42 protein-coding genes and 1 tRNA gene (2 of these 43 only partly in view) are annotated in these 57671 nt (G+C 46.7%); 12 read left to right on the top strand and 31 right to left on the bottom strand.

Features of this window, described 5'->3' with window-relative positions:
• The 6 genes from ASG89_RS16275 to ASG89_RS16250 all read right to left on the bottom strand — a co-directional run.
• Window positions 1–3740 carry the 5' portion of an S-layer homology domain-containing protein gene (locus ASG89_RS16275; protein ID WP_157276680.1) on the bottom strand. Its footprint begins 1408 nt before the window's first position, so the window shows 3740 of its 5148 coding nt (coding positions 1–3740); its start codon is at window positions 3738–3740; its stop codon lies beyond the left edge, outside the window.
• 160 nt (window positions 3741–3900) lie between these two features.
• Window positions 3901–5412, bottom strand: a complete 1512-nt coding sequence (locus ASG89_RS16270; RefSeq protein WP_057311748.1) for a glycoside hydrolase family 28 protein — start codon at window positions 5410–5412, stop codon at window positions 3901–3903.
• 30 nt (window positions 5413–5442) lie between these two features.
• Complete coding sequence (locus ASG89_RS16265) at window positions 5443–6615, bottom strand: hypothetical protein (RefSeq protein WP_235549791.1); 1173 nt, start codon at window positions 6613–6615, stop codon at window positions 5443–5445.
• Between the two features lie 16 nt (window positions 6616–6631).
• A complete protein-coding gene (locus ASG89_RS16260; RefSeq protein WP_057311747.1) occupies window positions 6632–7507 on the bottom strand; it encodes a carbohydrate ABC transporter permease in 876 nt (291 codons plus the stop codon).
• Window positions 7508–7544: 37 nt separating this feature from the next.
• On the bottom strand, window positions 7545–8495 hold the full coding sequence (locus tag ASG89_RS16255; protein ID WP_057311746.1) for an ABC transporter permease: 951 nt from the start codon (window positions 8493–8495) through the stop codon (window positions 7545–7547).
• A gap of 86 nt (window positions 8496–8581) precedes the next feature.
• Window positions 8582–10117 (bottom strand): extracellular solute-binding protein, encoded by a 1536-nt coding sequence (locus ASG89_RS16250; protein WP_057311745.1) that lies wholly within the window; start codon window positions 10115–10117, stop codon window positions 8582–8584.
• Between the two features lie 293 nt (window positions 10118–10410).
• Here ASG89_RS16250 and ASG89_RS36440 point away from each other — a divergent pair, with 293 nt between their 5' ends.
• Window positions 10411–10566: a putative holin-like toxin gene (locus ASG89_RS36440; protein WP_157276679.1), complete on the top strand. Its 156-nt coding sequence runs from the start codon at window positions 10411–10413 to the stop codon at window positions 10564–10566.
• 75 nt (window positions 10567–10641) lie between these two features.
• On the opposite strand, the gene ASG89_RS16245 is transcribed toward ASG89_RS36440, so the two are convergent.
• On the bottom strand, window positions 10642–12168 hold the full coding sequence (locus ASG89_RS16245; protein ID WP_057311744.1) for an extracellular solute-binding protein: 1527 nt from the start codon (window positions 12166–12168) through the stop codon (window positions 10642–10644).
• 155 nt (window positions 12169–12323) lie between these two features.
• Here ASG89_RS16245 and ASG89_RS16240 point away from each other — a divergent pair, with 155 nt between their 5' ends.
• The gene (locus tag ASG89_RS16240; RefSeq protein WP_057311743.1) at window positions 12324–14648 is read left to right on the top strand and encodes a response regulator transcription factor; all 2325 of its coding nucleotides are present in this window, start codon (window positions 12324–12326) and stop codon (window positions 14646–14648) included.
• A 133-nt stretch (window positions 14649–14781) separates the two neighbouring features.
• Here the strand turns inward: ASG89_RS16240 and ASG89_RS16235 are convergent, their stop codons facing one another.
• The 3 genes from ASG89_RS16235 to ASG89_RS16225 all read right to left on the bottom strand — a co-directional run bounded on the left by ASG89_RS16235 (window position 14782) and on the right by ASG89_RS16225 (window position 17576).
• Complete coding sequence (locus ASG89_RS16235) at window positions 14782–15078, bottom strand: hypothetical protein (RefSeq protein WP_057311742.1); 297 nt, start codon at window positions 15076–15078, stop codon at window positions 14782–14784.
• A 520-nt stretch (window positions 15079–15598) separates the two neighbouring features.
• Window positions 15599–16435, bottom strand: coding sequence for a sugar phosphate isomerase/epimerase family protein (locus ASG89_RS16230; protein WP_057311741.1), 837 nt, complete (start codon window positions 16433–16435; stop codon window positions 15599–15601).
• 67 nt (window positions 16436–16502) lie between these two features.
• Window positions 16503–17576 carry a Gfo/Idh/MocA family protein gene (locus ASG89_RS16225; protein ID WP_057311740.1) on the bottom strand — a complete coding sequence of 358 codons (1074 nt, stop codon included), beginning with the start codon at window positions 17574–17576 and terminating at the stop codon, window positions 16503–16505.
• Between the two features lie 122 nt (window positions 17577–17698).
• On the opposite strand from ASG89_RS16225, the gene ASG89_RS16220 reads away from it, so the two are divergent.
• On the top strand, window positions 17699–18589 hold the full coding sequence (locus ASG89_RS16220; protein WP_057311739.1) for an AraC family transcriptional regulator: 891 nt from the start codon (window positions 17699–17701) through the stop codon (window positions 18587–18589).
• Between the two features lie 59 nt (window positions 18590–18648).
• On the opposite strand, the gene ybaK is transcribed toward ASG89_RS16220, so the two are convergent.
• From ybaK to ASG89_RS16175, 9 genes are all read right to left on the bottom strand, one after another.
• The gene (gene ybaK, locus ASG89_RS16215) at window positions 18649–19122 is read right to left on the bottom strand and encodes a Cys-tRNA(Pro) deacylase (protein WP_057311738.1); all 474 of its coding nucleotides are present in this window, start codon (window positions 19120–19122) and stop codon (window positions 18649–18651) included.
• A gap of 225 nt (window positions 19123–19347) precedes the next feature.
• Window positions 19348–20331 carry an aldo/keto reductase gene (locus tag ASG89_RS16210; protein WP_057311737.1) on the bottom strand — a complete coding sequence of 328 codons (984 nt, stop codon included), beginning with the start codon at window positions 20329–20331 and terminating at the stop codon, window positions 19348–19350.
• 207 nt (window positions 20332–20538) lie between these two features.
• A complete protein-coding gene (locus tag ASG89_RS16205; protein WP_057311736.1) occupies window positions 20539–21867 on the bottom strand; it encodes an ABC transporter substrate-binding protein in 1329 nt (442 codons plus the stop codon).
• Between the two features lie 172 nt (window positions 21868–22039).
• Window positions 22040–23647, bottom strand: coding sequence for a response regulator transcription factor (locus ASG89_RS16200; protein WP_057311735.1), 1608 nt, complete (start codon window positions 23645–23647; stop codon window positions 22040–22042).
• The gene (locus ASG89_RS16195) at window positions 23625–25394 is read right to left on the bottom strand and encodes a sensor histidine kinase (protein WP_057311734.1); all 1770 of its coding nucleotides are present in this window, start codon (window positions 25392–25394) and stop codon (window positions 23625–23627) included. Before ASG89_RS16195 ends, ASG89_RS16200 begins: the two co-directional genes overlap by 23 nt.
• Window positions 25395–25475: 81 nt before the next feature.
• Window positions 25476–26321, bottom strand: coding sequence for a carbohydrate ABC transporter permease (locus ASG89_RS16190; RefSeq protein WP_057311733.1), 846 nt, complete (start codon window positions 26319–26321; stop codon window positions 25476–25478).
• On the bottom strand, window positions 26318–27277 hold the full coding sequence (locus tag ASG89_RS16185) for a carbohydrate ABC transporter permease (RefSeq protein WP_057311732.1): 960 nt from the start codon (window positions 27275–27277) through the stop codon (window positions 26318–26320). Before ASG89_RS16185 ends, ASG89_RS16190 begins: the two co-directional genes overlap by 4 nt.
• Window positions 27278–27464: 187 nt before the next feature.
• Window positions 27465–28184 carry a stalk domain-containing protein gene (locus tag ASG89_RS16180; protein WP_057311731.1) on the bottom strand — a complete coding sequence of 240 codons (720 nt, stop codon included), beginning with the start codon at window positions 28182–28184 and terminating at the stop codon, window positions 27465–27467.
• Between the two features lie 22 nt (window positions 28185–28206).
• Window positions 28207–31824 carry a glycoside hydrolase family 44 protein gene (locus ASG89_RS16175; RefSeq protein WP_057311730.1) on the bottom strand — a complete coding sequence of 1206 codons (3618 nt, stop codon included), beginning with the start codon at window positions 31822–31824 and terminating at the stop codon, window positions 28207–28209.
• Between the two features lie 370 nt (window positions 31825–32194).
• Between ASG89_RS16175 and ASG89_RS16170 the strand changes: the two genes are divergently transcribed.
• The 4 genes from ASG89_RS16170 to ASG89_RS16155 all read left to right on the top strand — a co-directional run bounded on the left by ASG89_RS16170 (window position 32195) and on the right by ASG89_RS16155 (window position 35373).
• Window positions 32195–32938, top strand: a complete 744-nt coding sequence (locus ASG89_RS16170; protein ID WP_057311729.1) for a spermidine synthase — start codon at window positions 32195–32197, stop codon at window positions 32936–32938.
• Window positions 32939–33080: 142 nt separating this feature from the next.
• Entirely contained in the window at window positions 33081–34637 is a 1557-nt protein-coding gene (locus tag ASG89_RS16165; RefSeq protein WP_057311728.1) for an ABC-F family ATP-binding cassette domain-containing protein, read from the top strand.
• A 145-nt stretch (window positions 34638–34782) separates the two neighbouring features.
• Window positions 34783–34854 (top strand) — tRNA-Lys (locus tag ASG89_RS16160).
• Window positions 34855–35055: 201 nt separating this feature from the next.
• On the top strand, window positions 35056–35373 hold the full coding sequence (locus tag ASG89_RS16155) for a DUF5658 family protein (protein WP_063867944.1): 318 nt from the start codon (window positions 35056–35058) through the stop codon (window positions 35371–35373).
• A 159-nt stretch (window positions 35374–35532) separates the two neighbouring features.
• Here ASG89_RS16155 and ASG89_RS16150 read toward each other — a convergent pair whose 3' ends face one another.
• Window positions 35533–38832, bottom strand: a complete 3300-nt coding sequence (locus tag ASG89_RS16150; protein ID WP_057311726.1) for a response regulator — start codon at window positions 38830–38832, stop codon at window positions 35533–35535.
• Window positions 38833–38864: 32 nt separating this feature from the next.
• Complete coding sequence (locus tag ASG89_RS16145; RefSeq protein WP_162259706.1) at window positions 38865–40103, bottom strand: EAL domain-containing protein; 1239 nt, start codon at window positions 40101–40103, stop codon at window positions 38865–38867.
• Window positions 40104–40403: 300 nt separating this feature from the next.
• Here ASG89_RS16145 and ASG89_RS16140 point away from each other — a divergent pair, with 300 nt between their 5' ends.
• From ASG89_RS16140 to ASG89_RS16125, 4 genes are all read left to right on the top strand, one after another.
• Window positions 40404–41117 (top strand): response regulator transcription factor, encoded by a 714-nt coding sequence (locus ASG89_RS16140; RefSeq protein ID WP_057311724.1) that lies wholly within the window; start codon window positions 40404–40406, stop codon window positions 41115–41117.
• A gap of 331 nt (window positions 41118–41448) precedes the next feature.
• Window positions 41449–42012 carry a hypothetical protein gene (locus tag ASG89_RS16135; protein ID WP_057311723.1) on the top strand — a complete coding sequence of 188 codons (564 nt, stop codon included), beginning with the start codon at window positions 41449–41451 and terminating at the stop codon, window positions 42010–42012.
• A gap of 113 nt (window positions 42013–42125) precedes the next feature.
• Window positions 42126–42569 (top strand): MarR family winged helix-turn-helix transcriptional regulator, encoded by a 444-nt coding sequence (locus tag ASG89_RS16130; protein ID WP_057311722.1) that lies wholly within the window; start codon window positions 42126–42128, stop codon window positions 42567–42569.
• Window positions 42570–42760: 191 nt separating this feature from the next.
• Window positions 42761–43453, top strand: a complete 693-nt coding sequence (locus ASG89_RS16125; protein ID WP_057311721.1) for an MBL fold metallo-hydrolase — start codon at window positions 42761–42763, stop codon at window positions 43451–43453.
• A gap of 496 nt (window positions 43454–43949) precedes the next feature.
• On the opposite strand, the gene ASG89_RS16120 is transcribed toward ASG89_RS16125, so the two are convergent.
• The 3 genes from ASG89_RS16120 to ASG89_RS16110 form a co-directional block, all read right to left on the bottom strand.
• Window positions 43950–45197 (bottom strand): voltage-gated chloride channel family protein, encoded by a 1248-nt coding sequence (locus ASG89_RS16120; RefSeq protein ID WP_057311775.1) that lies wholly within the window; start codon window positions 45195–45197, stop codon window positions 43950–43952.
• 87 nt (window positions 45198–45284) lie between these two features.
• The gene (locus ASG89_RS16115) at window positions 45285–46727 is read right to left on the bottom strand and encodes a SulP family inorganic anion transporter (protein ID WP_414813272.1); all 1443 of its coding nucleotides are present in this window, start codon (window positions 46725–46727) and stop codon (window positions 45285–45287) included.
• A 178-nt stretch (window positions 46728–46905) separates the two neighbouring features.
• Window positions 46906–48399, bottom strand: coding sequence for a DHA2 family efflux MFS transporter permease subunit (locus ASG89_RS16110; protein ID WP_057311720.1), 1494 nt, complete (start codon window positions 48397–48399; stop codon window positions 46906–46908).
• 227 nt (window positions 48400–48626) lie between these two features.
• Here ASG89_RS16110 and ASG89_RS16105 point away from each other — a divergent pair, with 227 nt between their 5' ends.
• A complete protein-coding gene (locus tag ASG89_RS16105) occupies window positions 48627–49199 on the top strand; it encodes a TetR/AcrR family transcriptional regulator (RefSeq protein ID WP_057311719.1) in 573 nt (190 codons plus the stop codon).
• An 83-nt stretch (window positions 49200–49282) separates the two neighbouring features.
• Here the strand turns inward: ASG89_RS16105 and ASG89_RS16100 are convergent, their stop codons facing one another.
• From ASG89_RS16100 to ASG89_RS16070, 7 genes are all read right to left on the bottom strand, one after another.
• Window positions 49283–50932, bottom strand: a complete 1650-nt coding sequence (locus ASG89_RS16100) for an extracellular solute-binding protein (protein WP_057311718.1) — start codon at window positions 50930–50932, stop codon at window positions 49283–49285.
• 179 nt (window positions 50933–51111) lie between these two features.
• Entirely contained in the window at window positions 51112–52032 is a 921-nt protein-coding gene (locus ASG89_RS16095) for a carbohydrate ABC transporter permease (RefSeq protein WP_057311717.1), read from the bottom strand.
• A gap of 27 nt (window positions 52033–52059) precedes the next feature.
• The gene (locus ASG89_RS16090; RefSeq protein WP_063867930.1) at window positions 52060–53019 is read right to left on the bottom strand and encodes an ABC transporter permease; all 960 of its coding nucleotides are present in this window, start codon (window positions 53017–53019) and stop codon (window positions 52060–52062) included.
• A 202-nt stretch (window positions 53020–53221) separates the two neighbouring features.
• Entirely contained in the window at window positions 53222–54622 is a 1401-nt protein-coding gene (locus ASG89_RS16085) for a Sapep family Mn(2+)-dependent dipeptidase (RefSeq protein WP_057311716.1), read from the bottom strand.
• A gap of 36 nt (window positions 54623–54658) precedes the next feature.
• On the bottom strand, window positions 54659–55732 hold the full coding sequence (locus tag ASG89_RS16080) for a glycoside hydrolase family 105 protein (RefSeq protein WP_235549788.1): 1074 nt from the start codon (window positions 55730–55732) through the stop codon (window positions 54659–54661).
• 93 nt (window positions 55733–55825) lie between these two features.
• On the bottom strand, window positions 55826–57460 hold the full coding sequence (locus ASG89_RS16075; RefSeq protein WP_057311715.1) for a response regulator transcription factor: 1635 nt from the start codon (window positions 57458–57460) through the stop codon (window positions 55826–55828).
• Window positions 57457–57671: the final stretch of a sensor histidine kinase gene (locus ASG89_RS16070; protein ID WP_057311714.1), read on the bottom strand. The gene runs 1576 nt beyond the window's last position; 215 of the gene's 1791 nt are visible here — the last part of the coding sequence; its start codon lies beyond the right edge, outside the window; its stop codon occupies window positions 57457–57459. Before ASG89_RS16070 ends, ASG89_RS16075 begins: the two co-directional genes overlap by 4 nt.

The raw sequence follows: 57671 nt of genomic DNA, 5'->3' as shown, positions 1-57671 counted from the left end.
GATTGATTAACCGATTTCGTACCATTCCACATATAATTCGTCGCTGAGTTTAATGCTGCAGGATAATTGTCCTTTGCTGTGTTACTCGTGTGATACGAAGTAAAACCATCAATTCTAAAATCCAACGCAATCCCCGTATACGAGGTAAAATTCAGGTTCCCTTTCGCATTGTTAAACGCAATATTCGTACTCTCTGCTCTTACGCCTGGATTACTATTGCTTGCGAATCCATATGCACCATTCCCAAAAGCGATGCTGTTACGGATGATGTGAGGAACGTGAATGCCTTCGCCACCAAGCTTAAAGCCGTTTTTATCTCCAGCACCCACACTTCCGTTGGTCAATGTGCCATTGTTATAGGCGATACTATCCTCAATAATTACGGGACCAATTGCACCTGTACCAGCCTTCGTATACAGATCCCATCCATCGTCGATATTATTATGCGAAATATCTCCACGGAAGATATTCCCTGTGCCCGAGGTCAGCTTAGCTGCAAAGCCATCCGCATTATTGTTGGATGGATCAGCATTATCGAAGGATTCACAATTGAGAATGCGATTGTTGGAAGGCCATTTTTCTTTGTCCACCGATTCATCTGTCCGGCTAATTTGCAGCCCCGTATCTCCATTGGCATAGAAACGACTGCCCTCCACAATATTGTTGCTTCCGCCGACCGTGAAGCCCTTCGTGTTATTAGCTGTACGAGTGAAATCAATGCCTTTCACATGCCAGTAGCTGCCGCTTAACACAACGCCTTCCGACTTTTTGTTAAAATCAATAATCGGTTTCGCGTCAGGGGCTGCAACCAAACTCTTCATCGCACTGGCAGTGCCGTCATGTCCTTTAGGAATGTCGATTTTGGCATCGCGTACATAAGTGCCATCCAATAGAATAACCTTTTGGCCTGGTCTAACATACGCAATTGCTGTATCCAGATCCAGCGGCTGGTCTTGCGAACCAACACCACCATCATTTCTCTGAGCTGTTGGCGATACATAGATGTCCTCGCCACCCCTGTATGTTTTCATATCAACTGTGAAATTTTTGACGATTTTATCATAAGAAGTGAGGTACTGGGTATCATCTGGTACAAAAGCTGCGCTAAAATTCGTATACGTGTTTGCCGTTACCGTTGTGTCTCGAATGATCGGCACACCTTTCGTTACGCTAACATTCTGCAAAAGAACGCGATCCCCTTGCTTAATAGTTACCATACCGTTCACATTGGATTTCAGCCCTAATGAGAAATTCGTATCTGAAGTCTTAGTCAACCCCGTTAAACTCACATCTGGAATTACAGGCAGTGGAGCAGGTTCTACCATTGGTTTATCCGTTGCCGCAGCACTTACCTTCAAGTCGATATTACTGACATCGATTGTCGCTAAACGAGCAACATAGAAGCCCACATACATGGTATCTTGGTCTTGAGCCTTCATAATGTCCGGCACGAAGAAACTCTCCTTCGTCCCCGTATTTAATATACCTGAGAAGCCGCTATTCGTTTTGATCAGCGTAAGTTTATAGTTCGATGCTGTTGTGGTTGATGTCGGTTTCACAGGTTCCAGCATCTTGCTTTGAACCCCAAGGCTGCCAGCGCCATCTGGTGAAGCAACCCCTGTTCTCACGAACAACTGTGTGCCGTTCTGCTTCGTTGTCGCACCACTGTAGCCGCCGATCGCTGCAATATTGGAAGCAAATACGGTCGAATCACCAGCCGTACCAATCGCATCTCTAGCCATAATGCCGAAAGATTCCTGACCATCGTGAGGATCCTTCGCATAGGCGGAGACTTTGATATCAGCCGATAATTCGAAATTATCCTTCGTCGGATCTAATTCCACATAATAGAAGCTGATCCCATCATGATCGCCTGTCACTTTACCGCCGCCTTCTAGCGCAATTAACTGAGCGACACTGCCTGGCGTAGTGACATTCACTTTATTATTGGCAGTCGATGTGGACTGGCCGAATCGGATCGACTTCCATTCAAAGGTTCTAGGCTCTGTTACCGTTATGGGTAGAACAGTCGAAAAAGCAGTATCTTTCAAACTAATCTGGAGGTTGTAAACGCCAGCTGTTGTCTTATCATACTCGCTGTACACGACATCATATTGATCTGCGTTCAGCTTTTCTTTGTTTCCACTATCATAAACCCAGGATACGCCTAAACCTGTTAAATCCAGATCTTGACCTTTCTCATACGTTGTCCTTGGATAGTCCGACACCTCGATGCCGACGACAGACTGCTGCTTCACGATAACAGGAAACGTTTTCGTTGCTGCGCTTTTGTATGAGGAGATGGTTATGGTTTTCGTACCCGCCATGCTCATGTCAGGCGATGTCAGCGTAAATTCATTCCTTAGAAGCTTCTCTTCCGAATTATCGCTATACTTCGCATACACTGCTAGCCCAGCTTGTTCGAAGGGTTGACCAATAAAATACGTCGTCTTATGCGGTAATTGGTGTATGACTAAATCTGTCATTTGTGCAGCTTTTACAGTCACATTAAAGTTTGTAAATGTTGTAGGAGTCTCTGTTGATCTGACTGTAACTGTTTGTGTTCCAGGCGTATCAAATAAATACGTGGAACCAGTCACCGTCGCTCCCGAGATTGAAATGCCGTATTTACTTATATCTTCACCAACTAGATCTTTAACCGTTCCTGAATTATAGGCTGCTGTAACCACCAAACCTTCAGGATCAAAAAGATCTCCTATGTAATATTCAGTTTTTGCAGGGACATATTTTATTCCCAGTGAGGTAGCTGTTAAAGGAACAATATTAATGTCGTTAATACGATGAGTTACTCCATTAAAGCTTATAGTAATAGGGATTGTCCCTAAGTTTCCACTGTCAAATCCAGTAATAATATAATCGTTTGCCGAAAGAACTTCCTCGGTATTATCTGCGTATATCGCTCTTACTTTTAAACCAGTTGTATCTAAACTTGAATCTTTTAAATACACTTTTTTCATTGTAGTTGCGTCTACTACTAAACTATTTGGCATTCTTTGGTCCACTTTAACACCAAAATTACTAAACGTAATTTCTGCGTCTCTGGTTACATATAAGCCCGCATAGATTTTATTCCCAAATAAATGATTGAGCAGCAATTTCTCCGTTTTCCCATTAACGGTTAACTCGAAAGCATCTCCTGATTTCTTGATTTTCATATCATACACTTCATTGGCTGAAGGTACATTCACATTACTGAATGGAGGTAACGCTATATATTTATTATTCGTATCGAAAGTGGTTCCAGTAATACCAGTTTTGTAAAAAGCTTGCATACCGTAAGCACCAGTAGTTGGCGGCCCAAAACCTCCCACGGCAACATAATTGGATGACTGTTTGGTATTATTCACCAAAAAGTCAGAACGAAGCATTAGTCCGAATGATTTTTGGTTTGGAGAAGAAGTGGAAGAAGTACTATTAAAGCTCTTGACCTTTGCAATTGCATTAATTTCAAAATTGGCGTCGGCTGGTAGATTTAACTGTTTATAATAAAAAGAAATTCCCTCTTCATTGGAAGCAAGTTTTCCATTTTTGGCCACTATCGTAACGGAACCATCTGCATTTTCAGTAGGAGCACTATTATTCGCTTCACTTGTACTTGATCCGAAAGCACTAAATGCCCAATCCCCAACAGCCGCAGCAGCCGTTCCGCCGAAAGGAATCATCGAAAATAATATGACACACGACAACAGCATTGCCATCATCCGTTTTTGATGTTTCAAGTAACATTCCTCCATATACATTGTTATTGTAATTAATGGATTACAGTTCATTGAATGCGCTTACTTTATTAGTCAAAAAATATAACAGACTCAGTACTTCCTACTGCAATAACGCGGGTAGAAGGACGCCGTCAGGCACCCTTCATCTCTACCGCCACGCTCACGAGCGAACCGTCTCTTTCATTTCTTCTACATAGTCCGGCTCCGACGAATGCCTTCCCGAGAAGAACACATCTTCCGAACGAGCAACACGTACAACTGGCGTTGCAATGTGTTTCCCCTTCATCGTAAGTGAATGAACATCGACGCCACGCGCATCTTCCAATCTAAGAGCAGGCCCCTGACGCGTTTCGATACGCACATGATGAAGCTCCAAATCCGCTACATGCTTGCATAACATACCGTCGCCAGCCATGATGATTTGCTCCCTGACCATGTCAGGTTCATCTCCCGTCTCAGACGGATCTGTCGTCATCTCGATGTGCACATGTGACAGCTGTACGTCACGAATCGGCATTTCCGGCAATCCGTAGAGGAAGCCAGCGGCTGCACGAGTCCGCTTTGCGGTTACTTGATGGATCCGAATGTGTTCGATCACAGGTGTGCATTCCGTGACTGGAACGGCATCTGGACTGCTGATCAACGGGTCGCTTTCGTCAACCCCGTGCCGATAAAACGAATTAATCGTTAACGGACAGAATACATCTTCCATATAAATATTGCTGACCAAAACATTCTTAATATACCCACCGCGAGCGCGGTTTGTTTTCATCCGTATGCCGCGATCGGTGCCTGTGAAAATACAATTGGAAATAACCACATTCCGAATACCGCCAGCCATCTCACTGCCGAGCACGACACCGCCATGTCCTCTCAACATCGTACAGTTGGTGATCACGATATTCTCGGAAGGCTTGCCCACCCGTCGGCCATCTTCATCGATGCCAGATTTAATGCATAAGCAATCGTCGCCAACATCGAAGAAGCAATCGGAAATACGGACATTTTGACAAGAGTCGATATCCAGTCCATCGCCATTAGGCGTATCATTCGGGTTCTTAATCGAAACCCCGTGAAGCTGAACATCCGTGCAATAGACCAAATGTGTATTCCAAAAAGGGGAGTTCTGCAAGGTTACGCCTTCAAGTCTAACCCCTTCACAATCAATCAATTGCAGCAGCGGCGGCCTTAGAAATTGGGAGGACCACTCCACGATATTGCTCTTCACGGTTTCCAGCAAAGCCTGATTCTTCACCTTAAGCTCATGTGTTTGCGCGGTGGCCACCGTGCCGCCTTTGCGAATTTCACGATACGCTTGCCACCAAGCACTGCCTTGACCATCGATGATGCCATCACCTTTGATAGACACCTTCTGCAAGCCTCTCCCATAAATGAGCGGGGAGTACCCGTAGCATTCATAGCCTGACCAGCGTGTCTCTACTAGCGGATACTTGTCGAACTCGCTGCTAAACATCAGCTTTGAGCCCGTTTCAAGCTCCAACGTCATGTAACTGCGCAGCTCAATCCTACCCGTGAGATACGTCCCAGCTGGGATGTATACCGTTCCGCCGCCTTGTAGGGAGCAAGCCTCGATCGCTGCCGCGATTGCCTGCGTGTTATCCGTTACGCCGTCTCCGACAGCGCCGAATGTTGTTATGTTAATAATCGCCATAGGTCGCTCCAAATAATAAATTTAATCGCTTCAATTTCTTTTCATTCCGATGAACATTGGACCATTGGTCAAGGGTGGTGCCTTCTGGCCAGCTAGCTGATAGCAGACCGAACGAATTAACAGAGCCTGAGTGCCCGCGTTCATATCGCCTTCCACTTCGCCTCCCCCAATATGGACAGCCTTCGGCATGCCAGGGTAATATTCACCTTCCTTCACCTGCGCCACGTTAGGCGCTGATGGCGAGTGGGCCAACTCGCGAGAGAAGCCCCCATCTGCACGAAGCAGACGCTTCATATTCGCCAATGTAATCGCAATGATTTCTCGCAAATCTTCTGGCGAAATGGATAGCTTCATATACGACAATAGGTGAATCGGATTACGAATATAGCACATATCAACTGCTTCCTCATGCCTTAGGGCATAGAGGATACTTTGGTAAATCCGTTCCTCTCTCGGCAGCGTCATGCCAAAATGGTCATAGAAAATGTGCAGCTTGAACGTGCCCGAGATCCGCACATAATAGGACCCTTCTCCCCATAAACCGGTCAAAGGATCCTGATTATTGGCGAAGAAATCGAATGCCGTTTGGGCAAACTCAGCTCTGCGACTCGCCGTCTCTACTTGCTTCACATACACGCTTGAGGTGGAAAGACGATCACAGCCTCGCCAGCTGTTCGTTAGCTCAACCGACTTCAGCCATGTGAGATAGTCCTCCGGTGAAGACATATACGATGGCGCTTGCTGGGCCTCGTAAGGCAGTGCATGAAGCGGCTGCCCGCCAAGCTTACGCAACGCATTCAAGCTATAGGAGATGGCGCGGGCAACCATCACTTCATCTTCACGCATCAGCGGATTCTCGTCATAGAAGTAGCCTGACGATGCTTCCTGCCTGCTTTGGAAGAAACGGATGCATCCGTCTTTCATTTCGGCAGACACTTCTGCCAACCAACCGCAGCGTTCCAAAATGTTCAATGCTTGCGCCGTGGATTCAATGTCTGGTGCGCCGCCTAGCATCCGCCTGGAGCTTGCGGCGTAATAGAACCCGCCGCTTTCCGCATCCTTTTGCCCACCAAGCCACGCCCCAAAATCATCAAACAATTGATCCATTTCAGCTAACAGTTTGCGAATCTCTACACTTTGATCTTGTATCTGATATTCCTCATTATCTGTCATGCGCATTTCCCCGCTAATATGTTGTGGCATCCTGTCCAATCACAGATTACCCCTTAATAGAACCAATCATCGCACCCTTAGCAAAATGCTTCTGCAAGAACGGATACACCAACAGAATCGGAAGGGTCGCTACGACGATAACAGCCATTTTGATCGACTGCGCCGGTGGTGGTGCTACGCTGTCCAAGTCTGAACTTACGTCCATACCGCTGGCCAGGACGACAATTTGGCGAAGCAAAACCTGAATCGGCCATTTGGCACTTTCATTAATATAGAGAATCGCGCTCATATACGTGTTCCAATAAGTTACCGCGTAGAACAACGAGATCGTTGCAATTGCAGGCATCGACAATGGCAGTACGATACGGAACAAGATACCGAAGTCGCTGCAGCCATCAATTTTCGCCGACTCCTCCAGTCCTTCAGGAATGTTCTGGAAGAAGTTTTTCAGAATAATTAAGTTAAATGCACTGATCGCTGTAGGTAGAATCAACGCCGCGTAGGTGTCGATCATACCAAGCTCCTTCACGACGAGGAACGTTGGAATTAACCCGCCGTGGAACAACATGGTGAACACAACGAGGAACATAATCACTTTGCGCCCATCCACATCTTTGCGGGCCAACCCGTATGCCATCAACGCTGTAATGAACATACTGATCACCGTGCCGATAAATGTCGTCCCGATCGAGACGGCCATAGCTTTAAATATCGTATTCGTCGAAAATATAAAACGGTATGCCTCGATACTCCAATCCGTCGGAATGAGGACGAATTTCTTCGCCGCCATTTCCGCACTCGTCGTGAAGGAACCTGCCACCACGTGCACGAATGGAATAATCGTAATTAATCCGATAATGGTTAATAACAAATAGTTGATGATACCGAACATCCTGCCGGCTAATGTTTTATCTTCTACCACGACTTCAACCTCCTAGCTGCTTAACGCTCACCCTAGCTTAGTAAACGCCTTCTTCGCCCATTTTCTTCGCAATCCGGTTCACAATCATGACCAGAACAAGTCCAATAAATGATTTGAACAAACCGATCGCTGCGCTGTAGCTGAATTGCCCTTGTTTCAAGCCTGCTGTATATACATAAGTATCAATGATCTCAGCAACTTCTCGGTTCATGGAATTTAGAAGCAAGTACACATGTTCGAAACCGAGCTCGAGAACCGCACCAATTTTCAAAATTAATAAAACAATGATGACACTTCGGATCGCGGGCAACGTAATGTGCCACACTTGTCTAAGGCGTCCTGCACCATCCATACGCGCAGCTTCATACAATCCAGGATCAATGGATGCAATCGCCGCCAAATAAATGATCGTTCCCCAACCTGCTTCACGCCAAATGACTTGCAGAATATAAATCGGTCTGAACCATTCCGGAGCCAGTAAGAAATTCACCTTTTCCAAGCCGAAATACGAAATCAACTCATTAATAACTCCGCCGTCCATGGTCAACATAACAAAGGAAATAGAGACGATAATAACCCAAGACATAAAGTGGGGCAAGTAAACAATGGTTTGAAACACTTTTTTAAATAAATCTCCTCGGACCTCATTCAGCATAAGCGCCAAAATAATCGGAATCGGGAAATAAAACAAGAGATTCATAACAAACAAGATTAACGTATTACTCAGAATATTTAAAAAGTCCGGCTCTGTAAACAAGCGCTGAAAATGCTCGAAACCAACCCATTCACTCCCGCTAATCCCTTTGAAGGGCTTGTAGTTCTGAAAGGAAATAATGAGTCCATACATCGGGATGTATTTGAACACGATAAAGTACAAAATCCCCGGCAGCAACATGACATATATCCATTTATTTTTCCAAAGACGTCTGCTTAGTTCACTGCTCGACTTCCTAGCGATAACCTGTTGCGAAACATTCACTTCTTGCATAGGACTTCTTCCTTTCCTTAAAAGGAGAAGACTGCCGCGGTGCAAGCAGCCCTCTCGCCTTGACTAGTCATACCCTTGGTACTGGATTACTTTTTAGCTGCGTTGAATTCTTCGATGATTTTGCTGCCGCCACGACTTTTCCAATCTTCAATCGCTTTATCAAAGCCAGCTTTATCAAGCGTTCCGTAAATGTATTTGTTCGTTGCATCTACGATAACCGCTTGCAGTTGGACACCTTTTTCAAGGTTTGTTTTGGAATCTAGCGCAGCTACTGGATCTTGAACAGCGAACTTCAGGTTCGCAATTTTCAATTCATCTGCTTTACCTTGTGCTGGGATCGTTGGAATACCCAAGAATCTGCCAGACGTATCTTCATCACCAATCGCTGCGTCTGTGAATGGTTTCACTTCACGTGTCCATTTTTCTTCATCCAACTTCTTCGCTTTGTTATCCGTCACGCTGTAGTTCACATCTTTAATGCCCCAGTTCGCCATGTTAGCTACCTCTGGTGTCATCATTTTGTCAAAGTAAGCCAGCACTTTACGAAGATCAGCTTCCGTTTTGTTCGCGGATTTCGGGAATAGAACAACGTTGGCATAACCAGGTAGTGCCCATGCTGCGAATTTGCCGTCAGGTCCAGCTACCATACTGTGCACATCAACTGCGGCTGTCGGTACATTCTTAACCAAGTCTTTGTTCAACGTGGAAACGTCCGTCATCGCTCCGATGTACATACCTGCTGTTCCGCTTGTGAACAGTTTTTGTTGATCTGTTTTACTTGTCGCTGCGAAATCTTTGTTAATGTAGCCGCCATCACGCATTTTTTTGAAATAATCCATCGTCGCTACATATTGTGGGAACATGAATTCCGGAGCTAGCTTACCGTCCTTCGTGCCCCAGTTATTCGGTGTCCCCTGCCAAGCTGCTACTGTTTTAAATGCGCCATAGATCAGATCGTTACGATCTGTAAGACCGATGGTGTCTTTCTTGCCATTTCCGTCAGGGTCGTTCTCCGTAAATGCTTTCGCCATTGCGAACAATTCGTCTAAATTAGCAGGGGGTTTCAGACCCAACTTGTCTGCCCAGTCTTTACGGTAGATGAGACCTTGACGAGCAATGTCTACGCCGCGGTACAAGGAGTACAACTTGCCATCCACCTTCGTATTGTCATTCGTTGTGGATTTCAATTTGCTAAGGTTCGGGAAGTCTTTCAATAAAGGGCCGATCTCCCAGAACTGACCATCACGGATTGCAGATTTCATTTGAATGAATGTTGCTTGATTTTTCAAATACGTTGCTTGTGGAAGGGCACCCGTTGCGAACGTCGTATTCAACTTCTCTTCATACGTGTCTGCCGGGAAGAATTGATAGGTCAGCTTCGTGTTCGTTAGCTTTTCAAGTTCTTTAATAATGGTATCTGGTGGTGTTTGTGCCGTATTGAGTGGTGCCATGATTGTAATCGCTGTCGGTGTATTGTCTGTCGGTTTCGGTGTCGCTGCTGTAGATGCTGTTGTCGTTGCTGCTGTTGTTGATGCAGGCGTTTCTTTATCTCCGCATGCTGCCAAAGCAAAGCTGGAAACGAGTAGTACGCTTAGTGGAATCGTAACTAAATTTCTCTTCATATCGGTTTGACCTCCGTGAAAATGTTGTGTGCTACAACTCACACATTACACGGTTCGCGGTGGGTACCGAAACAATCATTTACTCATATAACCCCCGTCTGGCGCGGGATGTGAGATGATGATTATCGGGCTGGGAGATGATTATCGAGGAGGCCCTGTAAGGCCGCGGGGTTGAGTCTTTAGACCCAATAGAACAAAAGAAAAAGCCTACCTGTCGGTAGACTTCGTATGATATATTTAATTGGTACAATCTCAACTTGTGTGCGGCTACCTCCGGAAAGGAGGTTGATGCCATGGAAACTTTCCAGACGATAATCGTTATGCTCGCGTTCGGTACGTTTATACTGGCGCTTCTGACTTATATCGAAAAACGAAAGAACCCACTCAGGTTGAAGGCCTATTCAGTGGGTTACACCTTGCAACTACCTTGGAGGTTGCCCGCCAAATGATTGTGCAGGAGACGTGTTAGCCGCACGTCTCTTTTCTTATTTATAATCTTATCACGCCTGTTTTATACGTGCAACTTACTTCTTCCCATATGCCTCATTATACTCCGTTATCATCTGATTCCCGCCGCCGCGCTTCCAACGCTCGATTTCTTGCTGAAAAGCCGCTTTGTCCAGCTTGCCCAGGATATAATTGTACGTCGCATCGGAGATGATTTTGTACAGCTCGACGCCACGCTCGTCGTAGGTTTTCGACTCAATACCTAATGTCGGATCCTTGACGACATATTTCTCATTATCCAAGCTAAGCGTATCGGCCAGTTGGGACAAAGATTCACTTTCCACAACAGGAATAACATTCGGGTTGTTCAGATCTGCGATCATCAGCGCATACAACGCGTTGACTTCATTGACACGAATCTTCGATGTCTCTTCGGAGAGCTGGATTTGCCCATTTTTGACTGTATAATGCCGTCCCTCTAGACCGTACTTCATGAGATTGGCGACATCCTTATCCATCGTCCGATCAAAAAACTGCAGCATCATCTTCAATTCCGCCTCGGTCCGTATCGCCTTTTTCGAGAAGAGATATAACGCACTATAGTTAGGAATGGACCAAATATGAAACCCTTGCGGCCCTTCAATATGATTCACCAACGTCAGTCTTGCCTCTGGATTCACTAACTGCGCCTCATCCGACAACCGCTGCACATCCTGCATACTGCCAATGTACACGCCAGCCGTGCCGCGAATCAGCTTATCCCGCTGTACTTCCTTGCTCGTTACGGCAAAATCCGAGTTAATCAGCTTCTCATCATAGAGCTTCTTCATGAAATTCATAGCTTCGATATAGGGCTGCGTTTCAAACTCTGGTATAAGCTTACCACCCGAAACACCCCAATTATTCGGTGTCCCGAAATAAGAGGAGATCGTCTTAAAAGAACCGAACACCAAATCATTGCGGTCTGTTAATCCAATGGTATCGTCCTTCCCATCACGATCAGGATCGCCAAAAGTGAACGCTTTGAGTACTTCATATAGTTCATCTAGATTGGTTGGCTTTTTCAACTTGAGGTTATTCAGCCAATCCTCACGAATAATAATGCCTTGCCGAGAAGACGGGCGCTCAGTGTATAAGCCATAAATTTTGCCATCGACTGCTGCCTGCCCCAAAATCTCTTTATTCAACTTTTTCAAATTCGGATACGCAGCCAAATACGGTCCAATATCCCAGAATGCGCCGGAACGGATCGAATTTTTCATCAGCATGTAGTCCGTATATTTTACGTAGGTCGCCTTTTTCAACGAGTTCGTGGTAAGGGCTGTATTCATTTTATCCGTGTAAATGCCGTCAGGAACCCAATTCAATTCCAGTTTCGTTTGCGTCCGATCCTCTATCGCTTGGACAAGCTCAGGTATCGGCGGATGCGGAAAATGAAGAGGTGCCATAATAGAAATAACAGGCCTTGCGCCTTTATCCTCTCCTACCTTTGGATTATTGTCGTTCTGACAAGCACTGATTAACATCATAACAATTATAACAATTAGAGCTATACCCATTCGTCCTGTCCACTTGAACAGATGGCCCAACAAACTACTTCTCATGCTAGCTCCTCCTTGCAACAGCTGTGTTTTGGGCAGTAAATATGAGATAATGATTATCCCATTTGCAGATGATTATTGATCTGAACCGCACTCTTGACTACAATACATAGATAGTCTGACGAATGATTCTTTGAACAGATAAGGTGTTGGATGCGATGCGCTCTTTAAGTTTTCTTAGCAAAATGACGATATTCGGCTTCCTGCTTAGTACGCTGCCTGTGATCTTTATCGGCGCTTTCGCTTTCGTGACGTCCTCTAGCGAGATCCAAAAAAATGTCAACGAAGGCAAATTACAGTTAATCACCCAAATCAATTCCAATGTAGAGCAGAAATTAACCACTGTCAACCATACACTAAATCAGGTCATCAATTCCACTGTTCTCAAAAAGGCCATGGAAATGCCGCTGACTGTAACCGATTTCATGATGTACGATGATCTGCGAAGCGAAATTCGGTATATGCAATCTTTTGACACGAGACTTGAAGATGTTCTCTTGATTAATGCCAAACAAAATTGGATGATCAAAAATTCAGGGCTTTACAAATTTGACAACTATCCGTTTGCTGATAAATTGATCTCACTGATGGACGCGCAAGATAATAGCACTTGGACCCTAACTCCTTCCGAGTGGTTTTACACCGAAGAAAATGCGCGAAGTGTCACCTGTGAGTACAGTATTTCGTTAGTTAAAAAGCTGCCGACCACAGGACTGGATAAATTCGGTCTCGCTTTAGCCAATATCCCTGCGTGCTCCTTGCAGGATATGATTCAAAGTGATAACGAACATCCCGATGACATTGTTATCATGGATGAACAGCAGCGCATTGTGATGAATCGAGATCCGAGCTTAATCGGAAAATCCATCACGGCCGCAGGGCTGTCCGACCTCACACGGCTTGAAGATGATGCGAGCGGGCAGTTCCGTGCCAGCATTCACAACAAACCGTATTCCGTCACCTACCTGCGTTCAAATTTGAACAATTGGACTTATTTATCCTTGACCTCGATCGACAGCTTAACGAAGGAATCCAGCAAAATTGGAACCTATACCATCTACGTTTGCGCCCTGATGCTACTGCTTGCTTTGGTGCTCGCATGGCTGGTTTCGCGTAAAATGTACTCACCGATCCAGCTTCTTCTGAATCAAATCGGAGGCTTGGTGAGCGGGAATCAGAAACGCAAAGCGAATGAGTTTCAAGTGATTAGTGAGCATGTGCATACGTTGTTCCAATCGAAATCGCAGCTCGAAAAAGAAGTCCATCAACATATCGGACAGGTGCGGACCTTCTTCCTTATCAAAGCTTTTCAGGGGCATATTAAGCCAACTGAGCTGTTAGAAAAGCTTACGCAATTCGGCTACACCGACCATGTTGCATCTTGGAAGACGATGTCCGTCATCACCATCCAAATCGACGCCATCGACCATACGCGCTATGAGAAAAAGGACATGGAGCTGCTGCTCTTCGCCGTACACAACATGATGGAGGAGCTCATCCCTTCGGAGCAGCGTTTAGCGCCGATCCTGATTGATCAAACCATTGTAACCATGATCGGCAGTTCGGACAGCGTCGACAGTGACTTCCGTACGATGGTATATGGCCTAACCGAGCAGGTTCAACAGCATATTTATAACTTCCTGAAGCTACATATCTCGATCGGGATCTCCTTGCCGATTCATGCGTTTACCCAGATGTCGTTAGCCTATAAGGAAGGGTTAGAGGCTCTCAAGCATCGTATCAAGCTCGGCGAAGGTATCATTATTCAATATGAGAACATCAACTCAGGTAAGCACTACTTGAATTTGAACTATCCAAAGCCTATTGAGAACGAACTCATCGACAGCATTAAGTTAGCCGAAAAAGATAAATCCCGCGAGCTGTTGAAGCAGCTGCTGCATGCTGTTTTTGCGGCGCAGCTCACCCCGCAGGAGTATCAAATCCCGCTGGCGCGGCTGCTCAACAACCTGCTGATGATGATGCAGGAGTCTGGCATCGCCTTGAATCAAATTTATCCGAACAAAGGCTCCTTGTTCGAAGAAGTGCTCGGCCTGCACACGACCGCCGAGATTGAGGACTGGTTCTGGACCGAGGTCATCCATCCGCTGATCCGTATTTACCGCGACCGCCAGGATGCGCAGTACCACAACATTTCCGAGAAAATTATCGATCTCGTGCAGCATTATTACGACACGGATCTGACACTCGAGGAGTGCGCTTCTCGCTTGCACTACAATGCCAATTACTTGAGCAGCATTTTCCGCAAAGAGACGAACTGCTCCTTCAGTGATTACTTATCGAACTATCGTTTCAATATGGCAAAAAAATGGCTCTCCGAGACCGATATGCCGATCAAGGATATCTCCTCGAAGCTGCGCTACAACAACTCGCAGAATTTCATCCGCTCCTTCCGCAAGCAGGAAGGGCTTACGCCCGGTCAGTACCGGGATAAGCAGAGGGAGGGTTTGCCTCCTAGCACTTAGGGAATAAGGCGAACGAGCAAACAGCCTGCGAAGCCACCACATGATTGTTGGTGGTTTCGCAGGCTGTTGTTCACCTTGCCGGTGGAGGACAGCCTCAGGGAGGCTTGTCCACATCATCTTCGTTTCTACGCGATTAAGCGGAAACGACTTGGCTCGATTCGACCGCTGCTTTAAGTGCAGCACGGTTGTCCCACAAGAAGGAGAGCACCTGATTACGCTCATCGAAGAATAATTCTTCTGCATCCTCGTAGTCTTTACCAACGCCATGCACACTGAAGCGTTCATCTTCATAACTCATTAAGGTCCATTGACCTCCACGTTTTTTATCTGCAAAAACAAGGTAAAGCTTCTTCCCTGCTGCGTCCCACTCTGCGAAGTTTGAAAAGTTGTCCAAAATCAAGCTGATGTCCTGTTTATTCTTAATTTGCATGATCTTATCTCCTTTTCGCTTTTTTAAAATCGTACCCGAGTTTCCATGAGAAGTTTGTCACACTTTAGGGACGAAATGTAGGAATTTTTGTCGAAGGGGATGTATGGGTTGGGGGAATCGCCGCGGAAGGTAGCTTTGTGACCGGCCTCGGCGCTATTTAGCTGGAAAAACTACAGCTAATTCCGGCGGATTCAAGGAGAATCTACAATTAGATGGATTTCCTACAGCTAATTTCCGGCTTTTCCGCGTGAAGATGGATAAGGGAGGAAAATAACTGGAGGAAATCCAGTTAAAGGGCAAAAGACGTGAATTTCCCGCGAATTAGCGGGAGAAAATCCAGTTATTTCTCTCACACTTGTTGTCCACTTAAGCCACCCTAACTCGGGCCCAAAAGGCCCTTTTGTATCGCACAGGTGAGGGTTGGGGTTGGGGTCGGTTGGGATGGGCTGTTGGCCCATCCCTCCTCATAGAAACCAAAGAGCGAATCCCAAAGGATTCGCTCTCCACACAACCACACAACCTACAGCCCCGCCGCGGCATACACCTTGTCGAAGCCGGCTTTGGACCGCTCCGCCAAGCTCTCCGGAGAATCCATCGGCGGCTCCGCCGTCAGAATCTCCTGCGCCACAGCGCCGGTGTAGCCAATACGGTGCAGGCCTTGCAGGAAGCCTGCCAAATCAATAACACCCTCGCCCGGATACACACGTCCGTTGTCGAGCACGTCCTCAACCGGCACATCCGGTGCATCGTTGATGTGCACATGCACGATCTGATCGACGCGAAGCTTCTCAATGTCGGCAACAGTGCCGCCATTGGTGTACCAGTGGTAAGCGTCAAACAGCAAGCCCACGTTGCGCTCGCCAATCGCATCGATCCAATCCAACGTTTCATCTATTGTCCAGATGAACGGATGCTTCCAACGTGTCCGCAGATGATGCGGACCGACGAACTCCAGCCCTAGGCGGATTCCGTAGGCGCCTAGGATTTGGGCGCACGTGCGCAATCTGCGCGTCGCGAGCGCCATGAAGTGCGCTGCCCCGAGGTCTGTCGAGGGCAGCACATACGTGCAGCAGCTCGTGCAACCGAGCGCTGCAGCCGCTTCCGCGGCCTTGGCTAGCTTCGGCAGCCCCTCGCGGAACACCTCTTCCGTGGAACGCCATTCCACGGGCAAACCAATGGACCCGACGACGAGTCCATTTTTCTCTAATAACTCACGAGCACCAGCTACGGTGTGAGCTTCTACAAGGCTCAAAGCGTCGATATCGACCGCTTGGAAGCCGTATTTTGCCGCTAACTCGATGAACTGCTCATTGCTCTCGATCTTGCCAAGCCCTGCTCTCGTTAATCCTCTAAGCATCGGATGATCCCTCCAAATGTTTGCTAGTTCTTTAGCTATTCTCTACTGCTCTTGCAGTTGTTCTCAATTAATCCCAGTTCAACTTCACTTCACTGCCCGTACGTGAAGACTCATAAATCGCATCGAGAATCAAATTGTTCGTATAACCAGAAAGCGCCGATGTGATCGGCTGTTTGCCTTCACGAATACAAGCTAAGAAATGCTGGCTAAGACGTTGGCGCTCACCTTCATCATTCTCAGGCTTTTTCAATTCCGTCTCGATCGCACGGTTGAATTTCTCTGTTAACAATTTACCCGTTGGTCCCTTGTAGCTGGCTCCGCCATCCGAGCCCATGAGATGCACGAAAGGCGTGTTATCCGTGTCCATGTGAACCGCCCAGCTCACTTCAAGCGTCAGCGTGCTGCCATCCTCCATACGAATCAGCGCAGTCGCCAAATCCTCTACATCATAAGTACCGCTCCAATTCGGTTTGCCCCATGTGCCAATCCCTTTGCGGCGCGGTCCGAATTCGGCATACGTTGCACCAACGACAGAGACAGGTTTCGGATTCCCCATCAAATAAAGGGCAAGATCCAGCATATGAACACCGATATCGATCAAAGGACCGCCACCGGATTCATCCATTTTTGTGAACCAAGTTCCCCAACCTGGGATACCTTTGCGACGGAACCAGCCCGTTTTGGCCGTATAAATTTTGCCTAGCTCGCCCGCTTCAACTTGCTCTTTGATTTGCATAGGAACGGATTCCCAGCGCATTTGGTGACCGATCATCACAATCGTATTCGACGCTTTGCTTGCTTCATATATTTGTTTAGCCGCTGTGGCATTGATGCCCATTGGCTTCTCAATAAGTACATGTTTGCCTGCTTTAATCGCTTGTACAGCAAGGGAAGCATGGTATTGATTCGGCACCCCAATAATGACGGCGTCAACATTCGCGCTTTGGATTAACTCCTCCGGTGTGGCTACCACATGGGCTATCCCATGTTCTTGTGCTTTCGCTTCAGCCAAAGGCAAGTACGCATCCGTAATCGATGTAATTTCACAGAGTTCCGATAGCTTTGAAAACTCCCGAATATGAACCCCGCCAATATTGCCTGCACCAATAATCCCAATTCTAATTTTGTTAACGCTTTCCACGGTTCGTTCCTCCTCATAAGTACACGCTGTTAACTCTACTTTTATGATAAAATAAGATCACTAAGAAGTCGTACCGTATATTCGGAAAACGTCCCATTTTTTCGAAGGAGCCCTGACTGATCATGACGTATTTTCCAGATTATCTGAAAACGTACCCCAATATGCACTCCCCCTTCCCGTTTCACCTTAGTAGAAATACATTGGAACATGGTTTTCGCGCACACCGCCATGATTACCTTGAGTTCTCGTATGTCGTGGAAGGACACGGGGCAGAATCGATAAATGATGTAAAACACCCGATGGCACCTGGCACTTTTACCTTTGTGCTGCCGTATCAGGTTCATGAGATTTTTACAGACCCGGGTCAAAAGCTAGTTCTCTTGAACGGCATGTTCAGTATGGATCTGCTCATGGAGACAGGGAACGATCAAGGTCTCTCTGATCTGTTTAATGATTCGAATGGATTACCTGCCTTTGTACAGTTCGAAGGAGCTGAGCAAGCGAAGATGTCCGACCTCATCGAAGAGATGGCGAAAGAGTATCACGGCGACGAGCGTTACAGGCAGACCCTCCTGAAGGCCAAATTGAAGGAAATTCTGATCCGCTTCGATCGGCATCGTTTCCAGAACGCAGGCCAAGAGGAAGAAGCTGCGACTTTGGCTAAATCCTCCTCAAGGTCCAGCCACGCCGTATGGCCGATTATTCATTATATCCATCGGAATTATCAAGAGGATCTGGCGTTGTCCGATCTGGCAGTTCGCTTCACGATGAGCGTGTCGCGTATCAGCGAAGTGATTAAGCAAACAACAGGCCAAACTTTCGTACACTTCCTGCACGATCTGCGCTTGCGTCATGCTTGCAGCCTGCTGGTCTCCACCGACATGAGTGTCACGGAGATCGCTTTGGAAGTTGGCTATGGCTCGTACAAAACCTTTTCGCGGATATTCCGAGAGAGTAAGGGCATTGTGCCGAAGGAGTATAGGCGAGTTGAGCATGGGCGTGCGGTAACGTAGGTGCTGAACAAAGAACCCGCCATTTCGCACTACGCGAATTGCGGGTTCTTTGCGGGTAGCTATGTACTTGTTATGTCCACAAGATTTGCCTCAGAAGCTTTAACTAAATCAGCACCGCTTATAAATATTTGCAGCCCACGACGGCCTGCACTAATGCTGACCAGCTCCATCATTGTCACGGAACTATCCAAGAAGAACGGATATTTTCTCTTCATACCAAGCGGCGAGACACCGCCTCTTATATATCCCGTAAGATTCTGAATATCCTTTACAGGAACCATTTCTACCTTTTTATTACCGCTTTGGATCGCCAAACTTTTTAAATTAAGCTCACGATCTCCAGGGATGCAGGCAACGATTACCCCCGTTTTATCCCCTTTTAAAACTAATGTTTTATAAAGTTGACTAACTAACAAATGAACCTTTTCGGCCACCGTGCGGACATCTAATTGATTTTCATCCCACTCGTATTCATGCAACGTATAGGGAATTTTGAGCGAATCTAATTTGCGACAAGCATTTGTCTTCACCATGTTCTCACCTTTTTCCGATATGCTAAACGTATGGTTCCATTTTACCTAATCAAGGCCTGTTCGCAAGGGTAAACAAAAAAAATGACCCACAGCAACGGGCCGCGAGTCTCAAGTTATATATATTTAAAAGGGGGTCGAGATTTAGTATAGGCTTGTTTCCTTAAATCTACCTGAAATTCAGATTTCAATCTTGTTACATTTACATAACAGCTTATTGCCATCCGCTTATTTGCCCAGCACCCGGTTTGAAACATCGCTGATCTGCTTCAATTCTTCTTTTGTTAAGGTGAACTGCATCGCTTTCACATTTTCCTCTGCGTGATGCGTTTTCGACGCGCCTGGAATGGCGAACACCGTCTCCCCATTCGCATGAATCAGCCAATTCAGCGCGATCTGCGTTGGTGATGCATCATATAGCTTCGCGAGTTCATCTAACTTGTCGATCAGCGGCCTCGATTTCTGCAGCCCCGAAGCACGGAAAGCCGATGTGAATTTACGCGGACCTTTGATCGCTTTCACCAGCTCTGGATTTTTGTGAAACTTGCCGCTTAAGATCCCCTGCTCCAGCGGAGAGTACGCGATAATCGCGACACCAAGTTCCTTGGCAGCATCCATGATCCCATTGTGCTCAATCCTGCGATCTAGCAAGCTATACTTCACTTGATTGGAAATGAGGCGAAGTCCGTGCTCGCGGAGGACGCGGTCGGCTTCTCGCATTTTATCCGCAGAAAAATTACTGACGCCTACGTTCTTAATTTGACCTGACTTCACGAGCCCTGCCATCGCCTTCATTTCCTCCCGAACAGATGATAATGAAAAAGGTTGATGCACCTGATGCAACTCGATCGTCCGATTCTCCAGCAAACGAATTCGCTCATCGATCGTACTCGTGATGCTGCTCGCCGTGCGAAGCAACGGCCACCATTTCGTCGCGATATGCGCTCCGTCAGCCAAAGGACCCGCTTCGCGCAGCGCTTCTGCCAACATTTGCTCGGATTGTCCTTGTCCGTAGACCTCCGCTGTATCAAACCAATTGATCCCACCTTTGAGACTGGTCTGAACAATGCTGCGTACATCCTCTTTCTTCAGCACTGGCCAAAACTTGCCGACCATCCCCTGACCGTTACTGAATTGCCAGCAGCCAAGACCTAGTGGCGACAATTCCAACGTTGAGCTCCCCATCTGCCGAAGTACTGCTTTCCCCACCATTCGTTTCACCTATTCCTCGCTAGCTATGATGTGATTCTCCCATCGATTATACACGATATAAGTTGGAATCTCCCCATCCAAGCGAGGGGGAAGGTTTGAGCTGTAATCAACGAGAAAAACTCAAGCTGTCGAGAACATCTCGACGGCCTGAGTCTTCATGAATTGCTGAAGGATAATAGCTGTCTTACTTCAATTTACGCCAATCATTTATTGGTAATCTTTCGCTTTCTTCACCAATTCATCATACGCCGCTTCTGGCGTAATTTTGCCGAACATGATTTTCTCACCAATATCCTTAAAATCCTTCGCTGTGTAGTTACTCCAACCTTTAGCACCAGGGTTGAATGGCTGCGCATCCGGAGCTACATTCTTGATCAGCTCGATTTGTTGTTTATCTGCAGGAGTCAGCTTCGGAGTCAAATAGTCGAGCACCTTTTTGGAAACGGGCACACCACGCGTTGTCGTTAAAATATCCGCGGCTTCGGTATCGTTTACAAACCAATCAATAAACGCCTTGGACGCTTCAACGCTCTTGGAATCTGCACTAATCGACCAGAACATGGACGGTTTCAAAAAGCCACTGGCCTGCGCACCCTTAGGTTGCGTAACAAATTTATATGTTCCCGGCTTCACGCCTTCATAACCAGGCAACAGAGCCGCAAAACTCCGTTTGATCAAAACTGTATCATTATTCATCAAATCCATCTTTGCATCTGATTCTTTATCTGTCGTTGCAATATCCGCCGGAGGAACAACGCCTTCTTTGCGAAGGTCAGCATATTTCTTCGTATAGGTGATATACGTATCTTTGTCCAAATTGAATTTACCATCGACAGTAACCGGGTAGCCTTTGCCTTGGCTAGTCTGGTAGGAAGCATAAACGGTGTAATCATTCGTCGCATCCATTAACGCATATTTATCTTTCTCCAGTTTCGCTTTCGCATCCCTACCAAATTGGAAGTATTGATCCCATGTCCAACCATTGGCCGGAGGTGTAATGCCAAGTTTGTCCACGGCATTCTTGTTAAATAACATGCCCGTAGCGTTATTTCCTAGTGGAATCGCATACAGTTTGTCTTTATATTTACCGGAGTCGACTAACGATTTATCGATATCCGCCGTATTGATGCCTTTGGACAGGTCTACTAGCTGGTTTCTGCCGCTATATTCGGCTAGCCATGCTGGATCCATCTGGATGATGTCAGGCGCATTCTTCGCTGCTGCTTGTGTAGCCAGCTTATCTGCGTATCCATCAAATCCAGAAAACTCCGGTTCGAAGGTGACGTTCGGATGTTTCTTCGTATACGCATCCAGCGCCTTCAAAGTAGCGTCGTGTCTAGCTTGTGAGCCCCACCATACAATGCGCAGCTTCACCGGCTTGTTATCGACCGCTGCGGTTGTTGCTGCTGCACCTGTACTTGGTTTGGCTGTTTCGGTTGTTTGAGTCGTCGTATTGCTACCGCAAGCGGTCAAGCTTACAGCTGTTAGCGCTGTAACTGTCAGTAAACCCCATCTTTTTATCTGTTTATTCATCATTCTGTTAACCCCTTCCCGTATTCAGGTCCATGTGTCAAAGCTTTCCGATAAAAGGAACGAAGGTACTGTCGCAACTCCATTCATCAGCAACGCTTATAACCTCATTATATAAACCGAAGGACACATTCAAAATAAGGGTAATGAACACATCTCTACCACAATCGAGCACAACTTATTTCTTGCCTAGCTCGCTGGGGTTCATACCATAATGTTTTTTGAAAATGGAACTGAAGTAAGCCACGTTTTTGTATCCTACCTTTTCCGATATTTCGTAAATCATATGCTTGCCTTCTGCCAGCAGTACTTTGGCTTTCTCCAACCGTACACGGATCAAATAGTTCGTAAAGGTCTCCCCTGTCGCTTTCTTAAACATCCGGTTCAAATAATTGCGGGTTAGATACAGCTGCTTGGATAAATCCTCTAATGCGATGTCCTCTGCATAATGCTCATGCGCATAATGAATCATGAAATCAATGGCTTCCTTATGCTTGGAATGTTCGCTCCCTCCACGTTGTGAGGAGATGCCGGAGATTTTAATCTCAAGCCAATCGCGAAGTTCGTCGATCGTCTGGATCTTCGTTATTTCCTGGCTTGCCGGCAAACCGGGGAACAGGTCGTCTAACACTACGCCAGTGCTGTATAACGAATATGCGAGAATCGTCCACAGCTCCGAGCTTAAGTATTGTAGATACATAGGTGTAACCGAAGGCATCTGACGGAGCTGCGCCAAATAGGCGTCAACAATTGCCAGCGTCTCCTCCTCTTTCGCGTATACGATAGCCTCTGCCAGTTCTTGATAGAACTTGATCGGTCGTATTGTGAAACTGGACGCCGCCGCATCCTTAGACAAGCGAGTACCCTGATCTCCATTCAGCGTTTGCTGCAGCAGATCTAGGAAAGCCTCTTCTGTTGAGTTGGAGAGCTTACGCCAGTCTGCCTGTACACTTCCAATTCCGATACGAATACTCAGCTTCAAATAGGTCTCTGTGCATTCCGTGATGTACGCCCCAATACGTCTAATTCGAGCTAGGGCCTCTGCGTCCGATTGTTCTAAAGGGATATGAAAGACAATAGCAGCATGATGGCTATGCAGCTCGATGAATTCAGATTGCGGCCAATCCTGCTCCAGCACTTCACAGATGATATTAGCCAAAGCGAAACGAAACAAGCTCCAATCCGTTAAAGTCAGGTTCGAGACTCGGATAGTCCCCATCAATTCGATGCCCATAATTAGATGCTTCTGTCTTAGCCACGCTTTATCGTCGATAGGCTCCATACTTTGCTCCGCCATAGTCCGCCCGAGTGTGCCCGTGACGACAGACTTCAGCCATTCCTTCTGCACGAAGGGCTCGTACATCATCAACCTCCGCTGCGTCTCCTCTTGTTCCAGCTTCGCCAGTTCCTTAGCTTCCAGTTCGCTGATTACTCGCTCCAGCACACTACCCAACTCATCCATCGTAACCGGCTTCGACAAGTAATCGTTTACCTGCAATCGCAATGCCTGGCGGGCATACTGAAAATCGGAATATCCACTAAGAATGATGATTTCACCCTGAAATCCCACTTGTTTCAGCTGTTCGATCATCTCAAGTCCATTCATCACCGGCATATAAATATCGGTAATGATAATATCTGGGCTCGTTTCCGTTACCTTCAGGAGCCCCTCTTTCCCATCCATCGCTTCTCCTGCCCATTCCGCCTCCAACCGCTCCCAGGGGATCGATTTCTTCATCCCTTCTAGCACTTGAAAATCGTCATCAATGATAAGTATTCTCCACATGAAATGCTTCCTCCACTTCTGTTTTATTGCGCAGAACAGGCAGCAGCAGGATCACTTCCGTTCCTCCCTCATCTCTGTCTCGCATAGTAACTCCATATGGCTCACCGAAATAGGCAGCTATTCTATCCATGACATTCCTAACCCCATAGCCCCCTGTTTTACGCGGCTTCGGCACATCCCAACCTGGCTGCAGTCCAACACCATTATCGGTAATGATAATTTCCAGTTCGTTCTCCTTATGCTTAAGGGCGATATGAACCTCCCCAGCCCTTCTGCCATGAAAACCATGAATAAACGCATTCTCTACAAACGGCTGTATCGTTAAACGCGAAATATACAGATCTTTCAGTTCCTCTTCCGTTTCAATGCTGTATGTGAGACGTTCTCCCCAGCGAATCTTCTGAATTTGCAGGTAGCACTCTACATGTGTCAGCTCATCCCGAATTGGAATGACCGTCTCTCCATTGGAAAGGCCAATACGAAACATTTTGCCCATTAACGATACGATCGTACTGATTTTCTCTTGTCCAGAATCAATAGCAATCCAGTTCAACTGATCCAACGTGTTGTATAAAAAATGGGGATTTATCATCGCCTGCAGCGCAAGTATCTCCGCTTCTCGCTTACGTTTATGCTGGGATTGAAGCGACTGCAGTAACTCTTCAATTCGCTCCATTTGCCGGCGATAACCATTGAATAAGCTCCCGAACTCGTTCTCGTAATCGGTAGGCAAATCCAGATCCATCCCAGACCCTGTCGCTGGCACACGTCCCATTCGCGCAAGCAGTAATCGAATCGGCTTCGTGAATTGCCTAGACAGGAACAGCGTGAAGAAGGCAGTGATGCAAATGGCCGTCAGACCGACGGAGACTAGAATATAAGCCAGGCGGATACTACCATGTACAATGTCTCTCCATGGCGTGATTTCAATTAACATCCAATCTGATTGCACTTTGCTCCATACGAGTAGAGCTCCATCGCCTCGTTCGTCGGGAAGATGTATATAATTCGATGCGATGTCCTTGCTGCTGATTAGCCCAAGTTCATCTTCGCTCAAAGTCGGCTTTCCAATCGTAGCGATCGTCCTGCCACTGGCATCCAACAGCAACCGATTCTTCTCTCTACCCTCGGACTCCCCGCGAACCATACTTTCGATTGCGGAAGCCTTCACGTTGAGCATCAGCAGCCCATAGTATTTGTCCGAATTGTTATATAGTTTGCGGGCGAAGCTGATAAATTGTTGTGGCCCCTTGTTCGTTGGGAGCGTCCGTTCCCCGATCCAGGCGAAATCTGATTTCTGAATCTCTGGATACCAGGGCTCATCCCGAACATGCTTCATATCAAAAATTTGCACAGGAGCTTGGGGATCCGTCTGAGATGGATTGTCTAAATATAAATAAATAGACTGCACCATCGTCGTACTATAGGTGATCCTAGCCAACATCTGCAGCATATCTTCCCTTCGAATATGTTTCTGTAGCAAATCCTTTTCAAAGGGATCGTAACCAATCGTATTCATATTTCGGGAAGCCGCCAGCGACATTTGCTCGATCGATTTAAGCTGGATGTCAATCTGTTTGTTCAATTCATTGAGCATATCCCGCTGATAGTACGATGACGTATTCGCCAGTTCCCTGGAGGTCATACTGTAGCTGATCCACGTAAAGACGAGCAACAAGAGCGATAAGAAAGAAGCGAAGCTCCTGAAGAACAAGCGGTCAATCCGCACGCGTTTGAATAAGTTCATCCAGACTCTCCTCTCAAGCGGCGATCCTAAAAGCCAAAAAAGCTGCACAATATCGCAGCTTTTCAAGCAACTCTCCAAATTCTACCCCTTCACTGCACCTGACGCAATGCCGTCTACAAAATGGCGCTGAGCCATAAAGAAGATAATTAATGAAGGAACGATGGATAGGAGTGACATCGCCAGCAATTGCCCCCAAGGCAAGGCTGATTGACTATCTACAAACAATTTGAGCGCTAGCCCTACCGTATATTTATCCACCGAGTTGATATACAACAAGTGACCGAAGAAATCGTCCCAGTTCCATAGGAAACAGTAGATTGCTACTGTGACTAATGCAGGCTTGGTAAGTGGCAGGATGATACGCCAGTAAATACCGAACCAACTGCAACCATCGATTTTGGCCGATTCATCCAGATCCTTCGGAAGTCCGCGAATGAACTGGATAAGCAGGAAAATAAAGAATGGTCCACCAATACCGCCCGCTAAAGCATGCGGGACGTAGAACGGCAGATACGTATTAATCCAGCCGAATGTATTAAACATAATATACTGCGGAACTAACGTCACCTGACTAGGCAGCATTAACGTAACCATCAGGATAGAGAACCAGACATTTTTGAGCGGGAAGTCAAGCCGGGCAAAGCCGAATGCGACGAGACTGCAAGAAAGCACCGATGTAACTAGCACACCTGCGGTAAGTTCGAAGGAGTTAATATAGAAGTGCGTGAACGTAAATTTCGGAAGCGCAACCCAGCCGTCGGTGAAATTGCTCCACAGCCATACCTTCGGAAACAAATTAGGCGAGCTCATCTCATCATTCGATTTGAATGCGGCGCCAACCCACCACAAGATGGGATATACCATAACGATACTGAATAGGGCCAAGAAGATATGGGAGCCGAGAGTCCGGCGTTGTGTTAGTGTCATTTCTTACGGCCTCCTTCTGTCTCATAGAATACCCAGTAACGGGATGATGCGAAGATTAGGGCAGTCGCGATGCCGATAATAACAAGCAGTATCCAGGCTAGTGCTGAAGCGTAGCCCATATCGTAGCGGGCGAAAGCTCTTTCGTACAAATACAGTGCATACATATACGTAGAGTTGATTGGACCACCCTTTGTAATAATGAATGCCTGCGTGAACATTTGGAAAGAACCAATCGTCTGCAGCACCAGATTAAACAGCAGAACCGGGGAAAGCATAGGCAGCGTGATGTTGAAAAATTGTCTGAACTTTGACGCACCATCGACAGAAGAAGCCTCATAAAGCTCCGAGGGAATTTGTTTTAACCCTGCAAGGAAAATGACCATCGAAGAGCCGAACTGCCACGCCACCAGAATAATTAACGTGCCAAGCGCTGTACCAGGACTGCTGATCCAACTGATCCCTTCTACTCCGAAAATGCCTAAAAACTTATTGATAAAACCGTCGATCCCGAAAATGTTTTTCCATAGAACCGCAACGGCAATACTGCTTCCGATTAGTGATGGCAAATAAATAAATGTACGGTAAATGGAAATACCCTTGATGTTCTTGTTGAGCAGCATCGCAACCAACAGGGCAGTCACCAGTTTGAGTGGCACAGAGATAACAACGAACAACAGCGTGACCGTGAGGGACTGCCTGAACGTTTCATCGTCGGCGAAGATGCGTTCATAGTTTCTCAAGCCGATCCAATCGGGAGCGTCCAGCAGAGTAAACTTAGTAAAGGAATAATAAACCGATCGAATCATCGGCCATAAGGTTAAGAGCAAGAAGCCAAGCAGCCATGGGGAGATGAACAAATACCCTGCTACAGGCGATTCCCAGCGGCCCTTCCAATGAAAGGCGGAGAACCGCTTTTGTGCCTGCTTACTGGAATTTGGCGTAGGTTGTGTACGCATATTGGGGCTCACCCTTTTCTAATAGTAATTTCATCTATCATTAGTATAAAAGAGCCCTCCCCCCAAGAAAATGAGAGGATTGAACACAACTTCATCCCTATCGAACACAACCCAGACGAAAAAACCTCCTAGCCTATTAGACTGAGGAGGTTTTTTCTATAGCCATACTTGGATCGTCAATGAATGATTATTTCCCTAACATCGGCTCACCAACAATGCTTCTATCCCCTTGCACATAGATCCGAAGGGCCTTCGTATCTTTGACACCTAGCTCCAACTCTGTGATTTTACCTGACTTTACTTTCATTTCCTTCACAGTCACATTATTTTCATCCACGATCTTTACCTGCAAATCATCGCTAGTCAGGGTATCTGACGCCCATATTTTAGCTTTAAATTTATCGTATTGGAAATCTGTAGTGACCTCCAAATTGACCGAACGACTGCCTCCCGTCACATACCCATAGTTCAGTGTAGTTCCGTCAGCTATTGTTAACTCCTCTGGTGTTCTGCTTGCTAAGCGATACGTGATATTCCCATTGTAGACAAATTCCGGTGATGCTTTGATGTAGCTGATCGAATTCTGAGTCACATTACCGCCAACTTCACCCAAATAGGCCGTTTCGGTTTGAGCGTCCCAAGTCACTTGTATCCCTGCAGCTTCGGCTACTGCCCGCATCGGTAGATAAGTTGAACCTCTGTACGTGATCGGTACAAGCTTCGTGCCATCATCCTTGTCTATAGGTTCAAAGGGCTTACCGTTCAACATAATCTTAATACCTGTGTTCATAAAAACCTTAATTTCCGTTAATGAACCTGCCCCTAAACTCTGCTGCGTCAAAAAGAGAGTGAACATAACGGCTAGTGTGGAGATGACGATTCCTTTGTTTCGCAAACGTTTATTCATCTATGGTTCCTCCTTCGCTAGTTTACGGTATGACAATTAATGTTGCCGACATTGCCGGCAGCTTTACTGAGAGACCTTGCTCTGTTCCTTGAACAGTTCCTGCTGGGGCAAGACGCTTCTGTGCATCAAACCGGTAGACAGATGCTGCTGCATTCAGCGATAGATCCGACTGTAGCTTGGCTTCACGCGGGGCTGTATCCTTATTGAACAGCAGCACGTACTGCTTGCCTTGTGGCGATACAATCGTATAAGCGCCTATCGTATTCAAGTTAGAGCTCACTGCACTGACAACTTCACCTTCAATGCGGCTGCCTTGACCGTCATAATCCAAGTACAACTTGAACGCGTCCTCTAGTGGCGTATTGCCCAGAAGCGCACCCCAGCGCATCGCATAGTCGACGCCTTCGCGGGCGAATAAGGCAAGCACCTCTGCTTGCGCAAGTCCGCTGCCAATACCTGTTCCGTCTCCGAAGTTATATTCGGAGATAGAAAGCTTCATCCCCGGCGAGTTATTCGCAATGAGTTCATGCATCCGTGGTATCAGGTTCACGGGTTCTTGAATCCATGAAGACGGATCGGTGAAATTCGGATCATACAATGACTTCAAGGAGTCAAAGCGACGCTTTCTCATCAGCTTGGATTCATCGCTTGAGAACGCAACGTTATTTTCAGCCGGGTAATAATGAATATCAAGCGTGTCAACCAATCGTTGACCAGTTTGCAAACGATAGTCCTCCACTTTGCCCAAAAACCACTCCAAATAAGGCTTGTTGTTATGATCCTCCATATCCTTGCCAGGCGAACAACCATCTTTCGCCGAGTAGAAATACTCACACCAGCCCCATGGAACCGGACCGAAGATATTGGCCTCAGGATCTGCTTGTTTGATCGCCTGAGCATAGCCTTGCGTATAATTCCAAACCTCATCATAAGTGGTCATTTGCGGGTGAACATCCCAATGGGAATGCGGCCACAGCATAGGCTCATTATCGAGCGCATAGTTATGCACATAAGTACCGAAGCGTTGCTGGAGATGTTGGACCCATCGCTTCACGAAATCATAGCTGACCTGCTTGGAAGCATCCCTAGGATCGTTACCGGTCAAATAACTGCCATCCTTATTTCTCCCATTTCCGGCATCTTTGCGGCACCAAGCTTCGTGCCAATCACACTCGTTCCCTTGCTGCTGACCATACTTATTTATTGAAAAGCTCCAGCTCGTATCTCGGCTCTTCGGTGTCCAACCAATCGTCGGCACCTGGAGTAAGACCTCTGTTCCGGTGTTGATGGAATCCTGAATGAAGCGGTCGGACAAGGAACCGTTCGGCAGCTTCGACGGTTCCGCGTTATCATTGGCGATGTTCAGGAAGTACCAGTCACCACCACGGTTGGTCGTATCAATCTCCCAGTTATAGCGGGTCATTGCATTCCCACCCCAGCGTTTAACTGGCACATTCATCGTGGAATGGCCTTCCCAAGGGGCATCCTCGAAATTAACACCAAAGATACCAGGGTTTAAAGCGCGACGCCCTTTCGTTGAGTCTATCGTGACTCCGACGGATGGAAGCTCTGGATCAGGCAAGCTAACGATCGATGTCGTCTTCAGCATGCTGATGTCATCGAAGTAAACCATGCCTTGATCATGCTCGCCCCATGCCGATACGACAACGCCATCGAACGTTAGCTCACGGATACCCAGATCAGCAAATTTCAACTTCACTTCTGTCCATTGATTCGCCGGAACGCCTTCTGGCAGTACGCTGTCAAGATCCAGCTCCCCGACGAAATTTCGATTGTCCATCAAGTTCACATGCAGCTTCTGTCCACCGACGGAGCCGCCGTGAACCTTCAACGTTAAACCATAGTAATGATCGAGATCCATCTTCATGTTGCGATGCAACCAAATACCGTCATACCCTTGGGCTAAAAAGGAAATGGACTTCGTTCCTGAAGCCGTCGGCTGCACGTTGTCGAAATTGTTCGTTCCCCAACTCCACGTATTGTAGCCCTCCGCCAATCCGTCCTGATATATCGCCTCAGGTGTGACTGGAACGACCTGTACGTACATGGAAGCTGATGCTGTGCCATAAACAGCCGTTATCTTCGCCAAGCCGCTTCCTGCAGCCTTCAAAACACCTTTGTCTACGGTGATGACACCAGGATCACTCGTAGTCCATGTCGCTTGGTCACTCACAACAGCACTTGTGTCATTAGAATAACGTGCCTCGTAGGTAAGCTTCGCACTGTCGCCAGGAGCTAGCACCATTCCGTATTGAGATAGAACGCCTTCCACCAATGCGGGAGGCGCGACATACTTCTCTAGCAAGCGAATATCATCGAGATATACGGTACCTTGCTCACCTTCACTTAAGCCGCTAAATAGCAAACCATCGAATAACTGATCCTTGATTTGAAGTTCTGGCAGCTGAATCTGGACCTTCGTCCACCCACTAGCCGGAATCTTGCCTCCTTCGATCAGACTTCCGATATTTACCCTTGCTCCAGCTTGACCACCAGCGTTAAACACCAGTTCCAACTGCTGTGCACCCGAGTCTCCTCCATTAATCCAGAATTCGAGACGGTCGTAATCCTTCACCTGAACCGCTCCATCCCCCTTATACAGGTACAAGCCTCCTTGACCGCTTGGGTTGAAGGAGATCGCTTGAGTTCCCGTGTGAACAACAGAAGCATCGTTCAGGCTATGCGGTGCCCAGCTGTAATCCTGAAACATGTCATTCAGCCCTTCTTCATAAATGGTCATTGCCGCTTGGCCATCTTGAACAGGAGGTGGCGCGATCTCTGAGATCCGTACTGTTGCCTCTGCGCGAGCTGTGCCATATACCGCAGATAGCACCGCAGAGCCGGCTTTTAGCGCGCTAACCGTGCCGTTAGCCACCGATGCCACGGTAGGGTCCGATGAGCTCCAGACTGCCCCTTGTGTCAAAGGAGCCGAAGTACCGTTGGAATACGCTGCGTTAACCGCGAGATTCCCTGTTTGCCCCGTTAGCAAATTCAGACGGGACGGCGTTACTGAAATACCGGTGAGAACAGCTGTATCCTCCGGCTCCGAGACACGACCTGTTAAGGCAATATCATCGATGTATACCTCCGGCTGCTGTCCCTCTGTCGTACCACGAATGAGAAGGCCATCCCATATGCCATTCGGAATGTTCAGCTTACCTAGATCGAGGGTTGCCTTCTGCCATGTCCCTGCCCCAAAAAGTGTTTCGTTCAAAGGAATGGAAGCCACTTGTTCCCCGCCAGCATTGAAGACAAGCTCTAGCTTCTGGCCGCCTGCACTCCCGCCGTTCAACCACAATTCCAACACGGGGAAATCAGACACTTGAATAATACGGTCATTATACAAATACAGCCCGTCGTCATGATTTGGTTTCATACGAATAGCCTGACTGCCCGTGTGGACCGTCTTTTTCTCCTTTAAGCTATGGCCCGCCCAGCTGTAATCAGCGAAGGAACTCCCCAGCTTATCGTCATATACCGTTAATGTCGCCGGCGTCCCTGCGGCATTTGCCGTTGACAGCCTCCCTATGTCCGCCCCTGAACTTGATCCGGTCCAAACAAGCGCTATAGCCAAAGCCAGCCTCACAGCAGCAGCCTTTTTAAATCTACCTTGTTTCACCTTACTACCTCCTCGTCTTGGATAACATTGCGCTAATCCCATTCATTATCAGCAATAACGCAAGGCATAGGATAGGGACTTACTTCCTGTATTTCACCTGACCAGGTCATGAACATTTATGACTTCGTCAGGTGAAATACAGGGAAAAGCGTCGCTGTGTGCGACGCTCTTCTCAACCTTTGGATGCATATAAACCACAGTGAACCGTCACGAATTTCATAATGACTTGTCATGAATACCATAATGACTTGTCATAGCTTTCACACAATCAATCGCCCTGGCAATCGATTCCCTATGTCTGCTACGCAATTAACTTCGCTATGATATACTGTCCACATACTTATACTTAGTATCGAAGGAGACCGGATCGTTGAACGTGCTATACAAGGAACTAACCGCCCACCATGACATTTCAATTTACGACACCGACACCTTTTCAGATGAAAAAGGGATCTTCCGCATTTTGGAGTTTTCCAATCAGGCCATGCAAGGTGCGATGGATTTGGAGCGCCCTGATCGTATACTTTTCGAATATCCAAGAGCTATGATTCATCTCATGCAGGTTAATTCCCCCAGCTTTGAGCGTGTATTCCTCATCGGTCACGGGATCGGCACGATCGCTTCCCACCTGAAAGAGAAACGTTTCACCGTTGCCGAGTTGGATGAACATGTCGTGGCGCTGAGCAGGCGCTACTTCGGCTACAATCAGGACAATGTGCACATCGGTGATGGCAGACAGCTCCTGACCAATGAGCCTCCAGACACCTACGATTATATTCTTGTCGATGCTTTTACCGAGAAGGGCACACCGCTGCCGTTAACGTCATTAACCTTTTTCCAAATCGTTCAAGAAAAACTCGACGCCGAAGGCGCTATTCTTCTGAACCTAACGGGGAAAGGTGCGCACGACCCGCTTCTCACAGCCATTCACACAACGCTTAGCGAAGTATTTAACTACGTTAAAGCTTACGCCCTCCCCTCCGAGGGACGCCGCGATCTGCAGAATATGATCCTAATGGGTCAAAATAAACCGATCACCTGCCAGATGCGCCATATGGCTGGCTTCGTCGAAATAGAGCCAGGCTATGGGCATATCCTGATGGATGAAGCTTAATTTCCTTTTTTTATTGGCCTGGGGGAGTTGTTTGCCCCCTATCGTTTATAATAAAATGTAAGAAGCCAGGGATAAACGGCTGTGCCGTCTTCACAAGACGGTATCCGTTTAACAAAAAAGTTCAATAGAAAAGGTGTCATTCATGAGCATATTAAACGTAGAACGACTTAGTCACGGATTTGGGGATCGCGCGATCTTCAACGATGTATCTTTCCGCCTGTTGAAAGGCGAGCACATCGGACTTATTGGCGCAAATGGTGAAGGGAAATCTACCTTCATGAACATCATTACCGGTAAGCTGCAGCCGGACGATGGGAAAGTCGAATGGTCCAAGCGCATGCGCGTTGGTTACCTCGATCAACATGCGGTACTTAGCAAAGGCATGACGATGCGCGACGTGTTGAAAGGCGCTTTCCAGTATCTATTCGATATGGAACAAGAAATGAACGATATGTATGGCCGCATGGGCGACGTTTCGCCTGAAGAGCTGGAGCGTTTGCTCGAGGATGTAGGAACGATTCAAGATACACTAACGAATCAAGATTTCTACATGATCGATGCCAAAATCGAAGAAACGGCCCGAGGTCTGGGTCTGACAGATATCGGCTTAGATAAAGACGTGAACGATTTGAGCGGCGGGCAGCGTACGAAGGTGTTGCTGGCGAAGCTTCTTTTGGAAAAGCCAGACATCCTGCTCCTCGATGAGCCTACGAACTATTTGGATGAGCAGCATATCGAATGGTTGAAGCGTTATTTGAACGATTATGAGAATGCCTTCATCCTCATCTCCCATGACATTCCGTTCCTGAACAGCGTAATCAACTTGATCTACCATATGGAGAATCAAGCACTGAACCGCTATGTTGGGGACTACGATCATTTCCTAGAAGTTCACGAAATGAGAAAGTCCCAGCTGGAGTCCGCATACAAGCGCCAACAGCAGGAAATTTCTGAGTTGAAAGATTTCGTTCAACGTAACAAAGCGAGTGTGGCCACACGTAATATGGCAATGTCCAGACAGAAGAAGCTCGACAAGATGGAAGTCATTGAGATTGCCAAAGAGAAACCGAAGCCGCAGTTCAACTTCAAAGAAGGACGTACGGCAGGCAAGCTGATCTTTGAAGCGACAGATCTGGTTATCGGTTACGATTCACCATTATCCCGTCCCCTTAACCTACGCATGGAGCGCGGTCAGAAAATTGCCCTCGTCGGTGCCAATGGTATCGGTAAGACGACGTTGCTGCGCAGTATTTTAGGCGAAATTCCTGCATTGTCAGGTTCCGTGCATAAAGGCGAGAACCAGCAAGTCGGCTACTTCCAACAGGAAATTAAGGAATCCAACAACAATACGTGTATTGATGAAGTGTGGAACGAATTCCCTTCACTCAATCAATTCGAGGTTCGCGCGGCGCTAGCCCGTTGTGGCCTAACGACCAAGCATATCGAAAGTAAGATTGTTGTGCTCAGCGGTGGTGAGAAAGCGAAGGTCCGCTTATGTAAGCTGATCAACCGTGAAACCAACCTGCTCGTACTCGATGAGCCGACGAATCATTTGGACGTCGATGCGAAGGAAGAACTGAAGCGTGCACTGAAAGCGTACAAAGGCAGCATCATTCTGATCTCCCATGAACCCGACTTCTACCGCGATGTTGTGACAGAGACTTGGAACTGTGAGTCGTGGACGACGAAAGTATTCTAAACCACACGTATCTTAAAGAGCTTATCCCATTGGTGTGGGGTAAGCTCTTTATTTGCTCAAGTAGCCGGGGGGGCACATTAAGTGGCAGACTCTGGGAAAATAGATTGACCCTATCTAACGCAGCGTGTTACAATTAGTAAATCTTAGGTCCGTAGCTCAATGGCAGAGCAACCGGCTCTTAACCGGTAGGTTGTGGGTTCGACCCCCACCGGGCCTATAATGAATCCCCCTTGATCTGTATCGGATCGCAGGGGGATTTTCTTTTACAGGGCTGTGAACTGGACAAACTGCATTCTCAATGATACATTATGTATCAAGGGCGAGATTCGTCCTCATCACCTCTGACCTGCCCGATGCTCGTGAAAGCATCCGAAAGAAGCCACGGAAAGCGAGGAACCGTATGCTTGTTTTTCGATTCATGTTTAAGAGCAAACTGCTGGTATTACTGCTCATTCTCTGCTTTTTCGACGCGCTATTCACCGATATCGGCTTGCAGCTAGCCCTCATTCAAGAGGCTAATCCGTTCATCCGCCATCTCTACGAATGGCACATCATCGCGTATTATCTCGTAAAGCTTATACTCCCTCTCGCATTAATGCTCATCTATCCCTATATTCGTCAGAAACTTTGGGTCCAGCCCTGCTTAACCCTCACCGTTATCGTTTATGCAGCCGTCAATGTGTATCATTTCGTCTGGCTCTCCTATGGGCTAACGTACCTCGCAGGTCCTGCATAGTGTACGCAGCGCTCTTAGATATATCCAAGTGTTTATGGGGACATATCACCGCCTTATCATGGTGAACAATAAAGGCTGATGTACGTCGACCGTCTTACTCGGTATCAACGTTAACATCAGGCCTCTTGGTCCGCTTCGTTTTCAACATCTGCTACACACTCAGTTAACTTCACTTAACACAATGGTGTGACTGCCCTGTCCAAGAATTCCGTCGATCTCATGCTGAATTTGCTTCAGAATACGTACGACTTCCTGTGGATGGAGGCCATTCTCTAACTCTTTCTCCATATCGAGCACCTCCGACACAAGCGAATCCGCATAGAAGTTCACTGCGATCCCTTTCAGGGTGTGGATCCTCCTTTTAACGGCAACGAGCTCACCGCGATCTATAAATGGGATCAGCTGATCATAGAAGTTATGATACTCCTGCTTAAATTTCCCCATCATATATTGGAAAATATGCAGCTTCTGATCAATATTCCCCAGTAATTGCTCGACGCTAACACCTGGATATTGGTTGAACAAGCTCAATTGATTCCATTTGCCTAACATATCTGTTAGCTGCCGTATCGTAATCGGTTTAATGAGTAAATCATTCATACCCAGCTTCAGCAGCTGCATGCGATCCTGCATAAGCATATTCGCTGTGAGTGCTACGATCGGCACGAGATTCAAATGCTTGCGCTGTCTCAGCTTCTGTGTGGCCTCATAGCCATCCATCTCTGGCATATGGATATCCATGAGAATCAGCTTCCATGGCTGACTGTCAGCTACATCTAAAGCTTCAAGGCCATTCTGTGCGATCACTGCATGATAGCCCAGTTGCTTCAATTGCTCAGAGATGACGAGCTGATTGATCTCATTGTCCTCTACCACGAGAATGTTCCCCTTGGACTCCGTTACCTGCTCCACTTCTGTGTGAGTCATCAGATTAGCTTCCGCTGCAACCGTTCGAATGCCCCTCTCAGCTAATCCTTCGATAGCCAACTTCAGATTCGCTCTGCTTACTGGCTTCACGAGCACAACATCAGCTAACAAAGCCTCCGGCAGCACTGACATCTGCTCCCTGCCATCCAGTGTGGTATAGGCGATTATCTTCGTACGCGAACGGTCAATAGGTGCGATCACTCGTTCTAACCCATCTTGATACTCGAGATCTTCCATTTGCATATCGAGCAGCACATAATCGACAGGCGATTCGTCCCACGCATCTTTTTCTAACGCAGCCACTAATTCCGACGCTGTCGCTACATAATCTGTCTCCATGTTCATCGCTTCGAGTAATTCAGCGATATGCCTCGCAACAAGAGGATGGTCTTCGGCAATCCGAATTCGTTGATTTTGACAAGAACTAAGCTCCGTCTGCACGATAGTAGGCTGCATGTCCTCTTCGGCACGCGCTTTCCCTAGCATTAAGTTGAAATAGAATCGGCTGCCTTGACCAATGGTTGAATCAACTTGCAAGACACCTCCCATGGACTGCACCAAATGCTGACAAATCACAAGCCCTAATCCTGTCCCCCCATATCGCCGACTCATCGACGTATCTGCTTGTGAGAACGGAACGAAGAGCTTCGAGAACTGCTCCTTAGAGATTCCAATGCCCGTATCCTCTATGGCGAACGAGAGCAAGTATCCCTCATCTAATCTTTCCTCTAGTGCAACTTTCAATCTCAAATAGCCCTTCTTCGTAAACTTAATGGCATTATTCGTTAAATTAATGAGCACTTGTTCTAAGCGAAACGGATCACCACTGACGAGATCAGGCAGGTCCTCTGACGTTTCGAGTAAAATCTCGATGCGTTTCTTACCTAACGATACACTCGTAAGATCAGCTACCTTTTGGATGGATGCCTCCAGAGAGAAATTTACCGTTTCTAGTGTCATCTTACCCGCTTCAAGCTTCGAGAAGTCAAGAATATCATTAATCGTAGCAAGCAATACGTTAGAGGAGGAATCAATTTTGCTTAAATAATCTTGCTGAATGGTAGATAGCTCAGTCCTTTGTAAAAGCAGAGACAAACCGATGATTCCGTTCAATGGCGTACGTATTTCATGACTCATCCTAGCTAAGAACTCACTTTTGGCCCGATTGGACTGGTCCGCTTCTTCCCGCTTCTTCAGATCCGTGATATCGTGTACCGTCCCCGTTACACCATCAATTTCTTTCTCTCCCTCCGTGAATAGAGGCGACAATGTCACATTATAAGCATGCTCGGACCCATCCGGATGCAGGAGGTGAATACCGAACTGTTGCGTTTTCCGCTCCAGAATGGTTTGTTCGAACCCTGTTTCCCATGTCTCCGGCTCGTCCATTTGGACTAATTCTGTTAGCAGCTTACCTTTCACTTGGTCGGCATCCAGCTGATACGTCAGATACATCTTACTATTGGACGAAGCAATTGTACCATCCAATTGAAAGCGAAAAATAAAATCTTCTGAGTTTTCTACCAAGGTCCGATACTGTTCATCCCTAGCTCTTGCTTTAATTAAAGCAGCGCGTTGCTCCGTAACATCACAAGCAGAAGCGATTAATTCAATCACATGACCATATTTATAGATGGGTTGTAGACTTACTAGGATTGTAAAGCCGTTATAATCATACTCGTAATTAACACGTTCCCCCTGCCAAGCCTTCTCATAATATTGCTGGATACGAGCCTGAAAGGATTCGTTAAATACATTCACTTCATTTATCTTCTTGCCAATAAACTGACTTGGTTTCAGGCCTAGCATCTGCAGCAATTGTCCTTCAATAACGATATACACGAATTCATCGCGATGTTTATGGAGCTTAAACGTAAATCCTGGCTGAAAGCGCAGCATATCTAGCAGTTCTTCCTCAACCTGTCGAATCTGCCCCTTATATTCCCGATTTCGAACCAAATAGCGCAAGAAGCAAGCGATTACAAAGACGCATATCAACTGATAGCTGATATATTTCCAAAAGATGGCGAGTGACAACTCACCGAACACCTTCCAAGCCATGACATAATAAAAAACAAAGAAGAACGTAGATCCATATAACCATTTCTTCCAATAGGCGTTTATTTTGGCAAATAGGATACCTGTTCCTGTAATTGCTGCAAGGCCAATCAGAAGCTGCGGTAAAGAAATCGTACCTTCCATGATGAACTTCCCTAGCCATAAACTACTAAAGGTAATGAATAAAGAAATCATGCCTCCCATATTAGCAGCCAGCAGCAAACCGACACCAGGGAAATTCAGACTGACTTGTGGTTCCATTTGAATAGTAAAATTCATCAGAACGACCACAAGCACCCCATGTGCCAGACCTATGTAGACTTTATTTAGCCAGGCTGGCCTCTGATCAAGCTTCATGAGGAGAAGGAAGTGTTCTACAAATCCGACAAAGACGGTTATTAACGCAAAATTGATAATCAAATAACGCAACAGAGTAATCACCAACCCATTTCTGACTCTTGTGAGGATACCCATTTAACTTATCCTTCATCATTCTATCATTTCATCTAGGCTAGTTGATACAACATTTCTTCTATATGTCTAACTTCGACTGGTTTGCTAAAATAATAGCCTTGCACGAAGCGGCAGCCATACTCGCGCAGCACCTGCAGCTCCTCATCGGTTTCAACGCCTTCTGCAACCACAGAGAGGTTCAATTGCTTCGCCATTGAGAGCATGGTGCTTACGATGATCGCGTTCACTTGGCCATGTTGTAACCCTTTAATAAAGGATTTATCTATTTTCATTTTGTCCACTGGAAGATCGCGCAGGTAGCCAAGCGAGCTATAGCCTGTACCGAAATCATCCATGGCAATACGGAGTCCTAGCTCTTTGAGTTTCCCTAGCGTATCCGCGGCTAGTCTGGCATCTACACTTAAGCTCTCTGTAATTTCAAGCTCTAGGAACTTGGGATCTAAACCTGTCTCTTCCAAGATCGCCGCAATGGTTCCACTTAACCGACAATCATTGAACTGCTTACGCGATAAATTGACAGCTACAAACATGGGAGGAAGACCCGCGAGCTGCCATTTCCGGTTCTGTCTGCAAGCTTCTCGCAGTACCCATTCCCCAATCTCGTTGATAAGCTCGCTTTCTTCTGCAATCGAAATGAATTCCGAAGGCGGCACGTAACCGACGTCAGCATTGTCCCAACGAAGAAGACACTCCAAGCCGACGACACAATTCGTATTGATATCAACAACAGGTTGATAGACAAGGTTAAATTCTTGCTTCGAGATGGCATGGCGAAGATATAGTTCAATATCCATCCGTCTCTGCAGCAAGGCGCCATTAATTAAAGGAGCGCAAGGCTGAGAGCTGTCTACGTATCCGTCAGCTTGCATGCTTGCGGGATATACGCCTTTTACCCCATTTTGAACAGCAAGCTTGCAACGTTCGAGGAAATAGGTGACTACCCCCTCCCCCTCCAAACCCGAAACTAGCATCTCTTTATGGAAATAATCGACTGCCCCAAAACGCATCGCTTGGATCGTTTGAGCCGAGCCTTCTGATGTAAGTGTACTCAGTATAATCACAGGAATAGGACTATGGTCCATGATGAGTTGAAGTGCTGAAAGTCCCAGCAGATCAGGCAAGTCCATATCAATGAGAATCAAATCTGGCCTGTCACGATATACGCTTGCCAATGCAGCACTGCCATCTGCTACAACTCCTGACAGTACAAGCTGTTCATCCTGCTTCAATATAGTCGCAATGACCCCCTGCGTTCGTTCCAACCTACTCACTACTAGTACTCCATACCTGCCTGCCAAACTCATTCCCCCGCCACCTCTTCAAGCCATTCTTACTTATATCACTAGTATACTTTCCACTTATTAGCACACTTCCTTAAATCTTATGAATTTCACACCAAATTTTCGCTAATATTTTACTAACACTATTTTGAATTTCCTAGATGAAAACGGTTTACTCTTAAAATTCGACAGCGTATAATAGAATTATTAGCTAAATATTAGCATCATCACTCACCTCATCACATTTTACGAAATTCAAATTAGAAAACTATGCGTTAGGGGGAACTTCTAATGGACAGAGTTCTATTAATTGAGGACGATGATATTATCGGTGAGATGATCTGCATGTATCTGAAAGAGGAAGACTTCTTAGTTCTCAGGTGCCACAATGGACAGGAGGGTCTAACGGCCCTACACAATTTCCAGCCAGATCTGATACTACTTGATCTTATTCTCCCAGACTTTGAAGGTACAGAGCTATGCAATTCCTTACGAGGACTGACACCTGTTCCGATTATTATCATCTCCTCAAATTCCAAAGTCAGTGAGAAAATTGAAGCTTTTACCGTTGGTGCCGATGATTATTTATGCAAACCATTCAGTATGCATGAAATGAAGGCCCGCATCCAAGTCCTATTACGCCGCTTCAAAAAGGAACTACCCGCTGAGCAGCAACCTGTTATTCCTCCCCCGATTCGCCAACGGATTACCGTTCCCGCCATGGAGCTCCAAATTAATTTAGAGAAACGAACCTTGCACGTACGAGGTGAATCGATCGAAATGACCTTCTCTGAGTTTGAGCTCATTCGATTATTAGTTGAACATCCTGAACGGGTATACCGTCGCGAAGACCTGATCAATGCTTTACGCGGATTCGACTCCTACATAAATGAGCGAGCGATAGATGTACATATTACGAATTTGCGCAGGAAAATCGAGATCAATCCCAAAGAACCAAAATATATTAAGACCGTATGGGGCGTAGGCTATAAATTTGTAATCTAAGCCAATTACATAATGACCCGATCCAGAATTGGATAGGGTCTTATTTTTTTGTTTGCATTTATGAGAAAAACTTCTATCGAAGTCCTTCGAGGATGAGCGACCGCGTTTCAGCGGAGAGACTTTGGTCTTCGACCAAAGATCCCTATATATGGTGGTTTTTATCGCCAATAAGAATTTGTTCTTCCGAGCCTCGGAAACTTATAAATTCTTATTCGGTAAAAAAATAACAAAAATGGGTTGACCTTCCAGTGTATTTCCTTTATCATTTGAATTCTGAACCACTGTCGCGGGCGGTAACTATAACTATGTAACTTACAGGTGAGGTATTCAAATGCACAATGATAAGTACATGAGGAAGCTAGATACGCTAGGTCAAGGAAAGAATGTTGAGCTTGGAACGGAAGATCATCTGGCAGCTCTGAAGAAGGCGATCTGGGCTGCAGAAATCCCCAACCATCTCGAGATCATTCATGTGGGGGAGAACCATATTCACATCTTCAGTTCCTCACTAGAAACCCTTCATGTCATTCCCATCGGCATCCTCGATCTGAATCGTCAATTCAACTTACAGAAAGCTCCAAACCAACGGCAGATCGCACTATGTATCAAATGGCTCTCTTGTCGCCTGCCGCCTACCTTACAGACTTTCGCTTGTATCGGCAGAGGACTCCATGCCCTGCAACAATCACCTATTGAACTAGAGCAGGACCGCTATTGCTTACGTGAGGATTTCCTTCTCTTTGCGCAGCAAATGACCCTCCAAGAGGCTCATGCGTTTGCTGCTGATTTCCCTTCCAGGCCCGTTTGGGCGGAGGACATTGTTGCTTTGCACTGTGTTATTCTAGCGGGGTTGTTCAAATCTGGTGCCACCAAATTCATGCCGCACATCTTGTAATCCAACTCCTTAACGGGATAAGTTATGCAGTATCAACATGGTGAATATGCTTGATAAAGTCACCTGACAAGGTGGCTTTTATTTCATACATTTAATTAGGGTGACTAACTAAAATGACACATCCTTTACAAGGCCATTTAGGCTATTGGATTAAGCAAATATATCGAGATTTCAACCTTCTCTACGATCAGAAGCTAGCCGATTATGGACTGACTGCTTCACAGGTGAATGTCCTTGAAATACTGTGGACATTCGGGGATGGACTTACGCAGAAAGTGCTGGATGAGAAACTTCAGATCCGTCCAGCCTCCTTGACCAATCTGATCGACACGCTCGTTGCAGGAGGTTGGGTGTTACGCAAGTCTGATGAACAGGATGCACGGGTGAAGCGCGTCTATTTAACGGAATCTGGACGTGCTCACATCGCCATTTGCCTGGCAATGATCACTGATCTTGAGCAGCATCTTAGACAAAGCTTGGCACCAGAGGAAGCATCTCTCCTTCTTGTTTGGATGAAGAAGATCCATGCGCATCTCCCGAAGGATTCTCTTCATTGACAACACCGGTGATAGAACCCGCCTATAACGAGGTCGCATACTATGTATTGACCTCGTTATAGGTATTTTATTAACCAGGTATTTCACTAACTAGGCGTTTCACCCCATTTTTATTTAGTTAGACTAAGTAATCAACGAGAATTCCCACAGCTCTGAACGATTTATCTTTTATGGGGAGAGGGGACAGGAAGATGAAAGTTCAACAAGTTGTTCAAGGTGTGTATCAGTTACCACTTGGGACCGTTAATGCTTACTTGATTCAAGCAGAGGACGGTCTTATACTGATTGACACTGGATTGCCAGGAAGTGCTCCCAAGATCTTGGAGGGCATCCAAGCCATCGGTCACAAGCCGTCTGACTTGAAGAGCATTCTACTTACGCATGGTCATCCTGACCATGTAGGTGGGACAGCGGCACTGAAGCGAGAGGTTCCGCATGTGAAGATCTATATCAGCGAAGTGGATGCGCCGATCGTAGAGAAGGGGCAGCCGCAGCGTCCGCTGACGGCAACGCCTGGACTGCTGAATAAACTGTTGTTCCGTTTATTCATCAAAGAAACGCCGATAGAAACCTTTCCTATCGACGGTTATCTGAAAGCGAATGACACGCTTGATTTCGCTGCTGGTTTGCAAACGATCCCTGCTCCTGCTCACAGTGCAGGTCAATTCGCCTTGCTGCTGCCGAAGCAAGGCGGCGTGATGTTCGCCGCGGATGCAGCGGCCAATATGATGGGCCTTGGCTGGAGCATCGGCCACGAGAACTTCTCGCAAGCGAAGCTTGACTTGATCCGCTTAGGGAAGGCGGATTTCAATGTCGCTTGCTTCGGCCATGGCAAGCCTTTGCTCGAGAAGGCTTCGCAAACGTTTCGGGCCAAATGGGCGTAGGCTAACTGACGGAGAGGAGGCTGAGCCTGAGATAGTCGATTTCTTCGACTATCTCCTCTCTTTTCGCGACTGTCGAGCACGAGTTAGTCGATTTCTTCGACTATCTCCTGCCTTTTCGCGGACGTCGAGCACGAGATAGTCGATTTACTCGACTATCTCCTCCCTTTTCGCGGCTGTCGAGCACGAGATAGTCGATTTCTTCGACTATCTCCTCTCTTTTCGCGGACGTCGAGCACGAGATAGTCGATTTCTTCGACTATCTCCTCTCTTTTCGCGGACGTCGAGCACGAGATAGTCGATTTCTTCGACTATTTCCTCCCTTTTCTCGGCTGTCGAGCACGAGATAGTCGATTTCTTCGACTATTTCCTCCCTTTTCGCGGACGTCGAGCACGAGATAGTCGATTTCTTCGACTATCCCCTCTCCCAACCGCCCACACAAAACAAACAGGCCTTCAGCAAGTAGACTTATCTACTTTACAGAAGGCCTGTTCACATTCACTCTTTCTTCTTCACCTTAATCGAAGCCAGTGTTGCTCCCTCAGGCACAGCGTGTCCTCTCGATTTGGACAATCCGATTCGCTGTGAGGTGTAGATCCCTGAGTGGCCGGAGAACAAATAGCTCACGATGCACGCCATGAACATGTAGAGGATCCCCTCAGAGCCGAACAACTCTACGCCCATGATGAAGCAAGCTAGCGGCGTGTTCGTCGCACCACTGAATACGGCGATTAGCCCCAGCGCCGCTAAGAATGGCGCGGACAAACCCAACAGATCGGCAAGCGAATTGCCCAAGGTGGCGCCAATGACGAACAGCGGGGTTACTTCCCCGCCGAGATAACCAGCACCGAGTGTAAGCGCGGTGAACACCGTTTTCCACAAGAAGGCGAAGTGGGCTACCGGCTCTTCAAACGCTTGCTGCAGCAACGGAATGCCCAACCCCAGGTAATCCCTCGTTCTGAAAACCGCGACAAGCGCAATAATCACAAGACCGCCGACAAAGGCTCGCAGCACCGGATTGGCAAATAGCCGCGTATATAGCTTTTTCATCCCGTGGGTAAGCTCGCTAAAGAGGATGCTGGCTAATCCAAATACGATCGACGCCAATACGACCTTGAGAACAACCCCTGTGGATAACTCAGGGACACTCCCCATCGCATAGTGAATATGGTGAATCCCCCATGCCGTGGTCACGAGGTTGGCTACCACACTGGCAATAAAACAGGGAATCAGCGCCTGATATCTCACCATCCCAATAGCGACGACTTCCAAGCCGAAGACGGTTCCCGCAAGCGGCGTCCCAAAGACGGAGCCAAACCCGCTGCTAATGCCGCACATGAGCAAGATTTTCCGATCCCCCTCGTCCACTCGGAAGATACGTCCTATCCACTCAGCGAAGCTTCCCCCCATTTGAACAGCTGTCCCTTCACGACCTGCTGATCCGCCAAACACATGCGTGACAAGTGTCCCCATGAGCACCAATGGCGCCATACGGAAAGGAATCGCTTCCTTCCCTTCATGCAGTTGTTCGAGGATCAGGTTATTCCCCCTGCCCGAATTTCGACCTATTTTCAGATAGATATAAGCCATCAACGCCCCGCCTAGAGGTAAAAGGAACAACAACCATGGATGATTCAATCGCTTCTCGGTAACAAGGTCTAAACTGGCTAGAAACAGCGCCGAAGCGGAACCTGTCACAATGCCAACTAGGCTTCCATAGAAAATCCATTTAATAAACGAACCCATAAGTGCAATATGCAGCAACGCAGCTGCCTGCTCAAAAACTGCCCTTAGACGTTGTTTCAACGTAATTCTCACCCCCAATGAAAAGACCTAGTTTTGCAGTGGTCCGACTCGATCCATCAGATGCTTGCTTTCTGCGTTCAAGCCAATTATCGTTACGGTTTTATTCATTTGCTCGTATCTTTGCATCGTTTTGGCAATCGCCGTCACGGCTGAATGATCCCATACATGAGAAGAGCTGAAATCGATAACGATCGCTTCTGGGTCATTTTTATAATCGAAAAGCTCTACAAAATGCGCCATCGTACCGAAGAACAGCTGTCCCGTAATCCGATACACTTTGGAACCATTCTTCTCCATACTCGCGTGAGCCTTGATTCTTGCAGATCGCCAACCGTAGACCAATGCACTCAAAATCACACCAGCTACTACGCCTAAAGCTAAATCGGATGTGGCCAAAACGACGGCTACGGTCACGATCATAACCAATGCATCGCTCCGCGGAATTCTAGCTAACGTCCTTAGTGAACTCCAATCGAAAGTTCCGATGGACACCATGATCATGACACCAACCAGCGCTCCCATTGGAATTTCCCGAACGACATCGCCGAGAACAAGAATCAGGAACAACAGAAACACCCCAGATACGAACGTCGATAACCGCGCTCTACCGCCGGATTTCACATTAATGACCGTTTGTCCAATCATCGCACAGCCTGCCATTCCGCCGAACAACCCTGAAACCACATTCGCGATCCCTTGGCCTTTGACCTCTTTATTTTTGTCACTTTTCGTTTCGGTCATCTCATCAACAATCGTGGCCGTCATCAGGGATTCCGTCATGCCCACAACTGCAAGTGCTAAGGAGAACGGCAGCATGCGCCAGACCAGCTCTAGCGACAAATCAATTTGTGGAATATGGAAAAATGGCAGCTCTTGTGTGATTTTGCCCATATCCCCTACCGTTCGAAGATCCAGATGCAGGCTCATAGAAATGATCGTCATAATAATAATAGCCACCAGCGGCGAAGGTACAGCCGTAGTAAATCTGGGCAATAGATAGATAATCGCAAGCGTACCCGCAATCATCAATGGCATTTGCCAATTCGCCCCTTCAAAGCTAGGAAACTGCGCCATGAAAATAATGATCGCCAAGGCATTCACGAATCCCGTCATAACCGAATGGGGGATGAAGGTAATGAATCTGCCGAATTTCAAAAGCCCCATCACATACTGGAGAACACCCGTCAGTATTGTCGCGGCAAATAAATACTCGATCCCGTATTTCGCCACAACCGGCCCCATCAACGAAGCCATAGCGCCAGTTGCCGCGGAAATCATTCCTCGGCGCCCGCCTACAATCGAAATCGTCACTGCAATACAAAATGAGGCATACAGCCCCACCATCGGGTCTACCCCCGCTAAGATTGAAAAGGCAATCGCCTCGGGAATCAGCGCTAAGGCGACCGTTATCCCCGCGAGGACATCCTTCCTGACGTTCGAGAACCACGCCATTTTAAACTTATGAACCAACAACTGATCTCCACTCCTTCTTCGTATTTCTTGACCTTTCAGTCTCAGAAAAGCCGGGTCCGTTCGTCAACTTGTCTCATTATACACAAATGTTCGACATCCCTCTAGATTAAAAAATAAAAAGCACAGCACACTCCAAGGAGCGTACTGTACTTCATCCAGTGATTTTTATTTGTCCCTACGTTGCACGAACTGGTTTGTGATTGGTAACCACTTCTGTTTCTTCTTCCTCTGCTTGACCTACGCGTTTGATGAAGAAAGATAGCACTAATCCGACAACTGCAATTCCAATAATAACGAGATAAGAATCATTAATCCCCTGGATCGATGCCTCTTTAATTATTTCCTTCGTAGCAGTCGCCGTTTTACTTGCCGTCATTAACTCGATGACATGAGACTTGGATCTAGTCGTCATGACGGTAATCAATAATGCCGTACCAACACCGCCAGCCACTTGCTTGATGGTATTGGATATCGCGGTACCATGCGCATTCAGCCTTGCAGGCAATTGATTGAGTCCCGCCGTCGTGATCGGCATTAAGAATAGCGCCATACCAAAGCGACGTCCTGTGGACATGAGAACTAGATACGTATAACTTGTAGAATCCGTCAAATTAATGAATCCAAGTGTGGTTATGATCGTAATAACCATACCGATAATGGACAACCACTTCGCTCCGAATTTATCGAATAGCTTACCAGCGATTGGCATCATCAAGCCCATCAGCAATGCGCCAGGGAGCATCAGAATACCAGATTCCAATGCGGTGTATCCACGAGCATTCTGCAAATACAATGGAAGCAGCATCATATCTGCATACATGACCATTGTGACTGCGATGTTGATTAAAGTGGTCAAGGTAAACATGTTATGCTTGAACGCTCTAAGATCCAGTAGGGGGTCTTTGATAACCAGTTGACGCCATGTAAACAAAATTAATGCGACTACACCGACAACAATAGATAAGATAACTTCCACGCTTGACCAGCCTTTGCCGCCAGCACTACTAAAGCCGTAAAGAAGGAAACCGAATCCGATGGTTGAAAGAATGGCACCCCATGTATCAATTTTGGGATACTGTCGTTCAGAGACATTTTTCAGATAGAAATAAGCAACGGCTATAACGATAACAACAATAGGTATGATGCCATAGAAAAGAACACGCCATGAATAATGTTCCAAAATATACCCCGCTAGAGCAGGACCGACTGCAGGAGCAAAGATGATCGCCAACCCAACCATACCCATAGCCCCTCCGCGCTTATCTGCCGGGAAGATCGTCAAAATAACATTCATCAGTAGCGGCATGATAATACCTGCCCCAGCTGCTTGAATCAATCGACCAGTCAACAACACCTCAAAGCCTGGCGCCACGGCTGAAACAATGGTACCAATGAGGAAAATAATCATGGACGCTTGGAACAGCTCCCGCGTTGTAAAGCGTTGCATCAGGAACGCTGTTATCGGAATCAAAACACCGTTAACCAACATATAACCAGTGGTCAACCATTGTCCGGTTGAAGCGGCAATATTGAATTCAATCATGAGTGGCGGTAAGGCAACGCTCATAATCGTCTGATTCAGAACCGCAATGAATGCCCCCAAAATCATGACAAACAAAAGGGGACCTTTCTTAATAGAACTAGGATCAAATGCTGCAATTTTACTCATTTCACATATTCCTTTCACATTCAGTCTCGAACTAATTGACATTGTGTTGTATAATAAACTCAATGTAAATAGTATTATAGTCATCAAACCCCATGATCACAAGCAACAGCTTTTTTATAAATGTTTATTAGTTTACATTTTTTATGGATATGTCGTCTATCTATCAGATTATCTACAATGTTTGCAGAAATTGTTGTATAGAACTTGGAGAGAAGGAATGATCGCTCATGTCAACAAAACCCCAACGTGTAGACCCTCGTGTACTCCGAACGCGTCTATTGATTCGAAATTCCTTTATCGAATTACTTCAGGAGCTTGAACTCGAGAAAATAACTGTGAATCGTATCGCGGAGCGAGCGACAATTAATCGCGTTACCTTCTATCTTCATTATCAAGATATCCCCGACATGGTCGATAAGCTGGCTGATGACATGATTAACGAAATCCATATCATCTTGAAGGAAGCTCCGGATCCTCCTGGCTTTACTATCCAGATCATACTGAACATGCTTGAGCATATCGCTAAAAATTCAAATTTCTATAAGGTTCTGCTTGCTTCCAAGCGTATTCCTGTATTTACGGAACGGCTCATGAAGCTGATCGCTGATCATATCACCAGTCGCATAGACAAGATAGAAGCTACTTCCACTTTGCATGTCCAGAAAGATATCGCGATTTGGTACGGCTCCTCGGCCATCATTGGTACGATTGTTTTCTGGCTTCGGAATGATTTGCCCTACACACCAGTATTCTTGGCCTCACAGCTTGCTGAACTCTTGCATTTGCCGAGACCCGAATAGTCCAGCGATCGTGCGGGCATAGTAAAAAGCAAAGGGAGCGAACCAGAAATCTGTTCGCTCCCTACAATTCAGCTCTAACCTCATTACTTCTTCATCGCTTTATAAGCGTCGCTTATTTCTTTGTCGTACTCTTTTCCTCCGGCTCTTTCCCACCCGCTAAGCATCTCCGCATACGTCTTCTCGAAATCCGTTGAAATAACCACTTTGGAAACACCTTCATACAGGCTCTTCTCGATAGCTGCAACGGTTTTCTGAGCTACGGGCCGAGGTGAATCGATCACTGTGTTCGGTTTGCCGTATTTCTTGAAAATATCATAATAAGTAATGAATGAATTAGCGTACTCTTCCCGCTGCTTCGCGTCCGGAAGTGAGAGGGCTACTGACTTAAGCAGTTGTTCTTTGTTTAATGCTGGTCCCCCTTGTTGAACAATGGCCAGGTCTCCCGAAAGAGATACCCATGTGGTTTTCTTATTCAGTTCGGGATCAATCTGTACTTTAACTCCTCCGTCATCCTTCCAGTTTACTCCCTCAATTCCGCTTTGTACGGTCGCAAGATTCTTCGGTTCAACCATCCAGTTCAGATACTTCAAGACAGCATCCGGATTCTTGCTGGATTTCGGAACAGCGACAAGCATCGAGAAATCCGATACCTTTGACATAACCTGAGATCCATCCGGACGTTTGAATGGCTCTACAGGTACCCAAGTTGCTGTTGGAACCGATTTACGTGTAGCCACATTCAGGTTCCACGGTGTGTCGTTGGAGTCTACGAAGCCCGCAACACCACTGTTAACCTGTTGCGTAAATTGCTGAGAGCTCACATCTGTAACGAATTCCTTGGAGATCAGCCCCTCTTTGTAGACTTTGTTCATCCATTGGTAATAGGCTTTTCCTTCAGGTGTAGCAACGGATGATGTGAAGACACCATTCTTGTAGTTGCCATCTGGCGAATAGAACTGATTACTCGGACCATCCATATTGACACCGAAACCAAACATGGGACCATAGTAGAAGGCTTTCATGGATTGGTTGATCGCAGGGAGCGCCCATGGGATCACTTTGTCTTTCCCAACGTTGCCCGGGTCTTTCTCTTTGAAGGCTTTCAGTACCTGATATAATTCTTCGTTCGTAGTCGGATTCTTCATCCCTAGCGCATCAAGCCAGTCTTTACGAATCTTCATGTTAGGACCGGAATATGTGTTGGCCTTCAGGGCAGGAATCGCATACCGCTTACCCTTGTACATCCCCACTTGGTCAAGCGCTAATTTGTTATTTTTAATCAAGTCTGGATACTTGGCTAGATAGGAATCCAGCTCCCATAATCCACCTTGTTCCGCGTATTTGAAGATCGTGTCCATGGAGTAGGTTAGAATAATGTCAGGCGCTTCGCCGGAAGCCATCCATACGTTCAGCTTCTCCGATTCCTGCGCTCTAGGCAGGGAGACGAATTCCACATCGAGACCAACCTTCTTCGTTTCATCAATGACATATTTAATAATCGGGTTATTGCCAAGGTTCTGACCCTCTGGCGCATTGGCACGGTCCCACAAGGTGACACGGATTTTAGCCGGTTTTTCAGGCTCTTTACTAGGCGTTGGTGAATTACTGCCACTTGGTGAAGTTGTTGCTGCGCTTCCTCCTTCATCTTTACTGGAACAAGCAACCAAGAAACCTGAAAGCATGAGCACGACAGCCATGCTCCCTAATACCCCTTTTTTAAGTACCTTTACCATAATGCATCCTCCCTAGTATAAAATTGCAGACCTACTCGTTGAACTGGGTTTGCGCCCATATCTTGTTGAGAATACATTTCATTTAAGCGCTTGCATTGTAAATATAGGCGCTTTCGTTAGGCGATTCTATTCGATAATTTTGACATTTTGATAGTTTTTTTGTTGTTCACTCTTATTCATCATCCTTTAACTGATCCAAGGAACGACCCCTTAACAAAATACTTTTGCAGGAAAGGGTATACGATGAGAATCGGAACCGTTGCGAAGACAATCGTGGCTCCCTTCAGAGACTCCTCAATGACGTTGAGATTATCCAAAGATTGCATCGTTTCCAAAGAGGTATCCATCTGGGCAAGCAGCAAAATGTTCCTCAGTTTCACCTGTAACGTATAGAGTGCCGAATCATCGATGTACAAGACGGCTGCAAAATAGGAGTTCCAATGACCAACCGCATAGAACAGACTTATCGTTGCCAATACGGCACCGGAGAGGGGAAGCACGACCTGTACTAAATAACGCAAATTACCACAGCCGTCCATGACAGCAGCCTCACGCAGCTCCTCTGGGAGATCCTGAAAAAAGGTTTTCATGATAATAACGTTGAAAGCGCTGATTAAACCTGGAAGCATTAACGCCCATAAGCTATTCAACAGCCCCAGTGACTTGATCAACAAGTAGCTGGGAATCATGCCACCGCTGAAAACCATGGTCACAATCATGAAATTCATAAAATATTTGCGCCCCTTCAAGTCCTTCCTGGAAAGGGGATACGCCGTTGTAATCGAGAATAGCATGTTAAGCGCAGTACCGACTACCGTGATATAAATGGTTACCCCTAGCGATCTGATGATATTGGAATCGGTAACGACCGATTTCATCGCATCAAGCTGAAACTCCACAGGCCAAAGCACAACTTTCCCCGTCTGTATGGCATGGCTGGAGCTGAAGGCATTCGCTAACGTATTAATGAAGGGAAATATACATATGAAAGTGAATAGGATTAGCAAGGTATAATTAACGATGTTAAAGCTTACGTCCCATCCCGAGTACTTACCGAATAAGCTGCGTCTATTTCCATGTTTGTGTGCAGTAGCCGCCATATCTCTACTCTCCTACTCCTTCGAATTTTACCAAAGTCCTTCCTTACCCAGACGCTTAGCAAAATAATTCGCACCAAGCACAAGAATAAGATTAATGATGGATTGCGACATCCCGATTGCCGTCGTAATTCCGAATTGCCCCTGCTTAATCCCCGAGGAGTACACGTAGGTGCTAATGACATCTGAAATATTCGTAACAACAGGATTCTGCAAAGCAAATGGATGCTCGAAACCAATGGATACCATATGACCGATATTGAGAATCAACAAGATAATAACAGTTGGCATAATTCCCGGCAGCGTAATATGTACGATTTTCTTCCATCTCCCTGCGCCGTCCATGACAGCTGCTTCGTACAAAGAAGGATCGATCATCGTCATCGCCGCAAGATAAATAATCGTTCCCCATCCCGCTCCTGCCCATACGCTGGACAGTGTGTATACAATGACCCACCAGGTCTCTCCGATCATGAAGTAGATCTCTTCCATCCCCATGAATCTCATCATACTATTTACGATCCCATATTTCGGGGATAGCAGATTATAAATAATCCCGCCCATGATGACCCAGGACATAAAATGAGGCAGATACAGGAGCGACTGCGATATTTTCTTGAAATATTTCGCCCTGATTTCATTCAGCATTAGCGCCAGAATAATCGGTGCCGGAAATCCCACAATAAGGCCTAGAACGTTAAGTAACAGGGTATTGCGGACGATCCTATAGAAGTCCTGAATCAGTAGCATATCCTTGAAATGCTTCAACCCTACCCAATCCGAATCGAGGATGCCTTTGAAGATGTTATAATCCTTAAAAGCTACGACAAGACCTAACATAGGAACATAACAGAATACAAAGAAGAAGATGATGCCCGGGACAAGCAGTAAGTACAAATCGTAATTTTTGAACAACTCTTTTGTAAAAGCACTTCTTCGTTTACTGTCCGTCTGTGCAATTATCTGGTGTTTCTGAGATTGTACTTCCATACCCTTGCTCCTTTCTCCAAATACGAACCCCCACAATTGAAAGCGTTTTCTGAACTGATAAAAAAATTCACTGCGCAACCTATTCTTCTTGTCGTGTTGCATTATGTTGCAAGTGTACTCGCTTGCGAAAACGATTGACATGTTAGAAATTTTACTTTTTATTAGTTTTCTTTACTTCTAGCTTTTTATTTCTTACTTTCTGTTAATCGATCCATAATTCATACATGCCCTGTAAGCAGATTTCGGCATGCTGCATCATATCGTCAATAAAGATGAACTCGTCTGCTTGATGCACCCTGGTATCGACGCCGCCGGTCAGCCCCGCACCGAATGCGACACCATTGTTCCCCAATTTACGTGCATAAGTGCCAGCCCCCATACGCAGCAGGACTGCTTCATCACCTGTGATTTTCTTGTAGGCGCGGCTTAACCGGACTATGACCGGATGGGTCTCTGGCACATACACAGGAAGTAGATGTCGCGTCAGTTCGATATGGATGCCATTCATGTGCGCAAGACCGTCAATCGTAGATAATATACCAACGCCGTCATGGGTGACCGGATACCGAATATTACACAGTGCTTCCGCTCGATGGAGATCACAGGAAATGATGCGCAAATAAACGACCAGAGCACCTGATACGCTGTCGCTACAAGCAATACCGAGCGACTGTCCGCCTTTCTCCGCGCCAATCTTACTGGTTAAGAAGTGCAAGAAGCTGTCCCAATTGGTAGCTAATCCCTGCCCACTTAGGAAAGCAACCATATTTGCGATAGCATTTCGCGATCCTGTTGAACTGTCTGCCAGAAACTCACTTCTGGCGGTTAACACGAACCTGCCGTCCTCGTTGTATGCGGCAGACATATTGGCCTGAAGATTGACCGCAGCCTGAAGGTTTGCCACTTGGCTGTCAGTAAGCAGCGCCAAAGATAGCAATGCCGTGCAGGTGTCCGGAATCAGTGTCAGCATATTACCACCTTTCATAGACAAGATCATCAGCTGTGGTATCGTACTAGAAGGTTCTTGTTCTCTTGAGAACACCACGTTCATACTGCCCATTTCCACATTGAAAATGGGGTAACCTGCGTCTGGGGCAAAGGCCATCACCGGGAGCTGTTCCCTCTCGAAATAGTAGTCGAGGTCTTTCATGCCGCTCTCCTCGTTCGTACCGAAGATCACGCGGAGACGGCGATTGCCGGTAATGCCTAGATCCATCAGCGTTCTTAGTGCATACAGCGCAACTACGGCTGGTCCTTTGTTATCGGATGCTCCTCTTCCAATGATCTTGCCATTCTCGACGAGCCCGCCGAACGGTGGGAATGTCCAGCCTTCTCCTTCTTCTACTGTATCCAGATGGACAAGCACTGCAGCGATTTCCTCGCCTTCTCCGTATTCTGCATGGCCTGCATATCCGTCTACATTGGTCACTTCGAACCCTAACGACTCAGCCAGACTGAGCATGTATTGCAAAGCACGATCGACGCCAGCCCCGAAGGGTTTTCCCGGCTCCGGCGTGGCCATGATGCTTCTTATTTGTACGAGTTCCGAAATACCAGCCGTGATCTCTTCCCGGTATTTATGAATTTCCTTCCCAATGTCCATAGCTGTACTCCACCTTCCCACATTCGCTTTCAACAATCAGTCGACATGATGAAGGCTTTCCACCAACATCAGCAGCGTCATGGATTGCCCATAGGGCATCGGACATAACGGGATTTCGCGATAGAACTGCAGCGTTCGCCCCATACGCGTTCCGTACGATACACCGTGAACGGCTCCTTTGGCATCAACCTTATTCATGACGGCTTGCAGCGCCTTCAACCCGACTTCTTTGTAGACTTCGCTGATATAGCCTTTACGCACAGCCTTCAGAATGCCGTAAGCGAAACCCGCCGTGGCTGATGTTTCCTCGTAGGATGTCGGATCGTCTAGCAATGTCGTCCACATCCCGCTCGGCCTTTGCAGCTCAGCCAGCTTCTGAATCTGACGTTCTAGCGAAGAAAGCAAGAATACTTCCACACCTAGCGGTATCTTGACGATATCTAAGTAGTCGACCAACCCAGCCGTGTACCACGCATTACCGCGACCCCAGAGTGCTTCCGCGAAATTATGCCTCTCCATGAAGCTCCAGCCATGGAAAAACAGTCCCGTTTTCTTATCCGTCAAATACTTGAGATGGACGAGAAACTGTCGGATACTTTCTTGTACATAGTGATCTTTGGCTAACAAAATGCCCATCCTGCCCATGAACAGCACTGTCATATAGAGCGTATCGTCCCATAACTCACCTTCGTTCGCATTGTCGATCGTCTCGTGCGTGATCCCAAACTCAGGTGTGCGGGGCATCTCATCAGCTGCATAACTAGCCCACTCTTCACATATCCGCAAATACTCTGGATTCCGCGTTTCCTCGTACATGTAGCTTAGCGTAAGCAGCGGACACATCGTATTCACGTTCTTCGGTGGAAGCCCCTCGCGAATCCGGCTGTCGAACCAATCGGTTAAATACGTAAATACATCACGGTTCTGAGTTTCCTTGTAATACAAATACAGAGAGAACAACCCGACTCCCTGTGACCAGTCCCATTTATCCATCGTAATGATGCTGATTGGTGTGTCTTCCTGGATCGTTGCCTCCAGACTTTTCATCCCGCTAATGACTTTATGAATCATGATCTCTATCTCTTGCCGTTGTATTTGCGCGATCGTCACGGTAAGCACCTCCTAATACGCACTATAACGTGCTTGTAACCATAATGTATCGCACACGCCCAGCAGTTTACATACGAGAATCTTACCCTTTTATTAGATTTCTTTACCTCTGTTCTTATACTCTTTAGGGGACTGACCTTCCAGTCTCTTGAAAACCTGATAGAAATAGGCGTATTCCTTATACCCTACCATTTCGCCGACTTCGTTCACCTTATTTTTGGGATCCATCAGCAGACGCTTGGCTGTTTCAATCCGAGCCTTAGACACAAGATCTACGAAATTAATACCGGTTTCAGTACGCAGCAACCTGCTTAAATAACTCGAGCTCAGACCAAAATGTTCAGCGGTTGACGTCAAGTTGATGGTGTCGGCGATATGACTGTTAATGTAATCAATAACCTTTTTCACAACAAGGGAATACACCTTTTCCCCGCCTTCAAGCTTCTTTTTGATCGTCCCAATAAACGTTGTGAGGTAGGTAGAAGCTTCCTTCATACTCGTCAGCCGATAGACATCCTCGAGAATTTGGTCCACACTTTTGCCAAGACCGAATTCATCGCCAGTTACACGGAAATAGTAGCGTGCCACCGCAAGACATACTTCGGAGAGCAAACCCTTCACGACAAGGATATTCCCTTCACTATAAGCCGTAATTTGTTTTAGAAACCGCTCCAAATAAGCAATCACATCTTCGCTGGATTTATGCTCCAACATTTGATTGAACTGCTCCAAATCCTGAATAATCGAGAATTTCCCCAGTTCTTTCTCTTGCTGGCCATGATCCGGGAATAACACACTTTCCTCCATCCTGAAAAAGCTTGAATCCATAATCAGAGAAGCTTCCTTGAAAGCTTCCGGCAGCTCGAGAAGTGATTTATACACAGAACTGACCGCAATATGACAGGAGACTTGCTCCTTCATTTTCGCCACATCAATAAACTCATTGCAGAAACTCTGCATCTTCATTCTGAATTCCCTTTGCGAGAACACCTTAGGAAAAAGACAGACAAATATAAGATCATGATCCCGCAGAGACTCAATCACATAAAAATCACGCTTGGCAGTTAGATCATGCGCTTGTTCAGTTAGGCGGAGCTGCATCTGTTGCTTAAGCTTGACTGTGTTCGCTGCACCAGACTGGCCCCCTCTATCTGCGGTACGAACAATTTGCACAACGAATCGGCTATACAGGATTTCAAGTTTCTTCACTTGTTCTTGCATATCGCCTGTTCCTGTCATTAAATCACCGATCAGCTTACTTCTGAGCGACGGGATGGAATCGCTATGTTGTTTCTCCAACTCGACGTAAGCTGATGCAATCTTGAACGTATGCTCATTCTCCCTGCGTTTGGAATCAATTTCTGATACAGCACTCCCAATCACTCGGCTTAGCTCTTCGTAGTTAATGGGTTTGACGATAAAATCGAATACACCAAGTCGGACAGCTCTCTTCGCATATTCGAAATCCTGGTAGCCGGTAATTAGGATCGTTTTGGCCAGTGGGAAGTCCGTATTCATCCCTTCAGCTAAATCTAGTCCGCTTAAGCCGGGCATTTTGATGTCCGTGACGAGAATATCTGGCTGGAACTCCATGATTAAGCGTTTACCTTCAATCCCGTCCTCCGCTTGACCAACTACGGTGCAATTCAGTTTATCCCAATCGATCGTTTGTACAATCGCTTGCCGGATCAGCGGTTTATCGTCTATAACCACTACTTTGTATGTCATTTGGAGCCCTCCTCCGTTAGGATCGGAAGACGAATCCGAATCGTTGTCCCCTGATCCATTTCACTCATAATAGATAAACCGTATTCTTCTCCAAATAATATTTGTATCCGCTTGTGCACACTGATGATCCCCACATTCGTATGCTTATCCTTCTGTTTCAGCTTCGAATGCTCTGGCGGGTTGAGCAAGTGTTCCTTCGTCTCCTCATCTA

It is taken from the genome of Paenibacillus sp. Soil766, from assembly GCF_001428105.1.
In the GTDB taxonomy this organism is placed as follows: Bacteria; Bacillota; Bacilli; order Paenibacillales; family NBRC-103111; genus Paenibacillus_E.
This window is presented reverse-complemented; position numbering and strand designations above follow the sequence as displayed.

Excerpts from the sequence above, each read along its gene's own strand:
- ASG89_RS16085 (WP_057311716.1), bottom strand. The coding sequence starts at position 54,622 with ATGGACATTGGGAAGGAAATTCATAAATACCGGGAAGAGATCACGGCT.
- ASG89_RS16075 (WP_057311715.1), bottom strand. The coding sequence starts at position 57,460 with ATGACATACAAAGTAGTGGTTATAGACGATAAACCGCTGATCCGGCAA.
- ASG89_RS16100 (WP_057311718.1), bottom strand. The coding sequence starts at position 50,932 with ATGGTAAAGGTACTTAAAAAAGGGGTATTAGGGAGCATGGCTGTCGTG.
- ASG89_RS16090 (WP_063867930.1), bottom strand. The coding sequence starts at position 53,019 with ATGGAAGTACAATCTCAGAAACACCAGATAATTGCACAGACGGACAGT.
- ybaK (WP_057311738.1), bottom strand. The coding sequence starts at position 19,122 with ATGGTGAAGACAAATGCTTGTCGCAAATTAGATTCGCTCAAAATTCCC.
- ASG89_RS16245 (WP_057311744.1), bottom strand. The coding sequence starts at position 12,168 with ATGAGAAGTAGTTTGTTGGGCCATCTGTTCAAGTGGACAGGACGAATG.
- ASG89_RS16235 (WP_057311742.1), bottom strand. The coding sequence starts at position 15,078 with ATGCAAATTAAGAATAAACAGGACATCAGCTTGATTTTGGACAACTTT.
- ASG89_RS16220 (WP_057311739.1), top strand. The coding sequence starts at position 17,699 with ATGACGTATTTTCCAGATTATCTGAAAACGTACCCCAATATGCACTCC.
- ASG89_RS36440 (WP_157276679.1), top strand. The coding sequence starts at position 10,411 with ATGGAAACTTTCCAGACGATAATCGTTATGCTCGCGTTCGGTACGTTT.
- ASG89_RS16130 (WP_057311722.1), top strand. The coding sequence starts at position 42,126 with ATGACACATCCTTTACAAGGCCATTTAGGCTATTGGATTAAGCAAATA.
- ASG89_RS16255 (WP_057311746.1), bottom strand. The coding sequence starts at position 8,495 with ATGCAAGAAGTGAATGTTTCGCAACAGGTTATCGCTAGGAAGTCGAGC.
- ASG89_RS16195 (WP_057311734.1), bottom strand. The coding sequence starts at position 25,394 with ATGAACTTATTCAAACGCGTGCGGATTGACCGCTTGTTCTTCAGGAGC.
- ASG89_RS16150 (WP_057311726.1), bottom strand. The coding sequence starts at position 38,832 with ATGGGTATCCTCACAAGAGTCAGAAATGGGTTGGTGATTACTCTGTTG.
- ASG89_RS16230 (WP_057311741.1), bottom strand. The coding sequence starts at position 16,435 with ATGCTTAGAGGATTAACGAGAGCAGGGCTTGGCAAGATCGAGAGCAAT.
- ASG89_RS16105 (WP_057311719.1), top strand. The coding sequence starts at position 48,627 with ATGTCAACAAAACCCCAACGTGTAGACCCTCGTGTACTCCGAACGCGT.
- ASG89_RS16155 (WP_063867944.1), top strand. The coding sequence starts at position 35,056 with ATGTTTAAGAGCAAACTGCTGGTATTACTGCTCATTCTCTGCTTTTTC.
- ASG89_RS16120 (WP_057311775.1), bottom strand. The coding sequence starts at position 45,197 with ATGGGTTCGTTTATTAAATGGATTTTCTATGGAAGCCTAGTTGGCATT.
- ASG89_RS16140 (WP_057311724.1), top strand. The coding sequence starts at position 40,404 with ATGGACAGAGTTCTATTAATTGAGGACGATGATATTATCGGTGAGATG.
- ASG89_RS16110 (WP_057311720.1), bottom strand. The coding sequence starts at position 48,399 with ATGAGTAAAATTGCAGCATTTGATCCTAGTTCTATTAAGAAAGGTCCC.
- ASG89_RS16205 (WP_057311736.1), bottom strand. The coding sequence starts at position 21,867 with ATGATGAATAAACAGATAAAAAGATGGGGTTTACTGACAGTTACAGCG.
- ASG89_RS16265 (WP_235549791.1), bottom strand. The coding sequence starts at position 6,615 with ATGCCACAACATATTAGCGGGGAAATGCGCATGACAGATAATGAGGAA.
- ASG89_RS16250 (WP_057311745.1), bottom strand. The coding sequence starts at position 10,117 with ATGAAGAGAAATTTAGTTACGATTCCACTAAGCGTACTACTCGTTTCC.
- ASG89_RS16270 (WP_057311748.1), bottom strand. The coding sequence starts at position 5,412 with ATGGCGATTATTAACATAACAACATTCGGCGCTGTCGGAGACGGCGTA.
- ASG89_RS16190 (WP_057311733.1), bottom strand. The coding sequence starts at position 26,321 with ATGACACTAACACAACGCCGGACTCTCGGCTCCCATATCTTCTTGGCC.
- ASG89_RS16185 (WP_057311732.1), bottom strand. The coding sequence starts at position 27,277 with ATGCGTACACAACCTACGCCAAATTCCAGTAAGCAGGCACAAAAGCGG.
- ASG89_RS16095 (WP_057311717.1), bottom strand. The coding sequence starts at position 52,032 with ATGGCGGCTACTGCACACAAACATGGAAATAGACGCAGCTTATTCGGT.
- ASG89_RS16125 (WP_057311721.1), top strand. The coding sequence starts at position 42,761 with ATGAAAGTTCAACAAGTTGTTCAAGGTGTGTATCAGTTACCACTTGGG.
- ASG89_RS16240 (WP_057311743.1), top strand. The coding sequence starts at position 12,324 with ATGCGCTCTTTAAGTTTTCTTAGCAAAATGACGATATTCGGCTTCCTG.
- ASG89_RS16200 (WP_057311735.1), bottom strand. The coding sequence starts at position 23,647 with ATGTGGAGAATACTTATCATTGATGACGATTTTCAAGTGCTAGAAGGG.
- ASG89_RS16210 (WP_057311737.1), bottom strand. The coding sequence starts at position 20,331 with ATGGTGGGGAAAGCAGTACTTCGGCAGATGGGGAGCTCAACGTTGGAA.
- ASG89_RS16135 (WP_057311723.1), top strand. The coding sequence starts at position 41,449 with ATGCACAATGATAAGTACATGAGGAAGCTAGATACGCTAGGTCAAGGA.
- ASG89_RS16165 (WP_057311728.1), top strand. The coding sequence starts at position 33,081 with ATGAGCATATTAAACGTAGAACGACTTAGTCACGGATTTGGGGATCGC.
- ASG89_RS16180 (WP_057311731.1), bottom strand. The coding sequence starts at position 28,184 with ATGAATAAACGTTTGCGAAACAAAGGAATCGTCATCTCCACACTAGCC.